The 56,104-nt window shown below is 63.3% G+C and carries 49 protein-coding genes, 2 tRNA genes and 1 pseudogene (2 of these 52 only partly in view); 27 read left to right on the top strand and 25 right to left on the bottom strand.

The features are described 5' to 3' along the window. On the bottom strand, positions 1 to 571 hold the 5' portion of the coding sequence (locus tag ACWGS9_RS12240) for a sugar kinase (RefSeq protein ID WP_454505486.1). Its footprint begins 347 nt before the window's first position; only the first 571 of its 918 coding nucleotides appear in the window; it begins with the start codon at positions 569 to 571; its stop codon lies off the left edge, out of view. Positions 572 to 728: 157 nt separating this feature from the next. On the opposite strand from ACWGS9_RS12240, the gene ACWGS9_RS12235 reads away from it, so the two are divergent. Both ACWGS9_RS12235 and ACWGS9_RS12230 read left to right on the top strand, forming a co-directional pair. Next, positions 729 to 1,172, top strand: coding sequence for a FixH family protein (locus ACWGS9_RS12235; RefSeq protein WP_454505485.1), 444 nt, complete (start codon positions 729 to 731; stop codon positions 1,170 to 1,172). A gap of 7 nt (positions 1,173 to 1,179) precedes the next feature. Then, positions 1,180 to 2,388: a cytochrome-c peroxidase gene (locus ACWGS9_RS12230; protein ID WP_454505484.1), complete on the top strand. Its 1,209-nt coding sequence runs from the start codon at positions 1,180 to 1,182 to the stop codon at positions 2,386 to 2,388. Positions 2,389 to 2,562: 174 nt separating this feature from the next. On the opposite strand, the gene ACWGS9_RS12225 is transcribed toward ACWGS9_RS12230, so the two are convergent. Continuing rightward, positions 2,563 to 3,015 (bottom strand): Lrp/AsnC family transcriptional regulator, encoded by a 453-nt coding sequence (locus ACWGS9_RS12225; protein ID WP_320213666.1) that lies wholly within the window; start codon positions 3,013 to 3,015, stop codon positions 2,563 to 2,565. A 164-nt stretch (positions 3,016 to 3,179) separates the two neighbouring features. On the opposite strand from ACWGS9_RS12225, the gene putA reads away from it, so the two are divergent. Then, entirely contained in the window at positions 3,180 to 6,788 is a 3,609-nt protein-coding gene (gene putA / locus ACWGS9_RS12220) for a bifunctional proline dehydrogenase/L-glutamate gamma-semialdehyde dehydrogenase PutA (RefSeq protein ID WP_454505483.1), read from the top strand. 177 nt (positions 6,789 to 6,965) lie between these two features. Here putA and ACWGS9_RS12215 read toward each other — a convergent pair whose 3' ends face one another. The 3 genes from ACWGS9_RS12215 to rirA all read right to left on the bottom strand — a co-directional run bounded on the left by ACWGS9_RS12215 (position 6,966) and on the right by rirA (position 9,135). Then, positions 6,966 to 7,280, bottom strand: coding sequence for an antibiotic biosynthesis monooxygenase family protein (locus tag ACWGS9_RS12215; protein WP_454505482.1), 315 nt, complete (start codon positions 7,278 to 7,280; stop codon positions 6,966 to 6,968). A gap of 64 nt (positions 7,281 to 7,344) precedes the next feature. Continuing rightward, positions 7,345 to 8,310: an energy transducer TonB family protein gene (locus ACWGS9_RS12210; RefSeq protein ID WP_454505481.1), complete on the bottom strand. Its 966-nt coding sequence runs from the start codon at positions 8,308 to 8,310 to the stop codon at positions 7,345 to 7,347. Positions 8,311 to 8,673: 363 nt separating this feature from the next. Continuing rightward, positions 8,674 to 9,135, bottom strand: a complete 462-nt coding sequence (rirA, locus tag ACWGS9_RS12205; RefSeq protein ID WP_454505480.1) for an iron-responsive transcriptional regulator RirA — start codon at positions 9,133 to 9,135, stop codon at positions 8,674 to 8,676. Positions 9,136 to 9,343: 208 nt separating this feature from the next. Here rirA and ACWGS9_RS12200 point away from each other — a divergent pair, with 208 nt between their 5' ends. The 3 genes from ACWGS9_RS12200 to ACWGS9_RS12190 all read left to right on the top strand — a co-directional run bounded on the left by ACWGS9_RS12200 (position 9,344) and on the right by ACWGS9_RS12190 (position 11,899). Next, positions 9,344 to 10,639, top strand: a complete 1,296-nt coding sequence (locus ACWGS9_RS12200; RefSeq protein ID WP_454505479.1) for a DUF445 domain-containing protein — start codon at positions 9,344 to 9,346, stop codon at positions 10,637 to 10,639. A 159-nt stretch (positions 10,640 to 10,798) separates the two neighbouring features. Further along, positions 10,799 to 11,227, top strand: coding sequence for a phasin family protein (locus tag ACWGS9_RS12195; protein ID WP_320307115.1), 429 nt, complete (start codon positions 10,799 to 10,801; stop codon positions 11,225 to 11,227). A gap of 180 nt (positions 11,228 to 11,407) precedes the next feature. Continuing rightward, complete coding sequence (locus ACWGS9_RS12190) at positions 11,408 to 11,899, top strand: MaoC family dehydratase (RefSeq protein WP_454505478.1); 492 nt, start codon at positions 11,408 to 11,410, stop codon at positions 11,897 to 11,899. Between the two features lie 122 nt (positions 11,900 to 12,021). Here the strand turns inward: ACWGS9_RS12190 and ACWGS9_RS12185 are convergent, their stop codons facing one another. Beyond that, on the bottom strand, positions 12,022 to 13,452 hold the full coding sequence (locus tag ACWGS9_RS12185) for an aminotransferase-like domain-containing protein (protein WP_454505477.1): 1,431 nt from the start codon (positions 13,450 to 13,452) through the stop codon (positions 12,022 to 12,024). Positions 13,453 to 13,554: 102 nt separating this feature from the next. On the opposite strand from ACWGS9_RS12185, the gene ACWGS9_RS12180 reads away from it, so the two are divergent. Continuing rightward, positions 13,555 to 14,418 (top strand): DMT family transporter, encoded by an 864-nt coding sequence (locus ACWGS9_RS12180; RefSeq protein ID WP_454505476.1) that lies wholly within the window; start codon positions 13,555 to 13,557, stop codon positions 14,416 to 14,418. 5 nt (positions 14,419 to 14,423) lie between these two features. On the opposite strand, the gene ACWGS9_RS12175 is transcribed toward ACWGS9_RS12180, so the two are convergent. From ACWGS9_RS12175 to ACWGS9_RS12165, 3 genes are read right to left on the bottom strand one after another with little or no spacing between them, the layout of a single operon-like run. After that, positions 14,424 to 15,467 carry a zinc-dependent alcohol dehydrogenase family protein gene (locus ACWGS9_RS12175; protein WP_454505475.1) on the bottom strand — a complete coding sequence of 348 codons (1,044 nt, stop codon included), beginning with the start codon at positions 15,465 to 15,467 and terminating at the stop codon, positions 14,424 to 14,426. A gap of 18 nt (positions 15,468 to 15,485) precedes the next feature. Then, positions 15,486 to 16,136 (bottom strand): maleylacetoacetate isomerase, encoded by a 651-nt coding sequence (gene maiA / locus ACWGS9_RS12170; RefSeq protein WP_454505474.1) that lies wholly within the window; start codon positions 16,134 to 16,136, stop codon positions 15,486 to 15,488. After that, a complete protein-coding gene (locus ACWGS9_RS12165; protein ID WP_454505473.1) occupies positions 16,133 to 16,831 on the bottom strand; it encodes a fumarylacetoacetate hydrolase family protein in 699 nt (232 codons plus the stop codon). Before ACWGS9_RS12165 ends, maiA begins: the two co-directional genes overlap by 4 nt. 209 nt (positions 16,832 to 17,040) lie before the next feature. On the opposite strand from ACWGS9_RS12165, the gene ACWGS9_RS12160 reads away from it, so the two are divergent. Then, positions 17,041 to 17,724: a response regulator gene (locus tag ACWGS9_RS12160; protein WP_454505472.1), complete on the top strand. Its 684-nt coding sequence runs from the start codon at positions 17,041 to 17,043 to the stop codon at positions 17,722 to 17,724. Positions 17,725 to 17,982: 258 nt separating this feature from the next. Here ACWGS9_RS12160 and ACWGS9_RS12155 read toward each other — a convergent pair whose 3' ends face one another. From ACWGS9_RS12155 to ACWGS9_RS12140, 4 genes are all read right to left on the bottom strand, one after another. Then, positions 17,983 to 18,705: a hypothetical protein gene (locus ACWGS9_RS12155; RefSeq protein WP_454505471.1), complete on the bottom strand. Its 723-nt coding sequence runs from the start codon at positions 18,703 to 18,705 to the stop codon at positions 17,983 to 17,985. A 103-nt stretch (positions 18,706 to 18,808) separates the two neighbouring features. Beyond that, positions 18,809 to 23,695: an RHS repeat domain-containing protein gene (locus tag ACWGS9_RS12150; RefSeq protein WP_454505470.1), complete on the bottom strand. Its 4,887-nt coding sequence runs from the start codon at positions 23,693 to 23,695 to the stop codon at positions 18,809 to 18,811. 238 nt (positions 23,696 to 23,933) lie between these two features. Next, entirely contained in the window at positions 23,934 to 25,274 is a 1,341-nt protein-coding gene (locus tag ACWGS9_RS12145; RefSeq protein ID WP_454505589.1) for an ATP-binding response regulator, read from the bottom strand. A gap of 5 nt (positions 25,275 to 25,279) precedes the next feature. Then, positions 25,280 to 26,464, bottom strand: a complete 1,185-nt coding sequence (locus ACWGS9_RS12140) for an FIST N-terminal domain-containing protein (protein ID WP_454505469.1) — start codon at positions 26,462 to 26,464, stop codon at positions 25,280 to 25,282. A gap of 287 nt (positions 26,465 to 26,751) precedes the next feature. On the opposite strand from ACWGS9_RS12140, the gene ACWGS9_RS12135 reads away from it, so the two are divergent. The 4 genes from ACWGS9_RS12135 (at position 26,752) to ACWGS9_RS12120 (ending at position 31,842) form a co-directional block, all read left to right on the top strand. Then, positions 26,752 to 27,252: a (2Fe-2S)-binding protein gene (locus tag ACWGS9_RS12135; protein WP_454505468.1), complete on the top strand. Its 501-nt coding sequence runs from the start codon at positions 26,752 to 26,754 to the stop codon at positions 27,250 to 27,252. Positions 27,253 to 27,360: 108 nt separating this feature from the next. Further along, positions 27,361 to 29,706, top strand: a complete 2,346-nt coding sequence (locus tag ACWGS9_RS12130) for a xanthine dehydrogenase family protein molybdopterin-binding subunit (RefSeq protein ID WP_454505467.1) — start codon at positions 27,361 to 27,363, stop codon at positions 29,704 to 29,706. A gap of 109 nt (positions 29,707 to 29,815) precedes the next feature. Next, positions 29,816 to 30,613 (top strand): FAD binding domain-containing protein, encoded by a 798-nt coding sequence (locus ACWGS9_RS12125; RefSeq protein WP_454505466.1) that lies wholly within the window; start codon positions 29,816 to 29,818, stop codon positions 30,611 to 30,613. A gap of 206 nt (positions 30,614 to 30,819) precedes the next feature. Further along, complete coding sequence (locus ACWGS9_RS12120) at positions 30,820 to 31,842, top strand: acyltransferase family protein (RefSeq protein WP_454505465.1); 1,023 nt, start codon at positions 30,820 to 30,822, stop codon at positions 31,840 to 31,842. Positions 31,843 to 31,849: 7 nt separating this feature from the next. Here ACWGS9_RS12120 and ACWGS9_RS12115 read toward each other — a convergent pair whose 3' ends face one another. The 3 genes from ACWGS9_RS12115 to ACWGS9_RS12105 all read right to left on the bottom strand — a co-directional run bounded on the left by ACWGS9_RS12115 (position 31,850) and on the right by ACWGS9_RS12105 (position 33,677). After that, the gene (locus ACWGS9_RS12115; RefSeq protein ID WP_454505464.1) at positions 31,850 to 32,335 is read right to left on the bottom strand and encodes an SRPBCC family protein; all 486 of its coding nucleotides are present in this window, start codon (positions 32,333 to 32,335) and stop codon (positions 31,850 to 31,852) included. Positions 32,336 to 32,412: 77 nt separating this feature from the next. Next, positions 32,413 to 32,922 (bottom strand): GNAT family N-acetyltransferase, encoded by a 510-nt coding sequence (locus ACWGS9_RS12110; RefSeq protein ID WP_454505463.1) that lies wholly within the window; start codon positions 32,920 to 32,922, stop codon positions 32,413 to 32,415. Next, positions 32,922 to 33,677 carry a copper homeostasis protein CutC gene (locus ACWGS9_RS12105; protein ID WP_454505462.1) on the bottom strand — a complete coding sequence of 252 codons (756 nt, stop codon included), beginning with the start codon at positions 33,675 to 33,677 and terminating at the stop codon, positions 32,922 to 32,924. The genes ACWGS9_RS12110 and ACWGS9_RS12105 overlap by 1 nt, the downstream gene beginning before the upstream one ends. A gap of 192 nt (positions 33,678 to 33,869) precedes the next feature. Between ACWGS9_RS12105 and ACWGS9_RS12100 the strand changes: the two genes are divergently transcribed. Further along, entirely contained in the window at positions 33,870 to 34,325 is a 456-nt protein-coding gene (locus tag ACWGS9_RS12100) for a carboxymuconolactone decarboxylase family protein (protein WP_454505461.1), read from the top strand. A 42-nt stretch (positions 34,326 to 34,367) separates the two neighbouring features. Here the strand turns inward: ACWGS9_RS12100 and ACWGS9_RS12095 are convergent, their stop codons facing one another. From ACWGS9_RS12095 to ACWGS9_RS12075, 5 genes and pseudogenes are all read right to left on the bottom strand, one after another. Further along, complete coding sequence (locus ACWGS9_RS12095) at positions 34,368 to 34,799, bottom strand: cupin domain-containing protein (RefSeq protein ID WP_454505460.1); 432 nt, start codon at positions 34,797 to 34,799, stop codon at positions 34,368 to 34,370. A 206-nt stretch (positions 34,800 to 35,005) separates the two neighbouring features. Further along, positions 35,006 to 35,473: pseudogene (locus ACWGS9_RS12090) on the bottom strand (MFS transporter); the annotation flags it as partial. Between the two features lie 118 nt (positions 35,474 to 35,591). Then, positions 35,592 to 36,560 (bottom strand): D-2-hydroxyacid dehydrogenase, encoded by a 969-nt coding sequence (locus ACWGS9_RS12085; RefSeq protein ID WP_454505459.1) that lies wholly within the window; start codon positions 36,558 to 36,560, stop codon positions 35,592 to 35,594. Between the two features lie 7 nt (positions 36,561 to 36,567). Next, complete coding sequence (locus tag ACWGS9_RS12080) at positions 36,568 to 37,476, bottom strand: dihydrodipicolinate synthase family protein (protein WP_454505458.1); 909 nt, start codon at positions 37,474 to 37,476, stop codon at positions 36,568 to 36,570. A 341-nt stretch (positions 37,477 to 37,817) separates the two neighbouring features. Next, entirely contained in the window at positions 37,818 to 38,009 is a 192-nt protein-coding gene (locus ACWGS9_RS12075) for a hypothetical protein (RefSeq protein ID WP_454505457.1), read from the bottom strand. Positions 38,010 to 38,293: 284 nt separating this feature from the next. On the opposite strand from ACWGS9_RS12075, the gene ACWGS9_RS12070 reads away from it, so the two are divergent. Next, the gene (locus tag ACWGS9_RS12070) at positions 38,294 to 38,560 is read left to right on the top strand and encodes a hypothetical protein (RefSeq protein WP_454505456.1); all 267 of its coding nucleotides are present in this window, start codon (positions 38,294 to 38,296) and stop codon (positions 38,558 to 38,560) included. A gap of 110 nt (positions 38,561 to 38,670) precedes the next feature. Here the strand turns inward: ACWGS9_RS12070 and ACWGS9_RS12065 are convergent. After that, positions 38,671 to 38,745: transfer RNA gene (locus tag ACWGS9_RS12065), tRNA-Asn, on the bottom strand. 18 nt (positions 38,746 to 38,763) lie between these two features. Here ACWGS9_RS12065 and ACWGS9_RS12060 point away from each other — a divergent pair. The 10 genes from ACWGS9_RS12060 (at position 38,764) to ACWGS9_RS12015 (ending at position 50,340) form a co-directional block, all read left to right on the top strand. Beyond that, on the top strand, positions 38,764 to 38,970 hold the full coding sequence (locus tag ACWGS9_RS12060) for a hypothetical protein (protein ID WP_454505455.1): 207 nt from the start codon (positions 38,764 to 38,766) through the stop codon (positions 38,968 to 38,970). After that, positions 38,957 to 39,220 carry a hypothetical protein gene (locus tag ACWGS9_RS12055; protein ID WP_320307162.1) on the top strand — a complete coding sequence of 88 codons (264 nt, stop codon included), beginning with the start codon at positions 38,957 to 38,959 and terminating at the stop codon, positions 39,218 to 39,220. The genes ACWGS9_RS12060 and ACWGS9_RS12055 overlap by 14 nt, the downstream gene beginning before the upstream one ends. Positions 39,221 to 39,391: 171 nt before the next feature. Then, positions 39,392 to 39,465, top strand: a tRNA-Cys gene (locus ACWGS9_RS12050). A gap of 92 nt (positions 39,466 to 39,557) precedes the next feature. Then, the gene (locus ACWGS9_RS12045) at positions 39,558 to 40,232 is read left to right on the top strand and encodes a protein-L-isoaspartate O-methyltransferase family protein (RefSeq protein ID WP_454505454.1); all 675 of its coding nucleotides are present in this window, start codon (positions 39,558 to 39,560) and stop codon (positions 40,230 to 40,232) included. A 183-nt stretch (positions 40,233 to 40,415) separates the two neighbouring features. Further along, a complete protein-coding gene (locus tag ACWGS9_RS12040; RefSeq protein ID WP_454505453.1) occupies positions 40,416 to 41,798 on the top strand; it encodes a TolC family outer membrane protein in 1,383 nt (460 codons plus the stop codon). A 264-nt stretch (positions 41,799 to 42,062) separates the two neighbouring features. Further along, on the top strand, positions 42,063 to 42,902 hold the full coding sequence (locus tag ACWGS9_RS12035; protein ID WP_454505452.1) for a PopZ family protein: 840 nt from the start codon (positions 42,063 to 42,065) through the stop codon (positions 42,900 to 42,902). A gap of 213 nt (positions 42,903 to 43,115) precedes the next feature. Further along, a complete protein-coding gene (locus ACWGS9_RS12030) occupies positions 43,116 to 45,899 on the top strand; it encodes a valine--tRNA ligase (protein ID WP_454505451.1) in 2,784 nt (927 codons plus the stop codon). 362 nt (positions 45,900 to 46,261) lie between these two features. Continuing rightward, positions 46,262 to 47,512 (top strand): OmpP1/FadL family transporter, encoded by a 1,251-nt coding sequence (locus ACWGS9_RS12025; RefSeq protein ID WP_454505450.1) that lies wholly within the window; start codon positions 46,262 to 46,264, stop codon positions 47,510 to 47,512. 289 nt (positions 47,513 to 47,801) lie between these two features. Further along, a complete protein-coding gene (ilvD, locus tag ACWGS9_RS12020) occupies positions 47,802 to 49,526 on the top strand; it encodes a dihydroxy-acid dehydratase (RefSeq protein WP_454505588.1) in 1,725 nt (574 codons plus the stop codon). After that, positions 49,513 to 50,340: a tetratricopeptide repeat protein gene (locus ACWGS9_RS12015; protein ID WP_454505449.1), complete on the top strand. Its 828-nt coding sequence runs from the start codon at positions 49,513 to 49,515 to the stop codon at positions 50,338 to 50,340. The genes ilvD and ACWGS9_RS12015 overlap by 14 nt, the downstream gene beginning before the upstream one ends. Positions 50,341 to 50,493: 153 nt before the next feature. Here the strand turns inward: ACWGS9_RS12015 and ACWGS9_RS12010 are convergent, their stop codons facing one another. The 3 genes from ACWGS9_RS12010 to erpA all read right to left on the bottom strand — a co-directional run bounded on the left by ACWGS9_RS12010 (position 50,494) and on the right by erpA (position 52,234). Beyond that, on the bottom strand, positions 50,494 to 50,781 hold the full coding sequence (locus tag ACWGS9_RS12010; protein ID WP_454505448.1) for a hypothetical protein: 288 nt from the start codon (positions 50,779 to 50,781) through the stop codon (positions 50,494 to 50,496). Positions 50,782 to 50,931: 150 nt separating this feature from the next. Further along, entirely contained in the window at positions 50,932 to 51,726 is a 795-nt protein-coding gene (xth, locus tag ACWGS9_RS12005) for an exodeoxyribonuclease III (RefSeq protein WP_454505447.1), read from the bottom strand. A gap of 160 nt (positions 51,727 to 51,886) precedes the next feature. Continuing rightward, positions 51,887 to 52,234 carry an iron-sulfur cluster insertion protein ErpA gene (gene erpA, locus ACWGS9_RS12000; protein WP_454505446.1) on the bottom strand — a complete coding sequence of 116 codons (348 nt, stop codon included), beginning with the start codon at positions 52,232 to 52,234 and terminating at the stop codon, positions 51,887 to 51,889. Positions 52,235 to 52,304: 70 nt separating this feature from the next. On the opposite strand from erpA, the gene ACWGS9_RS11995 reads away from it, so the two are divergent. The 3 genes from ACWGS9_RS11995 to ACWGS9_RS11985 form a co-directional block, all read left to right on the top strand. After that, positions 52,305 to 53,534, top strand: coding sequence for a deoxyguanosinetriphosphate triphosphohydrolase (locus ACWGS9_RS11995; protein WP_454505445.1), 1,230 nt, complete (start codon positions 52,305 to 52,307; stop codon positions 53,532 to 53,534). Between the two features lie 61 nt (positions 53,535 to 53,595). Then, positions 53,596 to 55,353, top strand: a complete 1,758-nt coding sequence (gene argS / locus ACWGS9_RS11990) for an arginine--tRNA ligase (protein WP_454505444.1) — start codon at positions 53,596 to 53,598, stop codon at positions 55,351 to 55,353. Between the two features lie 103 nt (positions 55,354 to 55,456). After that, positions 55,457 to 56,104, top strand: the start of a protein-coding gene (locus ACWGS9_RS11985) for an SPOR domain-containing protein (RefSeq protein ID WP_454505443.1). It continues 2,808 nt past the right edge of the window; the window shows 648 of its 3,456 coding nt (coding positions 1-648); it begins with the start codon at positions 55,457 to 55,459; its stop codon lies beyond the right edge, outside the window.

Here is a 56,104-nt window from a genome sequence, read left to right as displayed (position 1 = left end):
GCGTGATGTCGGCGACGGCGAGCGCCTCCAGGATCGCGGCCTGCGCCGCCTTGCGGCTCGGCCACAGACGCGGCCGGTAGTTGGGGTCAAAGGCGGTGAGCGAGCCGGCCTTACGGGCGGTCGCCACGGCCGACAGGAGGGTTTTGCGCGCCGCCTCATCCAGGATTGCGAGAGTGATTCCGGAAAAATAGACAAGTGCCTGGCTTCCAAGGCTTTTTGCCAGCGCCAATGGATCGGAGGCAAGCTGGCGCGCGGCCGCATCGCTTCGCCAATAGGTGAAGGCGCGCTCGGCTCCGGTGAGTGTGATGGCGTAAAGGCCGGGGCGTGCGCCGGCAATGACCGGACTGTTGCCAATCCCTATGCCGTTCTCGGCGAAGAAAGCGATCTGGTCGCGCGAGAAGGGGTCGTCGCCGAAGGCCGACACATAGGTCGCGGGCCGGTCCGGGCTCAACGCGTGCAATGCCCAGAGCGTGTTGAAGGTGTCGCCGGCAAAACCCATACGCCAGTTCGAACCGGTTTGGCCCGACAGTTCCAGCATGCATTCGCCGATCGACGCGATACCATTGGCCATGCGGGCTTATCCCTTCCTAAGACTTGTTGCTGTAGCTTTTCGCGGCAGGCAGCGCCATGCTTGGCGAAGGCCGAATTTTGCGCCAGAAGCGATTTCCCACAGGCAGAGCGGGACGCGATACGCGGCCCGTGACGTTAGCAGCCGAAGAGGAACGGGTTTGGCATCGATATGGCGTTACATTCTTGCGGGTCTCGGTCTGGCTGCCCTGCTGATCGGTATCGTGGCCGCCGTCTATCTGACGCTGCCGCAATCGGGGCCCGGTCCGGACATTTCGCTCTCGAAAAAGACGGCGGTCGGCCTGTTCGTCGCGAGCTTCGAGCCGGAGCGCGGCGTCGTCCGGCAGGGCGAGCTGCAATCCTGGCTGCTGACGCTGAAGACCGCCGCCGGCGCGCCGGTGGAAGGGGCGGCCATCACCGTTTCAGGCGGCATGCCGCAGCACGATCACGGCTTGCCGACCAGCCCGCAGGCGACCGATTATCTGGGCGACGGGCGCTACCGTATCGACGGGGTGAAGTTCACGATGAGCGGCTGGTGGCAACTGCGTTTCGCCATCTCGGCGGCGGCCGGTTCCGATTCCGTCGTTTTCAACGTCGTGCTGTGAGCGGGCGATGAGGCGTCTGGCGAGTGTCGCATGCCTGGTGGCCCTAGCCGCTCTCGCCCTGCTGGGCGGCTGCGGCGAGCCGCAGTTCAGCGACGCCGAGAAGAAGACCATTGCGTCGCTGGCGCTGAACACGCTGCCTTCGCTCAAAGCGGACACCACGAACCAGTATGCGGATGTGCCGGCGGCTGCCGCGCTCGGCTCCACACTGTTCTTCGATGTCGGCATGAGCCGCGACGGCACGGTGTCCTGCTCGACCTGCCACAAGATCGACCGCCAGTTCCAGGACGACCTGCCGCAGGCGGTCGGCGTCAGCCACACCAACCGTCGCACCATGCCGCTGGCGGGCGCGGCGCGCAATGCGTGGTTCTTCTGGGACGGAAGGCGCGACAGCCTGTGGGCGCAGGCGCTGACGCCGCTTGAAAATCCGCTGGAGCAGGCAGGCAACCGGGCCGCCTTCGCGCATTACATCAAGAAGCGGTTCGGCGAGCGCTATGAGCGCATCTTCGGACCGCTGCCCGATCTTTCCACCGTGCCGGCCAATGCCAGCCCGTTGGGCAGCGATGCCGAGAAGGCGGCCTGGAACGCCATGCCGGCTGCCCAGGCCGACGATGTCAACCGCGTCTTCGCCAATCTCGGCAAGGCGATCGCCGCCTTCGAGCGGTCGATCGAGCCTCCGCAGACGCGCTTCGACCGCTTTGCCATCGATCTGGCGACCGGCGCAGCGCCGCAAGGCGACGCCGCGTTCTCGCCCGAGGAGATCCTCGGGTTGAAACTGTTCATCGGCAAGGCCAATTGCGTGACCTGCCACAACGGCCCGCGCTTCACCGACAATTCCTTCCACAACACCGGCGTGCCGCCGGTCGACGGTCTGCCGCTGGACCGTGGCCGGGTCGATGCCGTGGCGCAAGTTCAGGCCGACCCGTTCAACTGTCTCGGCAAATTCCGCGACGGCGATGAAAGCGCCTGTCGCGAGCTGCGTTTCATGGTGAAGGACGGACCGCAGATCGAGCGCGCCTATAAGACGCCGTCGCTGCGCGGCGCCGCGAGCCGGCCGCCTTACATGCATGCCGGACAGTTCTCTTCGCTCGATGACGTAGTGAAGCATTACTCGAAAGCGCCGGCGAGCGTGGAAGGCGTTTCGGAAATCCATCCGCTCGACCTGTCCGACCGCGAGCGCGCCGCGCTGGTGGCCTTCCTGAAGACGCTGTCGGAATGATGCGATAAGAAGCTCCGATGAGTCGGAAAAAAGTTCTCGTTGAAGATGCCGCCAAGGATTGGTTCAAGGATACAGAGTTCGTTGCCGAATTCGCAGCCTTGCGAGAGGAATTCGCGATTGTCGAAGCATCAATAATGGCCAGAGACGAAGTCGATCCGGCAAAGAAACCTTCCGCTAGCGATCCTTCACCGTCTCCATCGCCACGAAGGTAGAGGTCTGGGCGACGTGGGGCAGGGCCGAGATGCGCTCGCCGAGCACCCGGCGATAGGCGGCGATGTCGGTGGTGCGGACCTTCAACAGGTAGTCGAAGCTCGACGCCATCATGTGGCATTGCTCGATCTCAGGCACGGCTTGCACCGCGCGGTTGAAGGCATCGAGCGCCGCCGAGCGCGTGTCCGACAGCTTCACCTGGACGAAGGCGACATGGCCTTCGCCCATCCGTTCGCGGTCGATGACGGCACGGTAGCCTCTTATGTAGCCGTCCTTTTCCAGCCGCCTCACGCGCGCCTGGACCGGCGTCTTCGATAGGCCGACCTTGGTCGCCAGCTCCGACATGGAAAGCCGGCCGTCGCGCCCAAGGGCGGCCAGGATGTTGCGGTCGATGCGGTCCAATTGGTCTTCGGTCATCGATACGGCAGTCGAAACGATGGAAAATTGACCTATATGATAGATCAAACGGACTATCTTGTCGATTTCTTTGGACCGACTGAAATTCGAAGCTGTGCTAGTTTGCGCCATTCGGTCCGGTGATCGCCAGACCGCTCCCTCACGCTCGCTTTCATGGATCCGACATGCCGCTCGATGCCATCCGCCAGCAGATCCGCGCCAACTATTTGCCCGACGAAGACGAGGCGGTGAAGCGACTGTCGGCGGCGGCCGGGCTTTCGGCCGGAGAGCGCAAGGCGATCTCGGCCCGCGCCGCCGATCTGGTGCGCGCGGTGCGCGGCTCGACCGATCCCAGGTTGATGGAGGTTTTTCTCTCGGCCTATGGCCTGTCGACCAAGGAAGGCGTGGCGCTGATGTGCCTGGCCGAAGCGCTGCTGCGCGTACCCGACACCGAGACGATGGACGATCTCATCGCCGACAAGATCGCGCCGCATGACTGGTCGGCGCATTCGGGTGGATCGAGCTCGATTTTCGTCAACGCTTCGACCTGGGCGCTGATGCTGACGGGCCGCGTGCTCGACGAAGGCGAGGGCGGCATCGAAGGCACGCTGCGCGCCATGGTGCGCAGGCTTGGCGAGCCGGTGATCCGCAAGGCCGTGGCGGCGGCGATGCGCGAGATGGGCGAGCAGTTCGTGCTCGGCCGCACCATCGCCGAGGCGGTCAAGCGCGGCCGGCCGATGACACAGAAGGGTTATCTTTATTCCTTCGATATGCTGGGCGAAGCGGCCCGCACCGAAGCCGACGCGCTGCGCTACCACCGGGCCTATGCGGATGCGATCTCCTCGCTCGATTCCGGCTCGAACGGCCCCGACATCCGTTACAATCATGGCATTTCGGTCAAGCTCTCGGCGCTGCATCCGCGCTACGAGGTGGCGCAGCGGGATAAGATGCTGCCGGTGATGGCCGAGCGGCTTCTGTCGCTGGCGCTTGCCGCGCGGCATTCGCGCATGGGCCTCAACATCGACGCCGAGGAGGCCGATCGTCTCGACCTGTCGCTCGATGTCATCGAGAAGGTGTTGGCCGAACCGGAGCTCGCCGGCTGGGACGGTTTCGGCGTCGTCGTCCAAGCTTACGGCCCGCGCGCGGCATTCGCCATCGACTGGCTCTATGCGCTGGCGAGAAAATACGACCGCCGGATCATGGTACGGCTGGTGAAGGGCGCCTATTGGGATACCGAGATCAAGCGGGCGCAGACGCTCGGGCTGACCGGCTATCCGGTGTTCACCCGCAAGGCCAACACCGACGTCTCGTATCTCGCCTGCGCAAAAAAGCTGCTGTCGATGACCGACCGCATCTATCCGCAGTTCGCCACGCATAACGCGCATACGGTCGCCGCCATCCTGTCGATGACGAAGGATCGCGACACCTTCGAGTTCCAGCGCCTGCATGGCATGGGCGAAGCGCTGCATGAGACGGTGCGCAAGGCCGAAGGCATGCGCTGCCGCATCTACGCGCCGGTCGGGGCGCATTCGGACCTGCTTGCCTATCTGGTGCGGCGGCTCCTGGAGAACGGCGCCAACTCTTCCTTCGTGCACCAGTTGACCGACGAGGAGGTCGAGCCCGAGGAGATCGCGCGCGATCCGCTCGAGGCCGTCGAGACACAGGGTTCCGCCGCCAATCCCGCGATCGCGCGTCCCGCCGCGATTTTTGGTGCCGGCAGGCGCAATTCCAAGGGCTTCGACATCACCGATCCGTTGACGCTCGCGGCCGTCGAGAAGGCAAGAGCGGAGTTCGCCGGAGCGGATCGCTGGCACGCCAAGCCGGTCACGCGCGCCGCCGGCTACGGCAAGCTGCGCCAGATCGTCAATCCGGCCAAGCCCGACGAGGTCGTCGGCACGGTGCATGAGGCGGCGGCCAAGCAGGTGGCGACCGCCGTGCGCTTTGCAGTCGATGCCCAGCCCGCCTGGGCAAAGCGCCCGGTTGCCGAGCGCGCCGCGATTCTCAACCGCGCCGCCGACCTCTACGAGGCCAACGCGGTCGAGTTCTTCGCCCTTGCTACACGCGAAGCCGGCAAGTCGCTGGCCGACGGGGTGGCAGAGGTGCGCGAGGCGGTCGACTTCCTGCGCTACTACGCGGCCGAGGCGGCCAATGCCGAAGCGGGTACGGAAGCGCGTGGCGCGATCGTCTGCATCTCGCCGTGGAATTTCCCTTTGGCCATCTTCACCGGCCAGATCGCCGCGGCTTTGGTCACCGGCAACTCGGTGATCGCCAAGCCGGCCGAGCAGACGCCGCTGATCGCCTTCCGCGCCGTCGAGATGCTGCGCGAGGCAGGCGTGCCGGAGGACGTTGTCCAGCTTCTGCCCGGCGACGGCCCCTCGGTCGGCGCACCGCTCACCGCCGACCCGCGTATTGCGGGCGTCTGCTTCACCGGCTCGACCGAGGTCGCCAAGCTGATCGAAAAGCAGCTGGCGGAAACCGCGGCGCCCGATGCCATGCTGATCGCCGAGACGGGCGGCTTGAACGCAATGATCGTCGACTCTACCGCGCTGCCGGAACAGGCGGTGCGCGATATCCTCGCCTCGGCCTTCCAGAGCGCAGGCCAGCGCTGCTCGGCGCTGCGCGTGCTCTATGTGCAGAAGGACGTCGAGAAGAAGATGCTGGAGATGCTGAAGGGCGCGATGGAAGCGCTCAATGTCGGTAACCCGTGGCTGATCTCGACCGATGTCGGCCCGGTGATCGACGACGAGGCTCAAGGTGCGATCAGCGATTACTGCAAGAAGAAGGGGCTGGAGGGGCGGCTGATCGCCAGGCTCGAAGCGCCGGCAAGCGGCCGTTTTGTCGCGCCGCATGTCTTCCGCGTCAAAGGCATCGAGGAGATGGAGCGCGAGGTGTTCGGCCCGGTGCTTCATGTCGCGACCTTCGATGCCGATGAGATCGACGCGGTGATCGCCGCCATCAACCGCAAGGGCTACGGCCTGACCTTCGGTCTGCACACCCGCATCGAAGGCCGTGTCCAGCATTTCGTCGACGGCATCCATGCCGGCAACATCTACGTCAACCGCAACCAGATCGGCGCCGTCGTCGGCTCGCAGCCTTTCGGCGGCGAGGGGCTTTCGGGCACCGGGCCAAAGGCCGGCGGGCCGCATTACCTGCGCCGTTTCCGCAAGGGGCCGGTGGCCGGCACCGAGGTTGGCGAGGGCCACAAGGTGACCGCGACCGAGCTTGCCGACAATCTGCCGGATCCGACGTTCGGCGGCTGGTCGACGCGGCCGGATCGCGTCGCGATCCTGAGGAAGCATTTGCGCGGCAAGGGCGCGGCGGCGATCGCCGCGGCCGCCAGCCTCGATTTCGGCCAGGTCGACCTGCCTGGACCGACCGGCGAGGCCAATACGCTGTCGCTGTCGCCACGCGGCCGCGTGCTCTGCCTCGGCCCCGACGCCGAGACGCTGCTTTCCCAGACGATCCAGGCACTCGCGGCCGGCAATGCCGTGCTGGCGGTGGCGCCGGGCGCGCCGGCCGCGCTGTCGGCGCTGACCGGCAAGGGGCTGCCGCTCGCGGCCATCGACGGCCGGCCCGACCCGGTCGAGGCGCGTTCGCTGCGCGTCGATGTCGTCGCCTTCTCCGGCACGCCGGAAGCGGCGCGAATCGTACGCAAGGTGATTGCCGAACGCGCCGGGCCGATCGTGCCGCTGGTCAGCGAGGTGCTCAACCCGGCGGCCTATGCGCATGAGCGCGCGGTCTGCGTCGACATTACGGCGGCCGGAGGCAACGCCAGCCTGCTGGCCGCCGCTTAGAGTGTGTTGATATTCAGGTGATGCCGGCCTGCGAACGGCGGCTTCCTGCGCTTCCGGTGCTCACGTACTTCAAGTACGCTCCGCTCCGGTTCTCGGAAACCACCATTCTCGGCGCGGCCTGACCTGAATCTCAAAACACCCTGACCGTCGGCGGAGATTGGCTTTGCGCGTCAGAAGTCAGGCGCCTTCTACGACCGAAAAGCCCTCGAATTGCGGGTGGCCGAGATAGTGGACCTTCGAGCCGCCGGCGTTGCGATGGGCGGCGCGGAAATTCTCTGACTTCGTCCAGGCGACAAAATCCTCATGGCTTGCCCAGACCGTGTGCGAGGCGAAGAGCGTATAGCCTTCCGTCTCGTTGACTGGACCGCGCAGCAGATGGAACTCCTTGAAGCCCTGCATGTCGGAAAGGCTGGAGTCGCGGTTCCTCCAGACGTCCTCGAAGGCTTCTTCCGAGCCGTTCTGGACCTTGAAGCGGTTCATGGCGATGTACATAGGCTTCCTTTCGAAATGGATGAATTCTGACGTTCGGGATGGCTTCAAACGCGGGACGAACGCTTCAAAAAGGGCCGATCCGCGCCTTGAACACCCAACTTGATTTTCCGGTCTCGGGTGGAATGGGGGGGAACGGTGCTTGCTTGCGCACCAGCGTCAAAGCGAACTGATCGAGCTCGGCGGACCCTGAACTTTCAGCGAGCTGCAGGTCGCTGACGCTGCCGTCGGCCGCGACGACGAAAACCACCCTGGCGTTGTTGCGAGCCTTGGCCTGGATCGATTTCGAAACGCGACGGTTGGCGCGGGCAAGCTTCTTCTGGATTTCACCGCTGTAGCGGGATTCCAGGGCATTGCCGGTGGCGGCCTGTTTCTTGCCCTTGCTGGCGACGACCGGCGCGTCGCGCGTATCGCCATCCGCCGTGCCACGCGGTTCAATGGTTTCGTTTGGCCCCGCCGATCCGGCTGGTGCGCTCGATGTCGCGCTCGGGGCCGGTGATTGCTCGGGCTCGGCAGGGGGCGCCTCGTCGCTTTGCGACTTGATCGCAGGGGCCGGTTCGCTACCCGTGGGGACACTCTGATCGTCCTGGCGCGGCGTGGCGGCCGCCAGGATATCCGGCGTAGGGGTGGGCTCCTTGACGGCTTCCGGCACAGGCTGAGGCGTCACCTGTTCACTTGCCGGTTGTGGCGCCTCGGCTGGCGGAGCGGGCTGCGCGGCCTGGCGTTTTGCCGGTTGCGGATCCGGCACCAATGTAACATCCACCGCGCCGGACGCCTGGTCATCCAAGGCGCTGCCGATGACGTTGGCGCCGGACTGGTCGGCGCCCTCGGCCCTTATCGCGTCTGCGGAGACGAATGTCCCCGCGGGCGCGATGAAAAACGCCGCCGCGGCGGCGGCATGGAGCAAGCCGGAGACGGCAATCGCCACCGGCCATTTGCGGACTTGCGCCGTTTGCCGTGGCTGCACGAGCTGCTCGGCCGGCGTGACCGCCAGTTCGCTGCCTGCGTCAGAGGGGTGATTGATGTCCTGCATGTCTCGCGCCGAGACCTGCCGCGCACGAGAGGGACTTGTCAAATCAAGATCGGTTGCCGCCCCTGGCGGCGGACCGGAGGCGGGCCACGCCAAGGCGTCTTGCCGGAATGCCGGATGCAATCCCACCTCTACACGCCGAAACCGATGGCGGTCTTGGTCGAAGTCTTCAACGCGCGCAGCACGCCGCCGGCTCCAGAAGGGTCGTTGGCGCTGATGTCGCCAGTTCTGCATCGTTGCGGCGCACGAACGTCACAGGATCCTACGGTCTGCGCGCGTCGCTTCGCTCCTTGCTCCGTCCTGGAACGACGAAGTCGCAGGCAACGCAACCCGAGACAGCAACAGAATCAAGCCGCTAGGGCGAGATCACGCAGCGGGCGCGCGCCGCTCCAGGAGGTCGATGCCGAGCAGATGGCGCACGTTCGGGCGCGCGGCGACGAGATCGGCGATCGTGTAGCGGGAAAGCACGGCGAAGAAGGCGTTGAGCGCCTCGCGCAGCGCCGAATTCAGGGCGCAGCTGTCGACCAGCGGGCATTCCGCGGCGTCATTTTCGAAGCACTCGGCCATGGCGAAGCTCTCTTCGGTGACGCGCACGACATCGAACAGGCTGATCTGCTCCGCCGCGCGGCCGAGGCGCACGCCACCATTGCGGCCGCGAACGGTCTCGACCAGGCCGGCCTCGACCAGCGGCTGCAGGATCTTGAACAGGAACAGCTCCGAAACCGAATAGGCGGCGGCGATCTCGGGGATGCGGCTCAGCCTTTCGGTGTTAGCGGCGCAATACATCAGGATGCGCATCGCATAATTGGTCTGGCGCGTGAGCCGCATGGTAACCTCGCGAAAATATCAGCTTGAGCCGAATATGGCCCATAGTTTGGAGCAATTCCAGATTGGACCGCCACATAGCTGAATAATCGTGTCAACTTTTTGTGCATGCCGGCGCGTATGGCAGCCCGATATGGCTCCTGCGCTTCGGGCGAGCGTTTCGCCGGCGCAGGTACTAGATAAGTCGGGGTGCAATAGGAACAGCCTTTCCATGTCACAATCAGCCCCGGCTCTCGCGCCGGTTCGATTCGACGCCGATGCGCAAGCGAAGCTTTCGGCATTGCGGCGGACCAAATTCGTCGCCGGCGCGGCGCTCGCGCTCTGCATCCTCGTCTTCGCGCTCGCCAAGTCCTTCCAGGGCAGCCATTCTTGGCTCGGCTTTGTCGCGGCTTTCGCGGAGGCGGCGACCATTGGCGGCATCGCCGACTGGTATGCCGTGGTGGCGCTGTTCAGGCGGCCGCTCGGGCTGCCGATCCCGCACACCGCGATCATTCCGGAGAACCAGCACCGCATCGCCGACAATCTCGGCCGCTTCATCGAGGCCAATTTCCTGGCGCCGGAGCCGGTGCGCGAAAAGCTTGCCGAGGTGGATTTCGCCGCTCTGGTCGCCGACTGGCTGGCTGATGCCGAACGCGCCGCCGGCCTGTCGCGATTCGTCGCGCGGCTGGTGCCGCAGACGTTGACGGCGGTGGAGCAATCGGGCCTGCGCGACTTCGTCACCAGCCGTATGCTGGAGCAGATCGAAAAGGTGCCGCTGGCGCCGCTCGCGGCGGACCTTTTGTCGGCGTTGACCGACGATCGCCGTCACCAGAAGCTGTTCGATGAGTTCACCCGGGTCGTCGGACGTTTCCTTAACGACGAGCAGGCGCTCGCGACCATGCGCGAAAAGATCCATGAGGAATTGCCGTCGCTGTTCAACCTGTTTCGCGCCGATGCTTATCTCTTGAAGAAGATCGTCGCTTCGGCGGGTTCGTTGCTCGATGAGGTCAGGGCCGATCCCGATCACCCGATGCGCGCCGAATTCGACCGTTTTGCGCTGGGCTTTATCGAGCGGCTCAGGACCTCGAAGCAATATGCAAGGCGCGCCGAGAAGCTGAAGCGCGATTTTCTCGGTCGTCCGGAGGTGAGGGCACTGGCCGGCGATGCGTGGACAAGCCTGCGCCTGTTCATCGAGCAGGACGTCAATGCGCCGAATTCGACGATCCGCGACCACCTCGCCAACATGTTCGTCGAGGTTGGCCGGCATCTGGCCGACGACGCTCAGATCAGGGCCGACATGAACCAGGGTTTTGTCGTGGCGCTGGCCTCGTTCGTCGAGAGCCAGAAGAGCGGGGTGTCGAAATTCATCGCCGATCAGGTCAAGCGCTGGGACCTGGGGCAACTGACGCGGCTGATCGAGACGAACATCGGCAAGGACCTGCAGTATATCCGTTTCAACGGCATGGTCATCGGCGGGTTTGCCGGCCTGGCGCTCTATACGGCGGAGCGGATGTTTCTCGTCAATTGACGCCAGCCCAACGCGCACTATTCTCCCCTGGAGCGGGTCACGTCCCATGGAAACGACGAACCGCTCTATCTCTTTGTTTTACGCAATTCCGGACGGAAAACCGTTTTCCTGGAATTGCTCTTGAGGGCGCCGCAAAAGCGGCAAAGTGGGAGGCAGAGCATGGCAAAACAACCGGATTCCGACTCGTTCCTCGACATGTTCAGCAGGTTCGGCCGCGACCTCAAGCTGCCGAATGTCGATATTCAGCCGATCCTCGATCACCACCGCAAGAACCTCGAAGCCCTGGAAAGATCGGCGAGGGCAAGTGCTGCAGGGGCATCCTCGGTGCTGGCGAGGCAGCATGAGATGGTGCAGAATGCCATGCACGAGATCACCCGTATGGCGCAGAACTACCAGACGCCCGGCAATCCGCAGGACCTGATGACCAAGCAGGCCGAATTTGCCCGCAGGTCGTTCGAGACAACGCTGAAGAATGCCAGCGAAGTGGCTGACCTTGTGCGGAAATCCAGCACCGAATCGGTCGAAATCCTGCGCGACCGGATCAGGGACGCAATGGCGGAAATCCGCGCCGGTTATGAAAAGAAATAGGTCATTGGGCGATTTCGGATCCACCATCGACTGACATGCGATGCAACCGGTCCAAGCGCGGGCGCGTTCTCGGCTTGCCGTATAAGCATCAACTCTACCGGCGAAAATCGCGGAGCTGCGAATTGACAGAGGCTGCCGCTTCATGGTCGGGAGACGGGCATGAGTGATGGGAAAGCCGTAATGACGGAAACACGGCGGAGGACGCCGCCGACCTTCGAACAGTTGCGCACGATGTCCGGGCAGGAGCTCGGCGTGTCCGACTGGACGACGGTCGACCAGCTGCGCATCGACCAGTTCGCCGAGTGCACGGGCGACCACCAGTGGATCCATGTCGATCCCGAGCGGGCAAAACGGCAGAGCCCGTTCCGCACCACGATCGCGCACGGCTATCTGACTTTGTCGATCATCGGCGCGTTGGCGCTCGAGATGGGCATCGTGCCGGAAAACACGCAGGCGGCCTTCAACTACGGCTTCGACAAGGTGCGCTTCCTGGCGCCGGTGAAAGCCGGCGCGCGCATCAGGCTGCGCACCACGCTGGTTTCCATGGAGGATCGCGGCCCCGGCCAGTATCTGATGAAAGCCGCCAACACCGTCGAGATCGAAGGCGAGCAGAAACCGGCGCTGACGGCCGAGACGCTGGTCATGATGTATGAGCGCCGTAAGCGGACCTAAAGCGCGTCGCGCTGAACCGGATTCAGGCGACGCGCTTTAAGTCTTTGTTTTGATGCATGTCGTTGCCCCAGAACCGCTGCACACTTCTGGGCGACATGCATCAGGGTCTGCCGGGATTCGGGTCAGGCCGAGCCGGTGGCTTTGCGGCGCGATACCGTCATCGCCTTTTCGAGCACCCTGAAGATGCGCTGATCCCCGCACTGGGCGACGTTGAAGCGCATGAAGCGGCCGGCGGTGTGCGACAGGCTGAAGGCATTGCCGGGCGCCAGCACGACATTGTCCGAAAGCGCATGGCGGGCGACATCGGCGGCGTCGACGCCGTCAGGCAGCTGGCACCACAGGAACATGCCGGCAGGCTGGTCGATCCACGGCACGACGCCCATCGTTTTCAGTCTGCCGGCCGTCTCGGCCATGGCGCGCGACAGGCGGGTGCGCAGCTGTTCGACATGCTTGCGGTAGCTGCCGTCTTTCAACAGCGTCAGCACCAGTTCCGAGGACAGTCGCCCGCCGCCAAAGGTCGTGGCGATCTTGAGATCGGTCAGGCCTTCCATCCAGTCGCGGGGCGCGGCGATGAAGCCGCAGCGTACCGAGGCCGACAGTGTCTTGGAGAAGGAGCCGATCTGGACGACGCGCTGCAGCCCGTCGAAGGCCGCGAGCCTTGGGGCAGGGCTATGCTCGAAGTCGGCGAAGATATCGTCCTCGACGATGGTGAGTTCCGCCTGGTCGGCGAGTTTCAGCAGCCGATGCGCGGTGACTGGCGACGGAATCGCTCCGGTCGGGTTGTGGATGCCGGAATTGGTGATGTAGAGACGCGGCCGATGCTCGGCGAGCGCCTGCGCGAAGAGCTCGATATCCGGCCCAGAAGGCGTGTAGGGCACCCCGACCACCTTGGCCTGATGGGCGCGCAGCAGTGCGTGGAAATTGAAATAGCAGGGATCGTCGACCAGAACCGCATCGCCGGGCTCGAGCAGGAAGCGGCACAGAAGGTCGATGGCCTGGGTGCCGCAGTCGGTCAGCATGATCTGGTCGGGCGAGGCTTCGACGCCATGCTCGGCCATGCGCCGCGCCAGCAATTGGCGAAGCGGCGGCAGGCCAAGCGGCGTGCCGTAGTCGGCGAGCGCAGCATCGTCGGCGCGAGCAGCGGTTCTGAGAGCCCGGCGCAAGGCGGCCTGCGGCATCCAGGAAGCCGGCAGCCAGCCACAGCCGGGCTTCAGCATCTCTTCGCCGGCCTCGAGCGACTGCCGCGACACCCAGAGCGGGTCGACGGCGCGGTCGAGCTTGGGACCGATCTCGGCCAGCGACAGCGGCGCAAGCTGGCCGGCGGCGTAGAAGCCGGAGCCCGGCCGCGAGCGGATCGTGCCTTCCGCGGCAAGGCGCTCATAGGCTTCGACCACGGTGGATTTCGAGACCTGCAGGGACTTGGCGAGCGCCCGGATCGACGGCAGGCGCGCTCCCGGCGTCAGCGTGCGCGCCGCGATGCGGTGGCGGATCGTCGCCATCACGCTCTCGACCAGCGTGCGTGCACCGTCGATCTCGAGAGGGATATCCGCCATCCGTACTGCTCGCAATGCCATTACAGTTTTGTAGAATTGTACTCCATTGTATCTAGCAACGCCATGGCCTGCGCCGGTACCGAAGCGCGAACGGAGCAGATCATGGAAAAGAGTTTCGACGGCTGGCTGAGCGGCTTTATCGGCGTGCTGATCTTCAGCGGATCGCTGCCGGCGACGCGGGTGGCGGTGATGGATTTCGACCCGACCTTCCTGACGGCGGCCAGGGCGGTGATCGCTGGTCTGCTCGGGATTGCGATGTTGCTGCTGTTTCGCGAGAAGCGTCCGGAGCGAGGAGACCTGATCTCGCTCGTCGTCGTGGCGCTCGGTGTCGTGGTCGGCTTCCCGTTGCTGACGGCGCTGGCGCTGAAACATGTCACCTCGGCGCATTCCATCATCTTTGTCGGCCTGCTGCCGCTGGCGACCGCGGTCTTCGGTGTGCTGCGCGGCGGCGATCGTCCCCGTCCGGCCTTCTGGCTGTTCTCCTGCGTCGGCAGCGCGCTCGTCGCGGGCTTTGCCCTGTCGCAAGGCGTGACCGCTTCGCCAGTCGGCGACAGCTTGATGCTGGCTGCCATCATCGCCTGCGGACTGGGCTACGCCGAAGGAGCCAAGCTGTCGCGCCGCCTCGGCGGCTGGCAGGTGATCTGCTGGGCTCTGGCGCTGTCACTGCCGGTCATGCTGGCGCTGACCCTTGCGACGCTGCCGCCATCCTTCGCCGGTGTTGGCTCCGGCGCGTGGATCGGCCTAGCCTATGTCTCGCTGTTCAGCATGCTGATCGGCTTCGTGTTCTGGTATCGTGGCCTCGCGCAAGGCGGCATCGCGGCCGTCGGGCAGTTGCAATTGCTGCAGCCCTTCTTCGGCCTGGCGCTGGCGGCGAGCCTGCTGCACGAGCAGGTCAGCCCGACGATGGTTGTCGTCACGCTCGGCGTGGTGGCCTGCGTGTTCGGGGCGAAGAAGTTCGCGCGATAGGCCTCCTACTGGAATTTCGTGACGACGCCGATCCCGATGCCTTCGAAACCGCCCATCGCCATCAAGGCCGCCGGCGCTTCCTCGAGGCTGATCTTCTTGCCGACCAATAGCTCGGGTTTCAGCTTGCCGGTGCGGATCATCTCCATCATCGCGGAGTAGCGGTAAGCCTGCATGCCGTGGCTGCCGAGGATTTCGAGTTCGAAGGCGATCACCTTGTCCATCGGCACCTGCGGGCGGGCATGCTCGCCGAGCATCAGTCCGACCTGAACGTGGCGGCCGCGCCGGCGCAGGTTCGAGATCGAGTTGAACGAGGTGGTCGGGTGCCCCAGCGCGTCCATCGACATATGCGCGCCGCCATTGGTGATCTGCTTGACCGCCTTGACCACGTTGGGTGTCGTCGAGGCGTTGATCGTCGCCACCGCGCCGATCTTCCTGGCGAATTCCAGCTTCTCGTCGGTCAGGTCGATGGCGATGACGTTGGCGCCCATGGCGCTGGCGATCATCACCGCCGAGAGGCCGACGCCGCCGCAGCCATGTACCGCCACCCACTCGCCGGGCGTCACCCGGCCCTGGTCGACGATGGCGCGGAAGGAGGTGACGAAGCGACAGCCGAGGCTGGCGGCGGTGGCGAATTCCATTTCCTCGGGCAGGCGCACGAGGTTGGTGTCGGCATGCTCGATGCCGACATATTCGGCGAACGAACCCCAGGCGTTGAAGCCAGGCTGGGACTGGTGCTCGCAGACCTGGTGGTTGCCGGAGGTGCATTCGAAGCAGCGGCCGCAGCCGACGGCGAAGGGGACCGTGACGCGATCGCCGGCCTTCCAGCGGCTGACCTGCTTGCCGGCGGCAACGACGACGCCGGCCAACTCATGTCCGGGGACATGCGGCAGCGTGATGCCGTCGTCATGGCCCATCCAGCCGTGCCAGTCGCTGCGGCAAAGACCGGTCGCCTCGACCTTGATGACGACGCCGTCGGCGGCCGGTTTCGGATCGGGCACGGTCTGGATCGTTGGTGCCTCACCAAATTTTTCGAAGACGACAGCTTTCATGGGGTGTCCTTCAGGATGTTATTCGGCATCGATCTGGTTCTGCGGCGCAGCCTTCTGGAACGCCGGAAGCGCCATGCAGGCGGCGTTGATGCGCGAAATTACCGGATAGGGCGCCATGTCGACGCCGAAACGGGCGTTGTTGGCGACCTGGGCGGCAAGGCAGATGTCAGCGAGCCCCGGTGCATTACCATGGCAAAACGCGCCGGTCTCGGGCGACGAGGCCAGAATCTTTTCAAGTGGCTGGAAACCTTCGTTCACCCAATGCCGGAACCAGTTGACGACATCCTCGTCGCCGGCCCCGAACAAAGTGCGCAGCGAGGTCAGCACGCGCAGGTTGTTCACCGGGTGGATGTCGCAGGCGATCATCTGCGCCAGCATCCGGACCCGAGCGCGGCCCAGCGCGTCCCTGGGCAGCAGCGGCGGCTCTGGCGCGATCTCGTCGAGATATTCGATGATCGCGAGTGATTGGGTCAGCAGCCTGCCGTCGTCCAGCACCAGCGTCGGCACCAGACCCTGCGGATTGACCGCGAGATAGGCGGGCTCGAGATGCTCTCCGTGGCGCAAATGATGCGGCACATAGGTGTAGTCCAGGCCCTTCATCGCCAGCGCAATCCGCACCCGGTAGGAGGTGGAGGAGCGGTAGTAGTTGTGGAGGACGAGATCGCTCATGCCCTTGGCTGTCCGATCGTCACTTCGATGGCGCCGATGCCGTCGACGCCGCCGGTGATCCTGTCGCCTGCCTGGACCGGGCCGACGCCGGCCGGCGTGCCAGTGAAGATCAGGTCGCCGGGCTGTAGCTCGACCGCCTCGCTGCAGATCGAGACGATGTCGGCGATCGGCCAGATCAGCTCGGCAAGGTCGCCGTCCTGCTTAACTTCGCCGTCGACGGCGAGCCAGATGCGGCCTTTTTCCGGATGACCTGCTTTCGCGGCCGGAATCAGCGGACCGCAAGGCGCGGATTGGTCGAACGCCTTCGACCAATCCCAGGGACGCGCCGCCTTCTTTGCCTGGTCCTGCAGGTCGCGACGCGTCAGGTCGACGCCGACGCCATAGCCCCAGACATAGGCGAGCGCATCGGCGCGCGGAATACGGAAGCCGGCCTTGCCGATGGCGGCGACCAGCTCGATCTCGTGATGCAGGTTCGAGGTCAAGGGCGGGTAGGGGATCTCGGCGCCGCTGTCGACCACCGCGTCGGCGGGCTTGGTGAAGAAGAAGGGCGGGTCGCGCTCGTCATTGCCGAGCTCGCGCGCGTGCGCCGCGTAATTACGGCCGACGCAGAAGATGCGGCGCACGGCAAACCGTTCCGCCGAACCGGCAATGGCAACCGAGGCAATCGCTGGCGGCGGAAGGACGAATTCTGGCATGGACTTTTCTCTATGTCGGCATGAATCGCCCGCACCTTCGGCCGATTTTGGCGGGTGGGCAAGACCGGGCGGCTCCGCGCTCATTTGCCCTGTCGTTTCAATGCCAATGCCTTGTACCATTGGGCGATATACTATTTGCCAATAAGCTGAACATGGTCACGGGGCTATCCTGTACCGACCGAAACCGAACCGATGCCTGAACCTGTGCAATGACCGCCGTCAACGATCGCGCCCGCTTCCTGATCATCGACGACCATCCGCTGTTTCGCGAGGCGCTGCACAGCGCCGTGCAGATGGCCTATCCGGATGTCGACACCGTCGAGGCGCGCTCGATCGCCGAGGCGATCGAGCTTCTCGCTGAGGCAAAGCCGTTCGACCTCGCGCTGCTCGATCTGAGCATGCCCGACGTGCACGGCTTCGAGGGGCTGCTGCAGCTCAGGACCCGCTATCCGCGGCTGCCAGTGGTGATCGTGTCCGGCTACGAGGAACCGAAGATCATTTCCGAGGCGCTGTCCTATGGCGCCGCCGGCTTCATCCCGAAATCGGCGAGGAAGAGCGACCTTGCCGCCGCCATCCGCTCGGTGATGGACGGCGCCGTCTATGTGCCGGAGAATTACGAAGGCCAGCCGCCGGATCCCGACAGCACCGACCGCGCCGACATGGTGCAACGCCTGGCGAAGCTGACGCCACAGCAGCTCAGGGTGCTGCAGATGCTGCGCCAGGGCATGCTCAACAAGCAGATCGCCTATGAGCTGCAGGTGGGCGAGACGACCGTCAAGGCGCATGTCTCGGAGATCCTGCGCAAGCTCAACGTCTATAGCCGAACGCAGGCGGTGATCGAAGTTTCGAAGCTGGATAACGCCGAGCTGTTTCGCGACCAGGCGGGGTTTTGAAACTCATTTCGCCACCAAATAACCCGCGCGCTAAATGCCGCCACAATCATCTCCCCGCCTGCCCCTGAGCCGAGGTTTTGAGTTCGTGGGCGACGGCGGCTAGTCCTAATGCATGTCGCCCAGAAGTGTACGCGGTTCTGGGACAACGACATGCATAAAAACAAGGACTTAAAGCGCGTCGCCTGAATCCGTTTCAGCGCGACGCGCTTTAGTACTGAGGGTTAGCGCTGTCCGATTGTCTCGCGTTTAGAATGCCTCCTAGTGCAATGTGGGAATAAGGTAGTTTAAAATAGCCCGTATAATATCAATAACGGAGTCAATTTTATCGAATTTGGTACTTCTAGGCGGAGTATACCAATCAAGATCAGAGTTTTCTGGAAAATTTACTAGATTTCGAAAAGTATGTGCGGTGAAATCATTGTGAGTCAGTAAGGCTGGTTCGTCTTTTCCAAAATACGGAAAGCGAAAATTCAACCAAACTTTACCGCCATACCTAGTCTTCACCGACATTCGCATAGACACTCGATGACCGAATCTGTCATTCAAGAATCCTGAAAAAACTAGGTCGTTACCATCAAAATCTACCTCTGGATGATCCAGATTCAATGATGTAATGACCTTGGAAAGGTAAGGTTTTAGATACCTGTAACTTGATGGACGCATATCTACAGCAGTAAGATGTAGTGGAGGATTCTTATACCCTACTTCGAACCTCCAGTCCGCGATAGCGTTCTTAAATCTTTCAAATACATCCTTATTTTTATCGTCTATCTTTGTTCCGCAAAGGTCTGCACTTCGTATTTTTGTTATCATCTCTTGCAACACATCGACAGCGCATCCAGAACGTTTTGCCCAAAAATCTGTCGCCATAAGCCACGGCGAATTATAGTAAATTCCGCCAAAGGCACCTCCGTGGCTGTCAAAATCCCGCAAGATTATGGCGAACAGATCTTTCAAGCCCTGTTTTCTTGCATCCGTCACGTAACCTCTCCTCTAGCCACTCACGGTGACCGTGGTCGCGGAGGACCAATCGGGCCTGGGATTGCAATCGGCGGTCCTCTCTCAAGTCCCTGAATAAGTCCGTTTAGCGCATCATTTGCCCAATTGTTCGCATTCTGTCGGGCATTGTCCAATACGTGTTGTCGCCGAGATGGTCGGATGACGTCAGCCGGTCGGCATTGTCATAGCCATAGGTCCAGCTGTCGGATGCGGTGAGCCCCGTCGTGCCGGTGATGCGGCCGTGAGTGTCGCGGGCGTATTGATCGTCGAGAAGGACGGTTGCACCCCTCGAAGTGGTGACGCGCGTCACCCAGCGCCGGGTCGGCGAATAGGTGAAGGCGGTCTTCACGCCGTTGGCGTAGTTGATCTCTTTGGTTTGCCCATCGGCCTCGTAGAGGGTCGAGGTGATGAAGCCTGGGGCCGAGGCGAGCTTGTTGCCGGCGGTGTATTGCAGCGGTGCCGCCACTGTTCCGAAGTCGAGCTGCACCGGCAGATACTGCGTGGCGATCGCCTGGCCCGAGGCATCTCGGGTCGTGATGGTGGTGTGGGTGAGCGTGCCGATGGTGGCATCCTGGCGCGCGACCTTGCCGAAGCCGTCATATTTGAGGCTCTGCGTCGCCGCCGGGTTGGTCGATGTGGTCAGCTGGCCGATGTTGTAATAGCCGGCCGCCGCCTGGTCGTAGGTGTTCTGCGTCAGCGTGACGGCACTGCCACCCGAGGGTGTTGCCGTCTTCAGCGTCGGCCGGTCCATCTGGTCGTAGCTGAGATTGGTGGTGGTGCCCCTGGCATCGGTCTGGCTGGTGAGGCGATTGGCGGCATCGTAGACATAGGTCCAGGTGCCGAGATCGGGATCCGAGGCCGACAGCCGGTTGCCCAGCATGTCGTAGCTGTAGGCCCAGGTCGAGCCGCCGGGATCGGTCACCCCGATCAGCCGGCCGAGCGCGTCGTAGCTGCTGCTCTCGAGCAAGGTGAGGCCGCTGAAGTCGCGGGCAATGGCCGCGATGTCGCCACGCGTCGTCGATGTGGTCTTGGTCTGGTGACCGAGCTCGTCGGTCAGCGTCACCGCATTGAGCCGCGGATTGGGCGAGCCTGTCGCTATAGCCAGCTCGTTCAGATAAGCGCGCTGGCTGGCATCCGGGTTGACCGTCGCCACCAGCCGGTCGGCCCAATCATATGCGTTGGTGGTCCACTGCGCGGTATCTCCGACAAACCTTGGAAAGGCAGTGCGCAGCACATTGGAGCGCTGGTCATAGTCGGTGTCGGCAATGCGCCTGGCGCTGGCCGCCGTCTCTCCGGGGGTTTCGACCCGATAGACCCGGCCAAGCCCGTCATAATAGGAGCGGGTAAAGTCCTCGCCGGCGCCCCCACTCGCTCCGTTGGGCAGCGGCGTGTATTTGACCAGCGCCTGTGCGGCCGGATTGCCCTCGTTCTCGAAGCGGGTCTTGGCATAGGCGCCGGTCACGCTCTGCGAGACCTGGTAGGGTCGGCAGAAGGGGTCGTAGGTGAAGGTCTTCACCAGGCCGTTGGGATCGGTCCTGGTTGCCGGCAGCCCGCACACCGGATTGAAGGTCGCGCTCGAGACGAAGCGCGTATCGGCAGTCTGCCCGCCGGTGGCAAAAAAGCGCGGTGCCCGCTCCGTCACCGGATAGAGGTGATAGGTCGCGTCATAGTTCCACTCGGTTCTGTGGCCGAGGCCGTTGCTGGCCGAGATCCTGTTGCCGTAGGCGTCATAGGCGAAGAACTGGTGCGTCGCCTTCTGCGGTGTCCCGTAGAGATCGTTGTAATCCGCTGTCCAGGTCAGGTTGCCCTTGGTTGGCGGCGTGTTGTTGTCGGTGTGCAGGTTGTCGTAGAAGCTTGCCTTGTAGCGGATGAACGGGAAAGAGTTGTCGAGCCCTGCCTGCATCGTCTCGATGCGTGGCAGCGACACGATGTAAGCGCTCGTGTTCGGGGCAAACCACTTCTGGCCCCAGGTCTCGTCGCCGCTGACGTCGGTGCGGCCATAGTCCTTGAGACTGGTGATGTTGTTGTAGGCGTCGAAGCCGCGCTCGACCCGCAATGTGCGTGAAAGATTCTCGGTCAGCGTCGTGTCCGTCGCCGTGTTCTGCACCGTGTACGGCTTGCTCGCGGCGTTGACCGCATAGGTCTCGGCGACCTGCTTGTGGACGGTGCCGGCGCCATCCTTCCACACCGTCAGCGACGGCAGACCGTAGCTCGCAAGATCCTGGCGGTAGGTGGTCTCGATCTTCGAGGCCGCCGTCTCGCCATTGGCCAGCGGCCTGGTCTCGACGATCGAGGCGAAGCCCAAAAACTTGCGCGCCGCCGGATCGTACTTGCCGCCGGAATACCGATAGCTCGACACCGCCGTCTGGCCGAGGCCGTCGCTCACCGAAAGCTTCGTCACCGCATGCACCAGCTGCGGCAGGTAATTGTTCGTCCAGGTCGACGATGGCGTGTACTCGACAGCGACCGTGCCGCCGAGTTCCGTCACGATCTGCTTCACCAGGTTCGGGTTGCCGGTGCCGGCATTCGAAATGAACATGTGGCTGTAGTCAGTAAACTCTGGCAGGCCGTCGCCGTTGAAATCGCCAACCATTGTTCCCGCCGCAATCGATGAAGGCAGCGTGAATTGTACAGGTGTCATTGATGTCGACGAGGGTCGAAGCGAGAAAACCCTTACCGTGCCGGCTCTCCACGGCCCACTGGCTGCGGTGCCGCCAATTGTGATGACGTCAGTCTTGCCATCATTGTCGAAATCGCGAAGGACGGCGGATGTGCCGCGGATCGGAACAACCGAATAGCTTTTGAAGCCAACTCCAGTCGACAGCCATATCGCCACACTGTCGTCAGCGTTATTGTAGCGGAGGATGTCGGTTGCCCCGTCGCCATTCAAATCGGCCAAGACGCATGTGCCCAAGTACAGATAGCCTGAGCCCGGTTCTTGGCAATTGATTGCGAACGACGTCGCGCCAGCTTTCCATGTACCGTTGGAAAGCACGCCTTTATTGACGGAGGTTCTTATCACAAGCAGCGGCCGCTGCCTGCCATTGCCCAAAAAGTCACCAATCCCGGCGATATCCCAATTGTTGACATTGAGGTTGTCGATGCCATCTCCATCGGGGTCGGCAACGAAAGTCGGGACATTGTTGAACGGTGTCGAACTGCGGCCGTAAGGGAAGACACTGCAGACGGATTGATAGCCGACCGGTGGCGTGGGCCTACAGGAAACTGACGTCAGAGCCAGTTGGGTGTCGGTCAGCACGAGCCCGGAGGACGCTGAATAGGTGCAGACATCGTCGCCGTTGTGGGTTGGGTGACAAGATTCGCTGGTGCCGTAGCGAGCGAAATCCATCGTATTTTTGTCGGGGTTGAATCGACCAAGAAGGCTTCCCACAAGGCCGCCTGGAATATTGTTCTTTGATAATATTACTCCATTTTGATTAAACTTTAATACACTAGCATAATACTCCGTACTTTTGCTTCTTTCTCCGTGGTCAAGGAATATTTTTGTGGTTACAGAATACGTTCCATAGACCTCATCCCGACCGTTAAAATCCAAATCTCCGACTTTATTTGGATATCCGTAAGTTATATTGGGGTTTGGTGGCAATGCTTGCTCTTGGAGCTGGGTGTTAATAGTCGAATAAACTCCGTCGGTATTCTGATAGGTCATCTGGGCGATGACCTTCGACGTCCCGCCTGTGATGGTGCCGTCACCGGCGATGGCGGCGTCGGTGCCGTAGCGGGTCACCTGGGTGAGCCGCGAGGTGTTGGAGAACGGCGCCTGGTCGTAGGTGAGCTTGTAGGCGCTGCGCATGGAGGCGCCGACCAGCACGCCGATCGTCTTGATGCGCTGGCTGGTCTGCGAGATGTCGCGGCCATTGCCCATCAGGATCAGGTCCGGACGGGTCTCGTAGTAGAACTGGATGCTGGCGCCGTTGTAGGTGACGCTGGACGCATAGCACGTCGGGCTTGCCGGGCAGCTGTAGTTGTAGGTGACGGTGTTGCCGTTGGTGTCGGTCACCGAGGTCAGCAGCCAGCGATAGTTTTGGGCCAGGTCATAGGCCGGCGTTCCCGCTGCCGGATTGAGGTTGGCGACCGCACCCACCGAGCGGAAGGTCGAGACCGTGCCGTCCCTGTCGGTGACCTTCCATTCATTGGTGGCGCCGTTGAGCGCAATGCGGCGATAGCTCTCATTCTCCGTCGCATGCGTGCCGCCGGTCGAGCAGGACGGCGAGACCATGCCGGCAACGCAGGCGACCATTGCCTGGCCGTCGAGCAGATAGATGTCGTTGGCATCATAGGCCGGCATGCCGTAGCCGGGCGTGGCCCGTTCGATGACGTCAAAACCGTCGAGGCCCCAGGCATAGCCGAGCCAGCCCTGGTAGAGACCGCCGAGCTTGGTCTTGCGCGAAGAGTTGTAGTTGAGCGCGACCTGCGGCTCGATGCCGTGGAAGGCGGGAGCGTCGATAGCGATCGAATAGCCGAGATTGCCATTGCCGGCCGCCTTGGGCAGGTCGACCTTCGGCGTGCCGATCGCCTCGGGGTCGCCGCTGGTCGTGGTTGCTGCCGCTGTCGCCGCAGCTGCGGCCGGCTCCTCCGGCGCAGACTCGGTATCTGTCGTCTTTGCCGCCTTGCCGGTCGCCTTGGTGTCGGCGGCCTTGGCGTCGCCCGTCTTGGGATTATCCGGCTTGGAGCCGACCTTGGATGCCGCATCCGGGCTCGTCTGCGCAGTGCCGGAACCGCCAGCCTGGGGCTGATCTGTTGTTCCCGAAGCAGCGTGCGCGCCCGATCCGAAGCCTGCGCCGCCATTGCCAAGACCATTTGCCGGCGCAGCTGTATTACCGGAAGAACCTTGCGTCTCCTGCGCAGACGCTACTGCGCTTGCGCTTCCTCTAATATAATCGACTACAGAAATGTCCGCGCCAACAATGCCAGCAGCAAGCACTGCCGCGCCAATAAGCAGCCTCTTCATGAGTCCCCCCGAACAAAGTTGCTTACAATTAGCGCGGGAAGACCTGGCTAATACAACGGAAGCGTGTTATAGGTGTCTTATCCACAGCTTTATTTTAGACCTGAAATCCCATGGATGAGCGCGATACAATGACCAGCTAAGGTCCAGCACGTCTGAAAGCTAAATGTCGGGCGGCTCGCGCACTATCTTCAGGCGCAAACAGCTCATTTGACTTATGGTAACGGGAAAGCCCGCTGTCCTAAGCCAGCAGATGCGCCAGCAGCGCGCGCAGTTGCGCCGGCTTCAGCGGCTTGCGCATCAGCTCTATGCCGGCGGCGCGGGCGGCCTTGGCGACGGGTTCGGAGCCGTCGGCGGTGACGATCAGCGCCGGCACCGGCCGGCCGAGATAGTCGCGCACCTCGGCGATCGTCGCCGTGCCGAGGTCGCCGCCGTCGAGATGCTGGTCGGCGATGATGATGTCTGGCACCCAGGCGGTGTCGCCCAAGAGATCGAGCGCATCGCCGGTCGAGGTCGCGGCGCGGACCAGGCACTGCCAGCGTTCCAGCAGCGAGGTCATGGCGGAAAGCACGTCGGCGTCGTTCTCGACCAGCAAGACCTTGGTGCCGAACAGGCCGTAGCCGCGCGGACGGTCCATGTCGGCGATGGCCGTCGCCGGTTCCGCTGCCGCCATGCCGACCGGCACGTCGATGTGGAAGATGGTGCCGCGCCCGACCTTGGAGGAGAAGGTCACCGGGTGGCCGAGGGCGGCCGCCATGCGGCGCACGATGGCGAGGCCGAGGCCCAGCCCGGCGCCTGCAAGCCCGGCATCGGCAAGCGTCGAGGTGCCGCGGTGGAATTCCTCGAACACCGCCTCGCGCTGGTCCTCGGGAATGCCGCAGCCGGTGTCGGCGACGTCGATGCGGATGGTGTCGCCGCGATGCCTGGTGCCGACCAGCACGCCGCCGGAGCGGGTGTAGCGCAGCGCGTTGGAGAGGATGTTCTGCAGGATGCGGCGCAGCAGCGTGCGGTCCGAGCGCACGACGACATTCACCGGCCGGAATTTCAGCGACAGGCCCTTCTTTTCCGCTTCCGGAAGGAAGTCCGAACGCAGCGAGGAAAACAGCGCCTCCAGGCTGACGTCGCCGGTTTCGGGCTGCACCACGCCGGCGTCTAGCTTGGAGATGTCGAGCAGCGTGCGCAAAAGGTCTTCCATCGTCTCCAGCGAGCGCTCGACCTGGCGCACCAGCTTCCTGCCTTCCTCGCTGGTCTGGACCTCGGCCAGCGCCGAGACCGATAGATGCGCGGCGTTGAGCGGCTGCAGCACGTCGTGGCTGGCGGCGGCGAGGAACCTGGTTTTGGAGAGGTTAGCCAGCTCGGCGTTTTCCTTCGCCGCGCTGAGGTCGATGTTCGACTGTTCGAGGCGGCGCAGCGTGGCGTGCAGTTCCTCGGTGCGGTTGCGCACCCGGTTCTCCAGCGAAATAGCGGTCTGAAACAGCGAAAAGGCGTTGCCCTGCTGGTCCATCGAGCGCTCGACGCGGCTGACAAGGGCCGCGTTGATCTTCTTCAGCCTTTCGAGGTCGTTGATGTCGCGAAGCGGCATCTCGTTCACTCGGCCGCCTGGCGTTCGCCGAAGGCGATGCCGGTAAAGGTCTGGTTGAGGTGCATCGAGCGGTACTGCTCGCCATAGGTGCCGAAGCCGATGACCTTGTTGGTCCGGTAGAGCTCGGAAATGTCGCGGAAGACCTGGCGGTTGCGCGCATCGAGCCGGCGCAGCACGCAGTCGAAGCCGAGGATCATGTCGATGCCGCCGAGCCTGTGCTCGACATCCTGGAGAGCGGTCCGCGTCGCTTCCACCATGTTCTTCGGCTGGGCGATGGAGAGCACCACGCCGTCGTCGATGGCGCAGAAGAAGGACAGCGAGCCGTCAGGGTGCATGCGCTGGATCGAGCGGCAGTAATATTCGCCGCCAACCTTCACGACGACCGGGTGCGAGGCAAAGCTCAGCGGCGTCAGCGTCTGCGGCAGGATGCCGACGGAGGCTGCATATTCTTCCGCCGCGTTGGTGGCGTTGAATTCGCGCACGACACGGTGGTCGGGGTCGGAAGCCGTCACCACCAGCTTCTCGTCGGTAGGGATGAAATTGTCGGTCTTGAAGACGTGGAAGGGGATCTCGGTCGCGACCAGCATGATGATGGCGCTGTCGGACGCTACCCTGCCGCTCGCGATCAGACTGGTCGTCTCGAATTTCAGGTCGTCGCCGGCTGAGCCGCCGATCAGCGGGATGTCGTCCAGCCCCCAGTGGATGGCCGAGGTCACCGCTTCCTCGGCATAGGACAAGCCGTCGATGAAGCAGAGCGCGAATATGCCCTTGGAGCGATCGTGGCCGACGCGTCCGCGCAGCAGGCGCCGCAGCGCCGCGACCTCGCCGGTGATCCTGTCCATGCCTGACGAGGAGAGGTTTTCGACCATGGTGGAGACGGTCGAAAACGATGCCGACGGCAGAAGCAGGGCAAGGATATGCCCTTCCTCCAGCCCCTGCGGCGTGATTTCGCCGGCGGTCGAGCAGCCGGCATAGGCGAGCGACGGCGCGTGCACTTCAAGCGCTTGCGCGAGGGCCGCCGCGTCGACCAGGCTTTGGGAGAAGAACAGAAGCGCGAAGCCGGCGTCGACGATTGCCGCCTCGGCTGCGATGGCCCGGGCAAAGGCGTTTGGGTCGGGCTCATCCGTGGTGAGCGCCGAAAGGCCCGATGCATAGCGTGTGCTCGAACTGGCCAGCTGCCTTCTCCGCAATTCCTCCGACGCTTTTTTTGCGTGTCTTTTCTTGTTTTATGCGTGTCTTTTCTTATGGTGTCAGGCACGCCTCGCGTCGAGGGCATCTTTGCCCTCAATCCCTGATTTGGCAATGGGCCGGGCGCCATGCTCAACAGCTTGCCGGCCATGACCGAAAGTACAAGGAGCGGAGCGCTGGCAGCACTGTTTTGCCCGTTGTACGGTACGCGAACAACGCACTGCCGAAGCATCAGAACAAGCAGGCATCGGCAACGCGATAACCAAGGTTGATACCCTAGGGAGGTTGCATGTCGGACGTGTCGTTGACTGTGAATGGGAAACGGGTCAGCGGGAGCGCCGAAGACCGAACGCTGCTGGTGCATTTCCTGCGAGAAAACCTCGGTCTCACCGGAACGCATGTCGGTTGCGATACCTCGCAATGCGGCGCCTGCGTCGTGCATGTCGACGGCCGGGCGGTGAAATCCTGCTCGATGCTGGCCGTCCAGGCTTCGGGCTCGACCATCGTCACCATCGAAGGGCTGGCCAACGGCGCCGAACTGCATCCGGTGCAGGCCGCGTTCAAGGAGCATCACGGGCTGCAATGCGGCTTCTGCACGCCCGGCATGATCATGACGGCGACCGACATGATCGCGCGTCATCCCGAGGGCCTCGACGAGGCGACGGTGCGCACCGAACTCGAAGGCAACATCTGCCGCTGTACGGGCTACCACAACATCGTGAAGGCGATCCTCGCCGCATCGCAAACGATGGCGAAGGGCGCCAAGGGCAAGGCCAGGCAAGCGGCCTGAGGGCGAGTGAGTAGTCAGTAGTGAGTAGTTCGGCCTGAAAAAGGCGGCTCCATCTCACTACTCACTACTCACTACTTTCCTACTCACTATTTTCGGGAGGAATTTCTGATGGGTATCGAAGGCGTCGGCGCCCGCGTGGCGCGCAAGGAAGACAAAAGATTCATCACCGGCGGCGGTCGTTATGTCGACGACATGGTGGTTCCCGGCATGAAGCATGCCGTGTTCGTGCGCAGCCCGCACGCGCATGCGCAGATCAAGAAGATCGATGTGAAAAAGGCGCAGGCGATGCCCGGCGTCGTCGGCGTCCTGACCGGCAAGGAACTCAAGGCCGACGGCATCGGCAATTTGATCTGCGGCTGGATGATCCATTCGAAGGACGGCACGCCGATGAAGATGGGCGCCTGGTCGCCGCTCGCGGTCGACAAGGTGCGCTATGTCGGCGACGCCGTCGTCATCGTCGTCGCCGATACCAAGGGCCAGGCGCGCGACGCGGCCGAAGCGGTCGAGATCACCTATAAAGAACTGAAGGCCGTGGTCGACGCCACGAAGGCCATTCAACCCGGCGCGCCGCAGATCCATGCCGAGTCCGACAACAATTTGATCTTCGACTGGGAGATCGGCGACGCCAAGGCGACCGACGCGGCGATCAAGTCGGCGGTCCATGTCACGCGCATGAAGATCGTCAACAACCGCCTGGTGCCCAACGCCATGGAGCCGCGCGCCGCGCTTGGCCACTACGACAAGGGCGAGGACCACTATACCTGCTGGACGACGTCGCAGAACCCGCATGTCGCACGGCTGGTGATGAGCGCCTTTTACAATGTCGCGCCGGAAAACAAGCTGCGCGTGATCGCGCCCGATGTCGGCGGCGGGTTCGGCTCCAAGATTTACATCTATCCCGAAGAGATCGTCTGCCTTTGGGCGTCGAAGAAGACCGGCGTTCCAGTCAAATGGGTCGCCGACCGCACCGAAAGCTTCCTTTCGGACGCGCATGGCCGCGACCATGTCTCATCGGTGGAGATGGCCTTCGACAAGGACAACCGCATCACCGGCCTCAAGGTCGACACGATCGCCAATCTCGGCGCTTACATGTCGCTGTTCTCGTCCTGCGTGCCGACCTATCTCTACGCCACGCTGCTGTCGGGCCAGTACAACATCCCGGCGATCCACGCCAATGTGCGCACCGTCTACACCAACACCGCGCCTGTCGATGCGTATCGCGGGGCAGGGCGGCCGGAGGCGACCTATCTTCTGGAGCGCACGATGGAGACCGCCGCGCGCGAACTCGGCGTGTCGCCGGCGGAGCTGAGGCGCCGGAACTTCATCACATCCTTCCCGCACCAGACGCCGGTGATCATGAACTACGACGCCGGCGACTATAACGCCTCGCTCGACGCGGCGATGAAGGCCGCCGACTATGCCGGCTTCACCAGGCGCAAGGCGGACGCCGCCAAGCAAGGCAAGCTGCGCGGCATCGGCATGAGCTGCTACATCGAGGCCTGCGGGATCGCGCCGTCGGCGGCGGTCGGTTCGCTCGGCGCCGGCGTCGGCTTGTGGGAATCGGCGGAGGTGCGCGTCAACGCAGTCGGCACCATCGAGGTTCTGACCGGCTCGCACAGCCACGGCCAGGGCCATGAGACCACCTTTGCGCAATTGGTCACCCAGCGCTTCGGCGTGCCGATCGATTCGGTCTCGATCGTCCACGGCGACACCGACAAGGTGCAGATGGGCATGGGCACCTACGGCTCACGTTCCGGCGCCGTCGGCATGTCGGCTGTCGTCAAGGCGCTCGACAAGGTCGAGGTCAAGGCCAAGAAGATCGCCGCGCATCTGCTCGAAGCGGACGAGGGCGACATCGTCATCGAGAATGGCGAGGTCAAGGTTGCCGGCACCGACAAGAGCCTGCCCTGGTTCCAGGTGGCGCTTGCCTCCTATACCGCCCACAACCTGCCGGCCGGCATGGAGCCCGGCCTGAAGGAAACCGCCTTCTACGATCCGTCCAACTTCACCTTCCCGGCCGGCTGCTACATCTGCGAGGTCGAGATCGATCCGGAGACCGGAACGACCGAGATCGTCCAGTTCGTCGCGGCTGACGACTTCGGCAACATCATCAACCCGATGATCGTCGAGGGGCAGGTGCATGGCGGCATCGCCCAAGGCGTCGGCCAGGCGTTGCTCGAAGGCGCATATTATGACGGCAACGGCCAGCTGCTCACCGCAAGTTACATGGACTATACGATGCCTCGCGCCGGCGACCTGCCGTCGTTCAAGGTCTCGACCTCGAACACGCCATGTCCCGGCAATCCGCTCGGCATCAAGGGCTGCGGCGAGGCCGGCGCGATCGGCTCGCCGCCGGCGGTCATCAACGCCATTACCGATGCGCTGGGCGTCGTCGACATCGCCATGCCGGCGTCGCCCTCGACCGTGTGGTCGGCGATCCGTGCAAAAAAATGAGTGAGTAGGGAGTAGTGAGTAGCGAATAGGGAGTCGGCCGCAACCATTCCCTTCTAACTACTCACTACTCACTACTCACTACTGCCTAACCACTTCAGGGGAGGATCCCATGTACTCAGTCAATTACCACCGCGCCGCCTCGGTCACTGAGGCCGCCAAGCTCTTGAAGAATGGCGATGCCAAGCTGCTCTCCGGCGGCATGACGCTGATCCCGGCGATGAAGACGCGGCTCGCGGCACCGTCAGACCTGGTCGATGTGTCGCGGCTGAAGGAGCTGCAGGGCGTCAACGTGTCCGGCAAGACGGTCACGATCGGCGCGGCGACGACACATTACGACGTCTCGACCGACGAGAAGCTGAGGAAGGCCTGCCCGGCGCTTGCGCATATGGCATCAATGATCGGCGATCCGGCAGTGCGCTACAAGGGCACGATCGGCGGCTCGATCGCCAACAACGATCCGGCGGCCGACTATCCGGCGGCGTTGCTGGCGCTGGGCGCGACGATCGTCACCAACAAGCGCGAGATCGCGGCGGACAAATTCTTCAAGGGCCTGTTCGAGACGGCGCTGAAGGAGGGCGAGATCGTCACAGCGGTGAGCTTCACCGCTCCGGCCAAGGCGGCCTACCAGAAATTCCGCAACCCGGCTTCGCGTTACGCCATCGTCGGCGTGTTCGTGACCAAGGGCAAGGATGGGGCGAGGGCGGCGGTGACCGGGGCTGGCGAGGACGGCGTCTTCCGCTCCAAGGAAGTCGAGGCGGTGTTGGCGAAGAATTTCGACGCCGCGGCGCTCGACGGCCTCAAAGTGCCGGCAAAGGGCCTGATGAGCGATATCCATGCCTCCGCCGACTACCGCGCCAATCTCATCGCGGTGATGGCGAGGCGCGCGGTGGCCGCGGCCAACGCCTGAACGGCGGCGCCACGGATGAAAGAAGGGGCCGCCTCGGCCCCTTTTTCTTTGCCATAACAAAGGTTTGAGCGGAAACGCCGGTCAAATTGCGGCTTCGCACTTGCACAAAGTTATCCCGCACTGCAAAATAAATCCGGCGGGAATACCAGATGGTCCGGGGCGCGAGCAACGCTTCGCATGCGGACCTCGAGTTGCGAAGGCACGGTATGACCGACATCTCCGCAGCGTCCGTTGTCCTACCGCGGGCCGCAGCCGACAAGGAAGCCAGGGCAAGACTTGCCTATCTCGACGGCTGGCGCGGCCTGTCGATCGCCTTGGTGCTGATCGGCCATTTTTTCCCCGTTCCCGGCATCAATTTCGGCGTTCTCGGCGTCGAGTTTTTCTTTGTGCTCAGCGGCCGGCTGATGGGCGAAATCCTGTTCATCGAGCGCTTTCCGCTGAAGAAATTCTTCAAGCGCCGCTTCTCGCGCATCTATCCCGCGCTGCTTGTGTTCGTGATCGCCGCCATGATCGGCCTTACCGGCACCTACATCGCCTTCAAATGGAAGGCGGCGCTGACGGCGCTGACCTTCACCTACAATTACGCCGGCATCCTGATCAACCGCGCGGGCGCGCTCGACCACATCTGGTCGCTCTGCGTCGAGGAGCATTCCTATATCCTCCTGGCGCTGATCAGCGTGGTGGTCACCGCAAGGGCGAATGTCGTGCGGCTGCTTCTGGTGCTGGCGCTGCTGGCAATGGCCAACGGCGGCATTTCGTACGGGGTTCTCGGCATGAGCTACGAGACCAGCTATTGGCGCACCGATGTGCATATCGCCTCGATCCTGCTGTCCGCCGCGATCTGCCTGCTCAAGGTAGACGGCCACCTGCCGGCTTTCCTGAAGAGTCAGCATGTGGCGCTGGCGGCAGCGGTTGGCGGCGTGTTGCTGTTCCTCGATCCTGTGCCGACCCCGATCCACTATCTTCTCGGCGTGCCGCTGCTGGCGTTGGCGGTCAACACGCTCGACTTCGCGGGCGGCGCCCTGACGGGACTGTTGTCATCGCGACCGATGGTGATGCTCGGGCTATGGTCCTATTCGCTGTATCTCTGGCAGCAGCCTTTCTACAAATTCGTCGATGAGCGCGGCAGCGCGCCGATCCCGATGCTGGCGGTCGTGTTCGCCTGCGCGCTTGGGAGCTACTACATCGTCGAAAAACCCGCTCGCGGCTGGCTCAACCGCAACTGGTGACTATCGGTCAGGCCTTGCTGTTTTTCCGCGCGGCCAGGTAACGGCGAAGGCCGGCTTCGCCGCGCGGTGTCGTCCAGCGATGGTTCCAGGCGAAGGCCGGCCTCAGCAGCGGCGCCAGGAGTTTGAGGATCGGCCTCTCGACCGTCACCTGCCAGATCAGGTCGACATGCGTGCCGGTTCCCGACGGCGACAATTCGGCCCGCCACACCCCGTCGAAATCGCCGAAGGTCTTCACCACCACCAGCCGGCCGGGCTCGAGCTCGGCGGCCTCGATGATGAAGTTCAGCTCATAGGGCAGGGCGCCGCGTGCCCTGGCCGTGGCGCGCGCGCCGACGACGCCCTTGCCCTTTTTGTCGAGCGGCTCGACCTCCTTATAGGCATCGCCCCACCAGAGCGGCAGCAACTGGGCGTCCGAGAGCACGTCCCATACTTCCTGGGGGGTGCCTTCAGGGATGTTCCAGCTTTCGTCGAAGCGGAAGACATTGCTCGCCATGATGCCGCGCCCCCAGCCAGTGGAGCGGCTATATTAGCTGCGGCTTGTTTTTCTGGCCAGCAGCGTTCGGAGCGCGTTCAGGCGGCGATCGGTTTTGCGTAATAGCGCACCGACTTCTTGCCGCCGTGGATCACCGCATCGCCGACTTCGGCGAAATCGAGTGCCGCGTGGAAGGCATCGGAAGCCGGGTTGGGCGGATCGGCATTGACCTCGCAGGTGACGATCGTGTGGCCGGCGCGCCGGGCATGCTCAAACAGATCCTCATAGAGGCGGCGGGCATGGCCGCGGCCACGCGCCTCGGCTGCGACCACCACGCGGTCGACATAGACGAAGCGCGGATAGCGCTCACGAAACCAGAGGAAGTTCGGGCTGTCGTAGCGGGCACCTTGGTCGAAGCACATGATGAAGGCTTCAAGCGCGCCGATGCGGCGGGCGTAGAAAGCTTCGCCGAGCAGGAATGAAAGGCGTTCCGGCTCGAACCAGGACAGCTCTGCCGCGTGCTCGTTGTTGAGCGCGAGGATGACGGCCTCGTCGTCGGGCGAGACGCGTTCGATCGGCAGCAATTCCTTGGTCATCGTCGTTGCCATCAGGCCCGCGCGGCCGCGATCGTTGCCGCGACCCGGGCTTCGTCGGTCACCGTGTTGCGGTATTCGCGGTCGAGGTCGGTGCCGCCCATGCCGACATTCCGGTTGCGGTAGCGCATGGCGCTCGGCACGTCCGCGAGCGCGGCGAAATGCATCTCGGTCAGTCCGGTCCGCTTGCCCACCTCACCGATATTGTCGGGCGCCAGCCCGCCGCAGCCGAGGATGATGATGCGCTCGCCCGCCTGGCGAACAAGCTGTGCCAGCAGCTCGAGACCTTCGACCGCCGTATCGCGCTGGCCGCTGGTCAGCACACGGCCCACCTTGCAGCGGATCAGGGCTTCGAGCGCCTCGGTCGGATCGCGCGTCATGTCGAAGGCGCGGTGGCAGGTGACGTTGAGGGGGCCGGCAGCCTCAACCAGTGCGCCCATGCGCGCCTCGTCGATGGCTCCGTCGGCGGTCAGGCAGCCGACGACGACGCCGCCCACGCCGAGCTCGCGAAGCGCTTCGACATCGGCCAGCATCGAGCGGTATTCGGCCTCGCTGTAGAGGAAATCGCCGCCGCGCGGCCGAACGATGACATGGAAGGGGATGGTCGCGCGTTGAAGCGCGGCGCGCACCGTGCCGAGGCTCGGCGTGATGCCGCCTTCGATCAGGCTGGCGCAGAGCTCGACCCGGTCGGCGCCGGCAGCCTGCGCGGCAAGCAGCCCCTCAATGCCTTCGACGCAGATTTCGATCAGGGGTCTTTGCGTGTCCGCCACCGGTTTCCATCCATGCTTTCGAGGAGATGGCCAGCCCTAGCATCGGACGGGTCGTCGCGAAAGCGGCAACGATCGGTCCAGCCGTGGAAGTCGCTTGACAATTCATAACTCCAAAGTTATGGATAACTCATAACTGAAAAGTTATTGAATGGTGCGGACACTATCGGCCGCAAGGTTCCGAGGAGACGGACGATGGAAGCAAGATTGAAGAACCCGGTGATGCTCATTCCCGGCGCAATGCAGGCATTGCTGGCGCTCGACAAGTCGACCGAAGCCGGCGATGTGCCCTATGTCACGCGCAAGCTCATTCATCTTCGCGCCAGCCAGATCAATGCCTGCGCAGTCTGCGTCGACATGCACGCGCGCGAGCTGAAGAAAGCCGGCGAAAAGGACGAGCGGATCTTTGCCGTGTCCGCATGGCGCGAAACGCCTTACTTCACCGGTGCTGAACGCGCGGCCCTTGCACTCGCCGAGGCCGCGACGCGGCTGGCCGACCGCTCCGACGCTGTACCTGACGACGTCTGGGATGAGGCCGCCCGCCACTATGACGACAAGGCGCTCGCCGCCCTGGTGATCCAGATCGCCCTGATCAACGCCTTCAACCGCCTGAACGCCACCACGCGGCAACCCGTTGGGGCCTGGGGGTGAGGCAACAAACGGGCGCCAGCTTCGTAGCGGACGCCTGTCGGCTTACTGCTTGAGGATCGTGTTCTTGGTGCCCTGTTCGACCTGGTCGATCACCAACAGCTTCACCGGATCGGCGCCGATGTTGGTGGCCTGGTGCCATTGGTCGATCATCTCGACGATGAAGTCGCCGGTCTTGTAGGTGTTGGCGGCGCCAGTCTCGACATTGGTGACCTTGAGCGTTCCCTGCTCGACGTAGGCGTAGCGCGGGAAGGGGTGTTTGTGCACGGGGAGCGTCGCGCCCGGGGCGATCTGATAGGCAGAGACCTGAACCTCGACATTCTTTTGCGGCAGGGTGATCGGTTGGCCGGACGCGGTCGTCGTCTTCGACGCCAGCGGCGTCACCACGACCGGCGTGTTCGAGCTGTCCAGAGCATTCGCGCTGGTCGTGAGAAATGCCGCCGCCAAAAACAGCCCCGATGCCGTAATGTTGCGCATGACGTCCCTCCAGAAGCCGCCAGCTTGGCGCGGAGGACGCTAAGGCGCAAGCTCCGGATGGCGGAATAGCTAATGCTTCGCCGGCGCGGGTTTGGGCGGCCGGAGCAGCAAAGCGAGCGGCACAAGCACTGCCGTTGGCACCGCGCAATAGAAGAAAACATCGACATAGGCGAGCAGCGACGCCTGGCGGCCGATCTCCTGTCCGTGACCGCGATGCCGTAGAGCGCAAAGGCTTGGGAGCGCTTCTCCGGCGGGAAAGTGTCGGCGAGGATCGATTGCTCGCTCGGCGCCATGCCACCGCCGCCGATCCCCTGCAGGATGCGGAAGGCAATCAGCGTCGGGAGGTTGGGTGCCAGTCCGCACAGCAGCGATGCGAGCGTGAAGGTCGCCACGCAGATCATGTAGTAGCGCTTGCGGCCAATGACGCTGGTGAGCCAGCCGCTGACCGGGATGATCACGGAGTTGGCGACGAGATAGGTGGTGATTACCCACGTGCTCTCGTCCATGCCGGCGGCCAGGCTGCCGGCGATGTTGCGCAGCGCGACGTTGGCGATCGAGGTATCCAGCACCAGCATGAAGGTCGCGATCGAGACGACGATCGCGATCAGCCAGGCGTTGCGGCCGCCGGCGGCCGATCGGCTCTCGCCGCCCTGGGCTATCGCCGCATCGCTCATCGCTTCGATCTGCGACCACCGCCGCGCCTGTCCTGTGACATAGGATTGTTCCCTTCCGATTTCTTTTTCTTCGCAATTCCGGACGGAAAACCGCGGCGCACTTTCCTGGAATTGCTTTTCAGTAACCGCGTTCCGGATTGACCACGTTTTCCAGCGGCTCGCCGCGGCGGTAGCGCGCCAGATTGTCGGCGAACATGCGCACCGACTTGATGTCCCAGCCGTCATAGACGGCCGCGCAATGCGGCGTGACCGCGACATTGTCGTAGCTCCAGAGCGGATGCTCCGCAGGCAGCGGCTCGGTTGCGAAGACGTCGAGCGCCGCGCCCTTGATCCGCTTGTTGTCGAGCGCGCTCAGCAGCGCGGCTTCCTCGACGACGCCGCCGCGCGAAATGTCGATGAGGACGGCGGACGGCTTCATCGCGGCAAAGGCGGCCTCGCCAAGCAGGCCGCGGGTGGTAGGCAGCAAAGGCACACAGCAGACGATGAAGTCGGCACGGCCAATCAATGCCAGCAGTGCGTCGGGACCTCGCACTTCGTCGAGCGACGGCATCGGCTTCGGTCGGGCGCGGATGCCGAGCGTGCGCATGCCCATTGCCTGTGCGCGGCGCGCAACGGCCTCGCCGGTCTTGCCGAGGCCGACGATGAGGACGGTCTTGCCCTCGATCGGCTCGACGCGGCCGCCGCCCCATTGGCGAGCCTCTTGCCGACGCTCGAAGCCGCGCAGGTCGAGCGAGAAGGAGAGCATGGCGCCGAGCGCATATTCGGCCAGCATGCCGGCCGCGACGCCTGCGGAATTGGTCACCGTCACCCGCGTCGGATCCCAACGCCCGAGATGGTCGGTGCCGGAGCCGCCGATCGACACCCATCTCACTGTCCGGCTCTCGGTGAGCGCCTGGCGCGGATAGCGCGGCGTGCCGTCGAAGCGGATGGAATAGACCACTTCGGCGGCGGTCCGTTCGATCAACGCCGCAAGGCCGGCGTAGGTTTCGCAGGCATGCACATCGAGGTCCGGATGCGTCTCGCCAAGCACAGCCATGGCGCCGGCCGGCTTGTCTGTGTGCAGGATGACGGTTGGGCGCGCCGACATCGCGACCTCAATTGCGGCCGATATGATCAGCGGCGCTGCCGAGCGCGGCAAGCAGAGTCTGCCCGTTCTCCAGCGTCGCATTCTCATGCGGCGCGCGCAGGTTCAGCCAGCGCCTGTCACTGGTGCGGACCGCAAGCACCGCCTTCATCGCCGGGATCAGGCCGGCGTCCTGGATCACCTTCCTGAACGCCTTGACGGCGGCATCGGCCTCGGTGACGTCCTCGCCTTTCCGGGCCGCATCATAGAGCCGGCGGATGGCGGCGGCGTTCAGGTTGACCGTCGCCGAAATGCAGCCGGCCGCGCCACTGGCGAGACCTTTGGTGAGCTGCGCCTCGGAGCTCGGAAAGACCGAAATATCGGGCGCGGCGGCGATGACGGCGGCGGTGTTGTTCCAGTCGCCGGCGCTGTCCTTGTAGGCGACCACCGTCTCCGGAAAGGCCTTGCTGAGCCGGGCCGCCAGGGCGGGACTGACCGGCACGCCCGAGTTCTGCGGGATGTGGTAGAGGATCACGCGCATCGAAGGTTTTGCAACCTTCTCGATCAGTTCGCTGTAATAGCGTGCCTGCCCGTTGTCGCCGGCGCCGGTGTAGAAGAAGGACGGCAGCACCATCACCGCGGCGCAGCCGAGGCCGACGGCATGCGCCGACAGCTCGACCGTTTCGGGCAGCGCGGTGACGCCGGTTCCAGGCATCAGCCGGTTCGGCGCGATGCCGGCCTCGACCAGCCATTCCAGCGCTTGCATGCGCTCGCTGAGCGACACCGACGGCGCTTCACCTGTCGTGCCGAAGGGCGAGAGGAAATGCGCGCCCTGGCCGAGCACCCATTTGGCGTGGGATATCCAGAGATCGCGCGCGATGCGGCCGTCGTCTTCGAACGGCGTCAGGATCGGGGCGATGGTTCCTTGCGGGCGGGTCATGAATGTCCTCTATGATGCTGGTCTATGTGCTTGGCCACCGCCGCCACGGTGCGGGCGAAATGAGCCGAGGCGGTGATGTCGAAGAGTATGTCGATACCTGTCGGCGAGGGCGATAATCTAGGATCGCGGGGGAGCAGCGCAAGCGGTGGACGCCTTGCCCTTAGCGGCCCGACAGTTCCGCGTTGGGGTGCGTTGGGATGAACCGCCGGGCCTTGCCGACTCGGCGGGGAGCCGGCTGAAGCAGAGGTTATATTAGCACGGATGCATGAAATTCACGGTTGATGACGTTCCACCGCTTTTCGCGCGGAGGCGGAAAGGGCTGGACGCCTTGTCCTTAAACCCTACTCACGCGCAGCTTTCTCAAGTCCGGTTGCTAACCCTGCCAAGAGCCTGGAAGACAGTTCACGGGACCGCTCGATGTGCCGGCGGTTCTTCTCGATGAGTTCCTGCGTTTCCTTGACACGGATCAGGCTTTGCCGCTCCCTTTCATCGAGGTGCTTCGCCAGCTTTTTGGTGTCGTCGATCTGTTGCATGACAATGACCGCCTTCAAATCGGGACGCGTCCGCCTGCGTTAGAAACTCGCGAGGATCGGAAACTGTTCCGTTGCCGGAAGGCGACGAGCGCGAATGCGAGAGCTACAGCGGCTTGTAATATTATTACGCTTGCGAAACGACAGGCCCGGCGGCTTAGGCTTCCGGGCCTTTTTGTTCGCGGGCCTCAATGGTTATGCGACTGCCTCGTCATTCTAATCGATGATGAAACCCATCATTACCCGATGTAAACTAGGCGCAACCATTTCGGGTGAGGGCGTTTTCCATGAAGAAACTCATTGTCTTTGGCATAGCAATCGTATTGGCCGCCACCGGAGCAGCCGTAGCGAAGGAGAAGAAAAAGGTTGCCACCGCTCAGGCTGCGACCTCGTGTTCTGCAGCGCATCTTAAGGCTAGGAACAAGACGACCCCGAAACTGGATTGCAAATCGACGGGCACCGTTGTTGCGCGACCGTCAAATGGGGCCGCAAATTTCCTGGACCATCCGCACTTAGGGTACGACACCAATCCGTGGATCCGAACCGGCTATTGACGGCGGCTTCGGCTCCGGACCTTTTCGTTTGTAGCCGCAGATGTAGCCCAGAAAGAAATTTGCCAGGAATTTGGCAGCAGGTCGTTACAAGCTAAGCGCTTGAAAGACGGTGGCTCCCCGGGCCGGATTCGAACCAGCGACCAACCGGTTAACAGCCGGTTGCTCTACCACTGAGCTACCGGGGAACGGAGGCTCTGACGTGAGTGGCGCAGCCTATAGCAAACACCTTTCGTCTTTGCAAAGCAGCAATTCGTAATTTTTCTCCAGTTTTTAATGCGGCTATTTGTGGCATCGTTTCGGCATGCCCACATATGAAGGGCTTCACACCGGCACGGAACAAAGCTGTCGGTTATCGCCTTTTGGTATGGCTTCGCCAGCAGATGGGATTTGTTTTGAATGACGGCAGCTGACGATGACAGCGCCCCGGCGCGCAAGATTTCGATCTTCGGCCGCGAATTCGCGATGCCACGGTCGCGCGGCTTGCGAATCGTGATTGGCATGCTGCTCACCCTTGGCGGAATTCTGGGTTTTCTGCCGATACTCGGTTTCTGGATGATTCCGCTCGGGCTGCTGGTGCTGTCCTATGAATTCGCGATGATCCGGCGCCACCGGCGGCGATTCGTCGTCTGGTGGGAACGCCGGCGGCGTCCCGACCGATGAGCCTGCGGCGGTGGCCCGGCGCCTCAGCCAGAACGTTCCCGGGCCGGTCACAACCGATTGGTAATCACCACTTTGGCGCCGCATGCGAAAGCGTCGGGAATGACGCGCCAGCGCTTGACGACCTTTGAGCGCCAACATAATGAGTTCGCTCGGAACGCCGGGAGCATGCGAGGCCTCGTGGCGGAGTGGTTACGCAGAGGACTGCAAATCCTTGCACCCCGGTTCGATTCCGGGCGAGGCCTCCAGATGCTTGCGGGCTCCAGCGCTGTCGTGCTGGAGCGGGGGTTCCAGTTGAAGTTGAGCCGCGCGTCTGGCGCGGGGAGCGGATTGTTGGGACATGAGCGCTGATTTCTCCGAACGCCGCGTGAAGATGGTCGACGGCCAGGTCCGCACCACCGATGTGACCAGCGCGCCGCTCATCGAAGCGATGCTGAGCGTCCCGCGCGAGGCCTTTGTCGGCGCCGGGCAGCAGGATCTTGCCTATATCGACGAGGACATTCGCATCGCCGACGGCGCCAATGGCGGCGGCGCGCGTTATCTGATGGAGCCGTCGCCGCTCGCAAAGCTTTTACAACTGGCTGAAATCGAGGCCGGTGATTCGGTGCTCGATGTCGGTTGCGGCTCCGGATACTCCGCCGCATTGCTGTCCCGGCTCGCGCGTTCCGTCGTCGCGCTGGAGAGCGATCCCGCGCTGGCGGAGGCCGCGAAATCCACGCTTTCCAGCCTTGGCTGCCAGAACGTCACCGTGGTGACCGGGCCGCTGCCGCAAGGCCAGGCCGCCAAAGGGCCTTATAACGTCATCTTCATCGGCGGCAGCGCCGAGGAAGTGCCGCCGGTCTTGCTCGATCAGCTTGCGGAAGAAGGACGTCTGGTTGTGGTCGAAGGGCAAGGCAACTCTGGCGTGGCCCGGCTGTTTTTCAAGGCAGGAGGGGTTGTAACCGGAAGACGGGCCTTTAATGCGGCAATTAAGCCACTACCGGGCTTCGAACGCGCACACGCGTTTGAATTCTGAGCGTTTTTGCCTTGCAGCGAAGGCGCTGTCATGATCGCTTGCGCCTGACAATCGTTGCTGATCGGTTAACCGGAAGTTCGGGAGGCAGTCAGCGGGGGAACGATAAACAACGCGGCGCTGGCCGATCCGTAAGGGTAGGCCGACGTGGCGTAGTTCCCATGCAAAACGAATGAGGGAAATAACGTGCCGTTTGTACGTAAGACCATTTTAGCAGCTACGCTCGTCTCCGCCACCGCGCTGTCGCCGCTAGCCGCATCGGCCGAAACCATCACGGGCGCTCTCGCCAAGGCCTATCAGTACAACTCGCAGCTCAACGCCGCTCGCGCCGGCGTGCGCGTCACAGATGAGGGCGTGGCCATCGCCAAGTCGGGCTGGCGCCCGACCGTCACTGGTTCGAGCAGCATCGACTACACAAGCACACGTGTTCAGGGCGCCACCCAAAACCTGACCACCGGCAGCTTCGGTATTCAGATCAACCAGACGCTGTTCGACGGCTTTCAGACCAAGAACAACGTCGCCGCCGCCGAATCACAGGTGAAGGCTTCGGTGGAAAGCCTGCGCAACACCGAAGAGAACATCCTGTTCAACGCGGCAAGCGCCTATATGGATGTGATTCGCGACCGCCAGGTCGCCGCGCTGACCGCGCAGAACCTGCAGTTCCTGACCGAGCAGGCGCGCGCTGCCCGTTCACGCTTCGAGGTTGGTGAGGGCACCCGCACCGACGTCGCCCAGGCCGATGCCTCACGCGCAACCGCCGTGGCGCAGTTGAGCGCCGCCCGCGCGACGGCGCTGGCGAGCGCCGCCACCTATCATCAGATCGTCGGCGACGAACCCGGCAAGCTCAAGGCGGCCTCGCCGTTGGCCAAGCTGTTGCCGGGGAATCTCGATTCCGCGCTGGCTGTGGCTTCGGCTGACCATCCGGCGATCCTTTCGACCCAGCATCTCGTCGATGCGGCGGCGTTTTCGGTGAAATCCTCGGAAGGCGCGCTGCTGCCGCAGGTGACCGCCTCCGCAGGCATTTCGGACAACTACAGCCATTCCTCTCCTGCTTCCGTCAGCCGCCCCAACGGCAGCTCGACTTCGGCCAATATCGGCGCCACGCTGACCATTCCGATCTATTCGGGCGGTCGGACCTCGGCAATTGTGCGGCGAGATAAGGAATCGCTCAGCGAGGCTCGCATCCAGGTCGACGTCAGCCGTGATCAGGTGCGCCAGGCCGTGGTCTCGGCCTGGACGCAATATGTCGCCGCACGCGAAAGCTTGGATGCCAACAGGCAGGTTATCGACGCCGCGCAACTGGCGCTCAACGGCGTCATCGAGGAGCGCAATGTCGGCCAGCGCACCACGCTGGACGTGTTGAACGCACAGAACACCGTCATCACCGCCAAGATCAACCAGGCGAGTTCCGAACGCGACGTGGTCGTGGCGAGCTACGCCATCCTGTCGGCGATGGGACACCTGTCGGTTGATCGGCTGGGCCTTGCGGTGACGAAATACAAGCCGGAAGAGCATTACAACGCCGTCAAGGACAAGTGGTACGGCCTGCGCACGCCTGACGGGCGCTGATTTCCGACACCACGCTTCCGTCAAACGCCGCGTATCCGATGGATGCGCGGCGTTTGCCTTTCTGCCTGGCTCCAGGGCTCCAAGCCGCCTAATCTGTTGAAATCCAAGGAGTCCCCAGATTGGGGATTCTCGGATCGCGATCGGTCGGTTACGCTGTCGGCATTGATTCGAATTCCGGCCCGGGCAGGAACGGAATTCTTGAACAGGTCAAGTTCTTGATCAGGTCAAGTTCTTGATCAGGTCACTAGGGCGGCGGATGTGACGATGGCGACGGCAAGCAGCGCGCAGCGCGAACCTTCCATGGAAGAGATACTGGCTTCCATCCGAAGGATCATCGAAGACAGCGACACCGGGCGCAAGCAGCCGGCCGAAGCCAGTGAGCTGCGCCAGGATCTGGAACCAGCCGCGGTTACCGTGCCCCCAGCTACTGTGCCAAATGTCGAGGTCGACGCCTTTCGTTCCGAATTGCATGCCGACGCCGGCCCCCGCAAGCCGGTGACGCTGGCGGAAGTCCAGGCCCAGCTTGCAGCGACCGATCCGGTGCTTGCGCGCGCCGAGGCTCGCCCCGAGCCGGTGAAGGCGGCGCCGGCGACCCCGGCGGAGGTCGGTGCCAGGAGCGCCGTCGAGCCGAGCGCGCCGGCGGCCGCGAGCAAGCCGCCCGCGGCAAACACGCCGCAGACCGCCGAAACCATTGTCGCCGATTGGCGGCGGGAAATCGCTGCGGCCGGAGGCGGCACGGTCACCGCGAAACCGGCCGTCCGGGCTCCGCAAGCCGCGCCGCGGGTCGAGATCGAGGAGCCCGAGATCGAGAAGGAAGAGCCGACTGCGGAAGCTTCCCCGCATGCCGGCGCTTACCAGGTATCCGCACCGGAGGCTCAGCCGGCTCGACCAGCGATCCTTTCCGAGCATACGGGCAGACAGGTTGCCGCTGCCTTCGGCGAGCTTTCCGACGCTTTTGCCAGCCGTGGCAAGAAGAGCTTCGATGACATGGCCGAGGAGATGCTGCGGCCGATGCTGCAGGATTGGCTCGACAACAACCTGCCGACGCTGGTCGAAAGGCTGGTGCGCGAGGAGATCGAGCGCGTGGCGCGCGGGGCGCAGTAAGCTGCCGCAACACGCAGGCCCACAAGCACCGCCTTGGGGCGGTGCTTTTTTGTTTGAGGCTGCTTAGGGGGAGCGCTGCCGTCCGGCCGGCCGGCATTGCCGCTGGTCGAGGCCAGGCCTATCTGTGGGAGTGATCGCTGCTCTCGCGGTTGACTCGGCCAAGACCTTCCGATTTACACCGGACGCTTGTTCCCGACAGTTCGGACTTCCTCCATGCTTGAAAAGACCTACGACGCCAAAACCGTCGAGCCGAAGATCGCCAAAATCTGGGAAGAGGCCGATGCCTTCCGGGCTGGCGCCGGCGCGGAGGAGGGGGCAGAAGCCTTCACCATCGTCATCCCGCCGCCGAACGTCACCGGTTCGCTGCATATGGGGCATGCGCTCAACAACACGCTGCAGGACATTCTCGTGCGCTTCGAGCGCATGCGCGGCAAGAACGTGCTTTGGCAGCCCGGCATGGATCACGCCGGCATCGCCACGCAGATGGTGGTCGAGCGCCAGCTCATGGAAAAGCAGATCCACCGCCGCGACCTCACGCGTGAACAGTTCATCGAGAAAGTCTGGGAGTGGAAGGCCGAATCCGGCGGCGCGATCTTCAACCAGCTGAAGCGGCTCGGCGCCTCGGCCGACTGGTCGCGCGAACGTTTCACCATGGACGAAGGCCTGTCCAAGGCTGTGCTGGAAGTCTTCGTCACGCTCTACAAGGAAGGCCTCATCTACAAGGACAAGCGCCTTGTGAACTGGGACCCGAAGCTGCTCACCGCCATTTCCGACCTCGAGGTCGAGCAGCACGAGGTCAATGGCAATCTCTGGCACTTCCGCTATCCGATCGAAGGCGAGGCGTTCGACCCGCAGAACCCGAAGACCTTCATCACGGTCGCCACGACGCGCCCCGAGACGATGCTCGGCGACACGGCCGTGGCCGTGCATCCGGATGACGAGCGCTTCGCCGATCTGGTCGGCCGCAACGTCGTGCTGCCGATCGTCGGCCGCAAAATACCGATCGTCGCCGACGAGTATTCCGATCCGGAAAAAGGGTCCGGCGCGGTCAAGATCACGCCGGCGCACGACTTCAACGATTTCGAGGTCGGCAAGCGCCACAAGCTGCCGGCGATCAATATCCTGACGGTCGAAGCGGCCATCAAGCTGAAGGACAACGAGGACTTCCTCGACGGTCTCGAGGCCACGCCGGAGCGCCAGACCGTCTGGGACGAGCTCGACGGGCTCGACCGTTTCGCCGCGCGCAAGAAGATCGTCGAGCTGATGGAAGCGGGCGGGTTCGTCGACCAGATCGAGCCGCACCGGCACGCCGTGCCGCATGGCGACCGCGGCGGCGTGCCGATCGAGCCGTTCCTGACCGAGCAGTGGTATGCCAATGCGGCGGAGCTGGCCAAGCCGGCGATTGCCTCGGTGCGCGATGGCCGTACCAATTTCGTGCCGAAGAACTGGGAGAAGACCTATTTCGACTGGATGGAGAACATCCAGCCCTGGTGCATTTCGCGCCAGCTCTGGTGGGGCCACCAGATCCCGGCCTGGTACGGGCCGGATGGGCGTGTCTTCGTCGAGAAGACCGAGGAAGAGGCACTCGCTGCGGCAATCGAATATTATCTGGCGCTGGAAGGGCCGTGGAAGGCCTGGGTCGAGGACAAGCTCGAGAATTTTCAGCCTGGCGAGATCCTGACCCGCGACGAGGACGTGCTCGACACCTGGTTCTCCTCGGCGCTGTGGCCGTTCTCGACGCTCGGCTGGCCCGACCATACACCGGAGCTCAAGACCTATTACCAGACCGACGTGCTGGTGACCGGCTTCGACATCATCTTCTTCTGGGTCGCCCGCATGATGATGATGGGCCTGCACTTCATGCGCGAGGAGCCGTTCCACACCGTCTATGTGCACGCGCTGGTGCGCGACAAGAACGGGCAGAAGATGTCGAAGTCGAAAGGCAACGTCATCGATCCGCTCGACCTGATCGACGAATACGGCGCCGACGCGCTGCGCTTCACGCTGACCGTGATGGCGGCGCAGGGACGCGACGTGAAGCTCGATCCGGCGCGCATCGCCGGCTACCGCAATTTCGGCACCAAGCTGTGGAACGCGACGCGCTTTGCCGAGATGAACGAGGTCGCGCGCAACGACGATTTCTGGCTGAACGACGCCAAGCTGCCGGTCAACCGCTGGATCCTGACGGAACTGACGCGGGCGGCGGGCGCGGTCACCGAAGGCATCACCAGTTACCGCTTCAACGAGGCGGCGACTGCTGCCTACCGCTTCGTCTGGAATCTGTTCTGCGACTGGTATCTGGAACTGTTGAAGCCGGTGTTCATGGGCATGGACGAGGCCGCCAAGGCCGAGAGCCGGGCCTGCGTCGCCTTCGTGCTCGACGAGATCTACAAGCTCCTGCATCCGATGATGCCGTTCATGACCGAGGAGTTGTGGGCGCAGACCGCGGGCGAGGGCAAGGAGCGCTCCTCGTTGCTTTGCCATGCCGCCTGGCCGTCGCCCGACTTCGAGGACGAAGAGGCCGCCGCCGACATCAACTGGCTGGTCGACCTTGTCTCGGGCATCCGCTCGGTGCGTTCGGAAATGAACGTGCCGCCGGCGGCGATAGCGCCGCTGATGGTGATCGGCGCCAACACCCTCACGCAAGAGCGGCTCGAGCGTCACGCCCAGGCGATCAAGCGGCTGGCGCGCGTCGGCGATATCGCGCTCGCCGATGCGCCGCCCAAGGGCTCGGCCCAGATCGTGCTCAACGAGGCGACGGTGAGCCTGCCGCTCGGCAGCCTGATCGACCTCCAGGCCGAGGCCGCGCGGCTGCAGAAGGAACTGGCGAAGGTCACCGAAGAGATCGCCCGCCTGCACAAGAAGCTTTCCAACGAGAAGTTCGTCGCCAACGCGCCGGAAGAAGTGGTCGAGGCCGAGCGCGAGAAACTCGCCGAATATCGCGAGGCGCAGGAGAAGCTTTCGGTGGCTTTGACCCGGGTCCGCGACGCCGGCTGAGCGGCGAGATTCGCCCTCGCCGTCGAGGCGCTTTCCGGTACGTTAGCTGCCTCGAAAACAGGCGTGCCGCTACGTTAATTTTGACGTAAAGGGAAAGTTAGCGCCCCATTGTTGCCATAATGTAACAATTGGGCCCCGCCAGCCCCAAAATGGGCTGTTTTGCCCTGTTTTGGGCAGTTTCTTCGGATTTTTTCGATCGTTTGACGCCGGTAGTCGCGATTTAGGCGCCAATTGCGTCGCCCCTCACCATGGCAAAAATAGGTGCAATCAAGATGTACATGTACAGCTCTTGAAATCGTTGTTGCGTCGTTAACCCGAATTGGTTCTAGCTTGAGCCACTTGTATTTCGGGGAGGGATTTCCATGAATATTCTGCGTCTCAAAGCACTGTTCGGGGCAGGGTGTTTTTCGCTGGCCATGCTTGGCGCCGCGATGCATCCGGCACATGCCGGCGGTCTCGAGCGCGGTGGCTACGACATCGATCTGCTTTTCGACCCGTCGCCGGTCGCGACCGAGGCGGAAGCTACGTATGTGATGCCGGATCGCAAGTACAAGAATGCGAAGGGGCCTGGAGGGGCCGACTTTAGCCCCTTCGGCTTCAGCGCCACGGCCGATGGTGCGGAGCCTTATTGGGTGCCGCGCATCGGCGTGAAGGCTCAGGTCGTCCAAGGCGTGGATTGTATGGTCGACTATTCACAGCCGTGGGGCGCCCACACCGCCCCTGGCGCCTCGTGGAATGGCGCGTTTTCGAACGTCGAAACGGATATCAAGAGCAATAACTACGCCGGTACCTGCTCCTACAAGTTCGATGCCGGCAAGGGCCAGCTCCGCTTCATCGGCGGCGTTTTCTACCAAGACATTTCAGGCTTCAAGGAAAGCTTGGTGGGTTTCAATCCATTTGGGCCGTCACCGATGGGCCGCGTCGACCTCGAGGCCAACGGCTGGGGCTGGCGCGCCGGCGTTGCCTACGAAATCCCTGAGATCGCGCTTCGGGCCAGCTTGGTCTACAATTCGAAAGTCAAGCTTGACAACATCTCGGGTACGCTGGATCTGACGAGTATTGGTCAGGGCGTGATCCCAATCTACGGCTCCACGCAGTACATGCCTGACTCGGTCGAATTGAAACTGCAGTCGGGTATCGCTCCCGGCTGGCTCGCATTTGGTTCGATCAAATGGGTTAACTGGAGCACTCTCCAAAGTGTTCCGATCTGTTCCGAGCAAACCAGAGGTTTGGCTGCGTGTACATCGGTTTCCCCCAGGCCGGTCCGGCTTACCTCTCTTGACCTGATGTATCGTGACGGCTGGACTGTTTCCGGCGGCGTAGGTCACAAGTTCAATGATCAATGGAGCGCCGCAGGTCAGCTTAGTTGGGATCGCGGAACGTCGCATGGCTATGGCGTCCAAACCGATACCTGGACGCTCGGCGGCGGTGTTGCCTACACGCCCCGGCCAAATATTGAGCTTCGCTTGGCGGGTGCCATCGGCGTCATGACCAGCGGCCATTCCGGAACGCTTACTGACGCGAATGGATATACCGCGGGCACAGACGCCACCTATGACGTCGGCAACGATCTGATCACGGCGATTTCTGGCGGAATCAAGATCAAGTTCTAAGTTTCTGAAAATTCAACGAAAAGGCCGGGAAACGCCCGGCCTTTCTTGTTGTGCGGCGCCGGTTCAACCTGGTCTCTCCGCCCATTGTTGCAATTTCGCCGCGCAACCGGCGTCCCATGCGATTGTGACGTTTCGGCAACAGTTTATGAACAACCCCCGCGCTAAATGGCTTGCCGAGGGAACTGCCCATTTCCCGCCATAAACCCGGAGCACCCGAGATAGGTCTCGGGATGCGTGCCAGGTTGGCCCGTCGATGGGACCGGCCGCGGGGTGTGCGGCAAGGACGATGATGGACGCCAAGGTAATCTCCAAGGCCAAGCTGCCCAGCCGCTACGTGACCGTTGGTCCGGCGCGCGCGCCGCATCGCTCGTATCTCTATGCGATGGGCCTGTCGGCGGCCGAGATCGCGCAGCCTTTGGTCGGCGTCGCCAGCTGCTGGAATGAGGCGGCACCCTGCAACATCTCGCTGATGCGCCAGGCGCAAGTGGTGAAGAAGGGCGTCGCGGCCGCCAAGGGCACGCCGCGCGAGTTCTGCACCATCACCGTTACCGACGGCATCGCCATGGGCCACCAAGGCATGAAATCGTCGCTGGTGTCGCGCGAGGTGATCGCCGATTCGGTCGAGCTCACCATGCGCGGCCATTGCTATGATGCGCTTGTCGGGCTCGCCGGCTGCGACAAGTCGCTGCCCGGCATGATGATGGCGATGGTGCGCCTCAACGTGCCGTCGATCTTCATCTATGGCGGCTCGATCCTGCCCGGCAACTATCGCGGCCGGCAGATCACCGTGCAGGACGTGTTCGAAGCGGTCGGCCAGCATTCGGTCGGCACGATCAGCGATGGCGAACTGCTCGAGATCGAGCAGGCGGCTTGTCCTTCGGCTGGGTCCTGCGGCGCCCAGTTCACCGCCAACACCATGGCGACCGTCGCCGAGGCGATCGGCCTTGCGCTGCCCTATTCCTGCGGCGCGCCGGCGCCTTACGAAATGCGCGACCGCTTCAATTTCGCCTCCGGCGAAAAGGTCATGGAGCTGATCGCCAAGAACATCCGGCCGCGCGACATCGTAACCCGCAAGGCGCTGGAGAACGCGGCGACCGTCGTGTCGGCCACCGGCGGTTCGACCAATGCGGCATTGCACCTGCCGGCGATCGCGCATGAAGCCGGCATCAAGTTCGACCTGTTCGACGTGGCCGCGATCTTCGAGAAGACGCCCTATATCGCCGACCTCAAGCCGGGCGGCAAATATGTCGCCAAGGACATGTTCGAGGCCGGCGGCATTCCGCTCTTGATGAAGACGCTGCTCGACCACGGCTATCTGCATGGCGACTGCATGACGGTCACTGGCCGCACTTTGGCCGAAAATATGGAGCACGTTTCCTGGAATGAGAGCCAGGATGTTGTGCGTCCCGCCAATCGGCCAATCACCAAGACAGGCGGCGTTGTGGGCTTGAAGGGCAACCTTGCCCCCGAAGGCGCGATCGTGAAGGTCGCGGGCATGTCGGAACTGAAATTCTCAGGCCCGGCGCGTTGCTTCGATTCGGAAGAGGAGTGCTTCGAAGCGGTCACGCAGCGCAATTACCAGGAAGGCGAGGTTCTCGTCATCCGCTACGAGGGGCCGCGCGGCGGCCCGGGCATGCGCGAGATGCTGTCGACGACGGCGGCGCTCTACGGTCAGGGCATGGGCGGCAAGGTGGCGTTGATCACCGACGGACGCTTCTCCGGCGCCACGCGCGGCTTCTGCATCGGCCATGTCGGGCCGGAGGCTGCGGTCGGCGGGCCGATCGGGCTGATCAAGGATGGCGACGTGATCTCGATCGATGCCGTGAAAGGCACGATCGAAGTGGCCCTGTCGGACGCCGAGCTGGCGGCCCGGGCAAAGAGTTGGAAGGCGCGCAAGACCGACTATCAGTCCGGCGCGATCTGGAAATATGCGCAGACCGTAGGGTCGGCCCGCGACGGCGCGGTAACCCATCCGGGTGCCGCCAAAGAAACGCACTGCTATGCGGACATCTGAGGTGTTGAGGTCGTCTGTCTTTTCGGCACTGGTCGCTCTTGCGACCTTGGGCGCCGTCGGGCAGGCCATGGCCTTCGACGACAAGGTGTTCGACGACAAGACGGGGGTGAAGCCGCAGTCGAGCCCGTGGGCCGTGTTCCAGTTCGGCTTCTCCGCCTACAAGAACGGCCACAAGGACCAGGCGGTCGAGGCCTATAAATACGCCGCCGAGAACGGCCAGATCGGCGCCACCTGGAAGCTTGCACGCATGTATGCCGAGGGCGACGGCGTGACGCGCGACGATTATGCCGCCTTCAAGTTCTTCTCGGAAATCGTCGATCAGGATGTCGAGCCCGGCTCGCCGGAAGAAAGCTATGTGTCGGACGCGCTGGTGGCGCTCGGCGACTATCTGCGCAAGGGCATTCCCGGCACCCCGGTCGAGGAAAACGACGTTGCGGCGCAGGAATATTACATGCGCGCCGCCGCCAACTACCGCAATCCGAACGCCCAGTTCGAGATCGGCCAGATGTTCCTCAAGGGCGAGGGCGGCGTGAAGGCCAGTGTCAAGCAGGCAGGCCGCTGGTTGCAACTGGCGGCCGAGAAGGGCCATGCCGGCGCTCAGGCAACGCTCGGCAATCTCCTGTTCCAGAGCGGCAAGGTCGTGCGCGGCCTGGCGATGATGACGGCGGCGCTGCAGCGGGCTCCGGCGGTCGATCAGCCCTGGATCCGCAACATGCAGGAAGAGGCTTTCGCCGCGGCCGGCGAGGCCGATCGCCGGACCGCGATCTCGCTCGCCGACGACATCCTGACCAAGGGCAATAACGGCGACCAGTAAGCGCCGGATAATCTCCCCCCTTGAGGCCCTCGAGGGGAGATGGCCCCCGAAGCGGCCAGAGGGGGTCGTTTCGCGTGAGCGCCAGCCCCGATTCGAGGAAAGTTGCAGCAGCTGGGGTGACCCCTCGTCGCCTTCGGCGACATCAGCAGCGTATCAGTTCTCGGTCGGCTCCGCGGGCGCCGGGCCGGGCGTCGAGATCGATGTCGGGTGCGGTTTTGGCGCTTCTCCCGCACATTCGTCCTTGATCCTGGTCCAGGACGTGTTGTTGAGAACCATTTCGCAGCGGGCGAGGTGGCTTTCGCCGGCCACCGTCAGGCACGCCGTCTCGCCGACATTGAAGGATTTGCCGTTGGCAAGACAGGTTGGCGCCGCCAGCAACGGCGCCGGCGCGGCAAGCGCCAAAGCAAGGCCGACCGGCCAGAAAAGAAATCGGATCGCCATTCAACCCCCACAGCAACCCGCATCAAAGACCGGATTTGTGGCGATATCAGGGTCCAGGGACGCTTGAAACGCCGTCAGAGCAGTTCAGCGTTTGGTAGAATCGCTGGGCTCTAAAGCGCGTCGCCTGAATCCGTTTCAGCGCGACGCGCTTTAGGCCGGCTGCAGGCTGAGATCGATCGCGACCGGCACGTGGTCGGAAGGCTTTTCCCAGGCGCGGACGTGCTTTTCCACCGAGGCCGACGAGAAACGGTTGGCGGCTTCCGGTGACAGCAGCAGGTGGTCGATGCGGATGCCGTTGTTCTTCTGCCAGGCGCCGGCCTGATAGTCCCAGAAGGTGTAGACGCCGGCCTGGTCGGTCGCGGCGCGCACCGCTTCGGTGAAGCCGAGATTCTTCAGCCGGCGAAAGGCTTGCCTTGTCTGCGGCTGAAACAGCGCGTCGCCCAGCCAGTTTTCGGGAAACCGGGCATCGGCCGGCTCCGGGATGACATTGTAGTCGCCGGCCAGCACCAGCGCCTCCTCGAGCCGCAGCCGCTCCTGCGCCCAGCGCTCCAGCCGCGCCATCCAGGCCAGCTTGTAGGAAAACTTCCGTTCATCGTCGATCGGGTTGCCGTTCGGCAGATAGAGGGAAGCGACGCGCAAGGCGCCCTGGTCGGTCGAAAAGACGCCTTCGATGAAACGGGCATGGTCGTCCGCATCGTCGCCCGGCAGGCCGCGGTTGACCTCGTCGAAAGGCAGCTTCGACAGGATGGCGACGCCGTTGAAGCTCTTCTGGCCGTTGGTCTCGACATTATAGCCCAGCGCCTCGATCTCGGCGCGCGGAAACAGTTCGTCGACCGACTTGATTTCCTGCAGGCAGACGATATCCGGCGCGCTCTCGGTCAGCCAGTGGGTGAGGTTGCCGATGCGGGCGCGAACGCCGTTGATGTTCCAGGTGACGATCTTCATGCAGGCCTCGATGCTGTCCGGACGGAAGGCGTTCGACGAAGCCGATCGTATTGCCTGCGCGGACCTTTAGAAAGGCCATCCATTCGCATTCCTGCCATAGCCAAGCGACAGCCATGGCTATCCGGTTGCACCGGTTCAAGCTTTGCGAAGTTTCAGCCGATCATATGGAAAAACTGGTGCCGCAGCCGCAGGAAGCGACCGCGTTCGGATTCCTGATCTGGAAGGATTGGCCTATCAGGTCGTCGACGAAGTCGATCACCGAGCCGCCCATATAGACCAGCGACAGGTCGTCGATCAGGATGGTCGCGCCGTCCTTCTCGATGGCGACATCGTCGTCATTGCGGTCGCCGACGAGATCGAATTTGTAGGAAAAGCCGGAGCAGCCACCGCCTTCGACGGAGACGCGCAGAGCCGTCTTGCCCGGTTCGCCGGAGACAATCCTGGCAATCCGCTTTGCCGCGGCATCGGTCATTTCGACCTTCATGGCAGTCTTGGCATCCGCGCCCATCGGCGTCACCTTGCTTTCGGTTTCACATGATAGGTATGAAGCAGGCGGGCCTGAGTCAACTGGTGGGTCAATGGACGAGCGGCAAGGCAAGGGTGCTCTTGGCGACATCGGATTCGGCTATCGGCCGCGCGCTGTCTATGCGAGCGACCCGGCGCGCTCGCGCGGGCGCCTGTTCGACGAGCCCGAAAGCCCGACCCGCACGCCGTTCCAGCGCGACCGCGACCGCATCATCCATTCCACCGCCTTTCGCCGGCTGAAGCACAAGACCCAGGTCTTCGTCGCGCATGAGGGCGACCACTACCGCACGCGGCTGACGCATTCGATCGAGGTGGCGCAGATCGCCCGCGCGCTGGCGCGGGCCTTGCGCGGCGACGAGGATCTCGCCGAAGCAATCGCCTTGGTCCACGATTTCGGCCACACGCCGTTTGGCCACACGGGCGAAGATGCGCTCAACGAAAAAATGGTCGCCTGGGGCGGCTTCGATCACAACGCGCAGTCGCTGCGCGTGGTTACGCGGCTCGAACGGCGCTATGCCGAATTCGACGGGCTGAATCTGACCTGGGAAACGCTGGAGGGGCTGGTCAAGCACAACGGCCCGCTGACCGACGCGAGCGGGAAGGGGCTCAAGGGCCCGGTGCCGCAGGCGATCCGCGACTATTCGGAGCTGCATGACCTCGAACTCGACCGCTTCGCCGGCATCGAGGCGCAATGCGCCGCCATCGCCGACGACATCGCCTACAACACCCATGACATCGACGACGGCCTGCGCTCCGGCTTCCTGACGCTGGACATGCTGAGGGAGGTTGGCCTGCCGGGCTCGATCCTGAACGGCGTGCGCGCCAAATATCCTCAGCTTGACGACGTCCGCACCGGCCACGAGCTGATGCGGCGGCAGATCACGTTGATGGTCGAGGATGTCATCGTATCGACCACGGCCAATATCGAGCGCCTGAAACCCGACAGTGCCGATGCGGTGCGGACAGCGTGCGAAACCTTGGTGACCTTTTCGGCAGGCATGGCCACGGCCGAGAAGGAATTGAAGGCCTTCCTCTACAAGCATCTTTACCGGCATCCGGAAGTGATGCGGGTGCGGGCCGACGCCGAGCGGATCGTGCGCGAGCTGTTCGACGTCTATTTCGCCGATCCACGCGCCATGCCGGATGGCTGGCGCGAGGGGCTCGACAGGGCCGAGGATCGCATCAAGGCGCGCAGCGTCGCCGACTTCCTGGCCGGCATGACCGACACCTATGCGCTCAAGGAACATCGTCGTCTGTTTGACCATACGCCCGATTTGAGCTAGGGCGAGCCTCGATTTTGCCGGCCAAGCAGCCGGTCGCCTCTTAAAGCCCAGAGCACTTCCAATGAATATCTTCGCCGACTTCAACGCTCGGATCGTAAAAGCCGTCCAAGCCCTTGACCTGAAAGACAAGGAGGGGGCTGCGCCTGACCTGTCGCGTATCACGGTCGAGCCGCCGCGCGATGCAAGCCATGGCGATCTCGCCACCAACGCGGCGATGGTGCTGGCCAAGCCCACCGGCCAGAACCCGCGCGCGCTTGCCGAAAAACTGGCCGAAGCGATCCGCGCCGATGCCGACGTTGCCTCGACCGATGTCGCCGGGCCGGGCTTTGTCAATCTCAGGCTCAAGGACGCGTTCTGGCACAGGCATCTGGCAGCGCTGCTCGGCGAGGGGCGCGACTACGGCCGCTCGGACATCGGCGGCGGCCGCAAGGCCAATGTCGAATACGTCTCGGCCAATCCGACCGGCCCCATGCATGTCGGCCATTGCCGCGGCGCCGTGGTCGGCGACACTTTAGCCAATCTGATGGCTTTCGCCGGCTACGACGTCACCAAGGAATATGTCATCAACGACGCCGGCTCGCAGATCGACGTGCTCGGCCGTTCTGCGCTGCTGCGCTATCGCGAGGCGCTCGGCGAGGACATTGGCGAGATCCCGTCCGGCCTCTATCCGGGCGACTATCTGGTCCCGGTGGGCAAGGCGCTGGCCGAGGAGTTCGGCCTCGGCCTGCTGGAGATGCCGGAAGAGGAAGCGCTGGCGATCGTCAAGGACCGCACGGTCGATGCGATGATGGCGATGATCCGCGAGGATCTGGCGTTGCTCAACGTGCGTCACGATGTGTTCTTCTCCGAGCGCACGCTGCATGCCGACAATGCCAAGAAGATCCGGGCGGCAATCGCCGACCTGACGCTGAAGGGCCATATCTACAAGGGCAAGCTGCCGCCGCCGAAAGGCGAGAAGCCAGACGATTGGGAAGACCGCGAGCAGACCCTGTTCCGCTCGACCGCGGTCGGCGACGACATGGACCGGGCGCTGGTCAAGTCCGACGGTTCCTTCACCTATTTCGCCGCCGACGTCGCCTATCTCAAGGACAAGGTCGACCGCGGCTTCATCGATCTGATCTATGTGCTCGGCGCAGACCATGGCGGTTATGTGAAACGGCTCGAAGCGCTGGCGCGGGCGGTTGCCGGCGATACCGTCAAGCTCACCGTGTTGCTTTGCCAACTCGTAAAGCTGTTTCGTGACGGCGAGCCGGTCCGGATGTCGAAGCGGTCCGGCGATTTCGTCACATTGCGCGACGTGGTGGAGGAGGTTGGTCGCGACCCGATCCGTTTCATGATGCTTTACCGCAAGAACGACGCGCCGCTCGATTTCGACTTCGCCAAGGTGACCGAGCAGTCGAAGGACAATCCGGTGTTCTACGTTCAATACGCGTCGGCGCGCTGCCATTCGGTTTTCCGGCAGGCGAGCGAGCAACTGGGCGAGGCGAATTTCGATCGCAACCGGCTCACCGCCTCCGTGGCGGCGCTGACCGACGAAGGCGAAATCGCGCTGATCCGGAAGCTGGCCGAATACCCACGACTGATCGAATCCGCTGCGCTTTCGCTGGAGCCGCACCGGCTGGCATTCTACCTCTACGATCTGGCTTCCGGCTTCCACGCACAATGGAATCGCGGCCACGACAACCCGGACTTACGTTTTGTTAAGGTTAACGACCGAGAATCAACCTATGCCAGACTAGGGCTGGTGCAGGCTGTTTCGGATGTCTTGACCTCCGGCCTGACGCTGATCGGGGCAGACGCGCCCACCGAAATGCGTTAGGTTTAACTAAAAAACCTGTCACCTTTTGCCCACATTGCGCTGGTAAGGGCCAACCCTGCGCGACGTCCATGGCGTCCGACTGTGTGCGAGTTCGGGAACAATAATGGCAGACAGAACCCCGCTGAAAGTAGCCGACCACAACGATATCGCCGCCGACGATCCGTTCGCGGAACTGACCCGGATCATGGGTTTCGACCCGCGCCAGCCGGTGAGGCAGCCGGCTCCCGCGGCCGAGAAAGCCGTGCCGGCTGACCAGGCTCCCGACGCGGACGGTTTCGACATCGACCTCGAGAAGGAGTTGATGGGCGAGTTCGATTCCGTCGAGGAAAGCGAGCCGGTCGCGCAGCAGGCTGTCGTGCATCAGATCAGGCAGGAGCCGGCCTTCGAGGCTGCCAGCGTCGCCGCGAATGACGACGAGCTGACCGCGTCTTTCGAGCAGGATTTCGTCTTTGACGATGCGGCGGACCATGCCGACTTCGCCATGGCTCGCGCACCGGAGCCGCATTTCGCTGCTGCGCCGCAAGTTGCCCCGGAGCCGGACTTCTCGCCAGAGCCGCATTTCGCACCGGAACCGGAAATAGCCCCCGAGCCGGAAGTCGCTTTTGACGACGATTTCGACAAGGCGGTCGCCAGTTCGCTCGATGTCTCGGCGCTCGAGGATGATCTTCCGATCGATCAGGAGATGGCGGCTTCGCTGGACCAGGATTTCCAGCTCGACCATCACAAGCCGGCCAACCTCGAATATCATGAG

The sequence above is a fragment of the Mesorhizobium sp. Arg314 genome, from assembly GCF_053714275.1.
Note: the sequence above shows the minus strand (reverse complement) of the source record. Positions and strands in the feature narration are given on the sequence as shown.

What these genes read in the sequence shown, in the direction of transcription:
- ACWGS9_RS12160 (WP_454505472.1), top strand. Translation starts at nt 17,041, where the DNA reads ATGACCGCCGTCAACGATCGCGCCCGCTTCCTGATCATCGACGACCAT.
- ilvD (WP_454505588.1), top strand. Translation starts at nt 47,802, where the DNA reads ATGGACGCCAAGGTAATCTCCAAGGCCAAGCTGCCCAGCCGCTACGTG.
- ACWGS9_RS12070 (WP_454505456.1), top strand. Translation starts at nt 38,294, where the DNA reads ATGAAGAAACTCATTGTCTTTGGCATAGCAATCGTATTGGCCGCCACC.
- ACWGS9_RS12115 (WP_454505464.1), bottom strand. Translation starts at nt 32,335, where the DNA reads ATGGCGAGCAATGTCTTCCGCTTCGACGAAAGCTGGAACATCCCTGAA.
- ACWGS9_RS12185 (WP_454505477.1), bottom strand. Translation starts at nt 13,452, where the DNA reads ATGGCGGATATCCCTCTCGAGATCGACGGTGCACGCACGCTGGTCGAG.
- ACWGS9_RS12035 (WP_454505452.1), top strand. Translation starts at nt 42,063, where the DNA reads ATGGCGACGGCAAGCAGCGCGCAGCGCGAACCTTCCATGGAAGAGATA.
- ACWGS9_RS12085 (WP_454505459.1), bottom strand. Translation starts at nt 36,560, where the DNA reads ATGTCGGCGCGCCCAACCGTCATCCTGCACACAGACAAGCCGGCCGGC.
- erpA (WP_454505446.1), bottom strand. Translation starts at nt 52,234, where the DNA reads ATGGGCGCGGATGCCAAGACTGCCATGAAGGTCGAAATGACCGATGCC.
- ACWGS9_RS11995 (WP_454505445.1), top strand. Translation starts at nt 52,305, where the DNA reads ATGGACGAGCGGCAAGGCAAGGGTGCTCTTGGCGACATCGGATTCGGC.
- ACWGS9_RS12200 (WP_454505479.1), top strand. Translation starts at nt 9,344, where the DNA reads ATGTCACAATCAGCCCCGGCTCTCGCGCCGGTTCGATTCGACGCCGAT.
- ACWGS9_RS12190 (WP_454505478.1), top strand. Translation starts at nt 11,408, where the DNA reads ATGACGGAAACACGGCGGAGGACGCCGCCGACCTTCGAACAGTTGCGC.
- putA (WP_454505483.1), top strand. Translation starts at nt 3,180, where the DNA reads ATGCCGCTCGATGCCATCCGCCAGCAGATCCGCGCCAACTATTTGCCC.
- ACWGS9_RS12210 (WP_454505481.1), bottom strand. Translation starts at nt 8,310, where the DNA reads ATGCAGGACATCAATCACCCCTCTGACGCAGGCAGCGAACTGGCGGTC.
- ACWGS9_RS12215 (WP_454505482.1), bottom strand. Translation starts at nt 7,280, where the DNA reads ATGTACATCGCCATGAACCGCTTCAAGGTCCAGAACGGCTCGGAAGAA.
- maiA (WP_454505474.1), bottom strand. Translation starts at nt 16,136, where the DNA reads ATGAGCGATCTCGTCCTCCACAACTACTACCGCTCCTCCACCTCCTAC.
- ACWGS9_RS12110 (WP_454505463.1), bottom strand. Translation starts at nt 32,922, where the DNA reads ATGGCAACGACGATGACCAAGGAATTGCTGCCGATCGAACGCGTCTCG.
- ACWGS9_RS12025 (WP_454505450.1), top strand. Translation starts at nt 46,262, where the DNA reads ATGAATATTCTGCGTCTCAAAGCACTGTTCGGGGCAGGGTGTTTTTCG.
- ACWGS9_RS12180 (WP_454505476.1), top strand. Translation starts at nt 13,555, where the DNA reads ATGGAAAAGAGTTTCGACGGCTGGCTGAGCGGCTTTATCGGCGTGCTG.
- xth (WP_454505447.1), bottom strand. Translation starts at nt 51,726, where the DNA reads ATGAAGATCGTCACCTGGAACATCAACGGCGTTCGCGCCCGCATCGGC.
- argS (WP_454505444.1), top strand. Translation starts at nt 53,596, where the DNA reads ATGAATATCTTCGCCGACTTCAACGCTCGGATCGTAAAAGCCGTCCAA.
- ACWGS9_RS12010 (WP_454505448.1), bottom strand. Translation starts at nt 50,781, where the DNA reads ATGGCGATCCGATTTCTTTTCTGGCCGGTCGGCCTTGCTTTGGCGCTT.
- ACWGS9_RS12150 (WP_454505470.1), bottom strand. Translation starts at nt 23,695, where the DNA reads ATGAAGAGGCTGCTTATTGGCGCGGCAGTGCTTGCTGCTGGCATTGTT.
- ACWGS9_RS12080 (WP_454505458.1), bottom strand. Translation starts at nt 37,476, where the DNA reads ATGACCCGCCCGCAAGGAACCATCGCCCCGATCCTGACGCCGTTCGAA.
- ACWGS9_RS12165 (WP_454505473.1), bottom strand. Translation starts at nt 16,831, where the DNA reads ATGCCAGAATTCGTCCTTCCGCCGCCAGCGATTGCCTCGGTTGCCATT.
- rirA (WP_454505480.1), bottom strand. Translation starts at nt 9,135, where the DNA reads ATGCGGCTCACGCGCCAGACCAATTATGCGATGCGCATCCTGATGTAT.
- ACWGS9_RS12145 (WP_454505589.1), bottom strand. Translation starts at nt 25,274, where the DNA reads ATGCCGCTTCGCGACATCAACGACCTCGAAAGGCTGAAGAAGATCAAC.
- ACWGS9_RS12195 (WP_320307115.1), top strand. Translation starts at nt 10,799, where the DNA reads ATGGCAAAACAACCGGATTCCGACTCGTTCCTCGACATGTTCAGCAGG.
- ACWGS9_RS12125 (WP_454505466.1), top strand. Translation starts at nt 29,816, where the DNA reads ATGTACTCAGTCAATTACCACCGCGCCGCCTCGGTCACTGAGGCCGCC.
- ACWGS9_RS12225 (WP_320213666.1), bottom strand. Translation starts at nt 3,015, where the DNA reads ATGACCGAAGACCAATTGGACCGCATCGACCGCAACATCCTGGCCGCC.
- ACWGS9_RS12095 (WP_454505460.1), bottom strand. Translation starts at nt 34,799, where the DNA reads ATGCGCAACATTACGGCATCGGGGCTGTTTTTGGCGGCGGCATTTCTC.
- ACWGS9_RS12055 (WP_320307162.1), top strand. Translation starts at nt 38,957, where the DNA reads ATGACGGCAGCTGACGATGACAGCGCCCCGGCGCGCAAGATTTCGATC.
- ACWGS9_RS12100 (WP_454505461.1), top strand. Translation starts at nt 33,870, where the DNA reads ATGGAAGCAAGATTGAAGAACCCGGTGATGCTCATTCCCGGCGCAATG.
- ACWGS9_RS12075 (WP_454505457.1), bottom strand. Translation starts at nt 38,009, where the DNA reads ATGCAACAGATCGACGACACCAAAAAGCTGGCGAAGCACCTCGATGAA.
- ACWGS9_RS12015 (WP_454505449.1), top strand. Translation starts at nt 49,513, where the DNA reads ATGCGGACATCTGAGGTGTTGAGGTCGTCTGTCTTTTCGGCACTGGTC.
- ACWGS9_RS12030 (WP_454505451.1), top strand. Translation starts at nt 43,116, where the DNA reads ATGCTTGAAAAGACCTACGACGCCAAAACCGTCGAGCCGAAGATCGCC.
- ACWGS9_RS12135 (WP_454505468.1), top strand. Translation starts at nt 26,752, where the DNA reads ATGTCGGACGTGTCGTTGACTGTGAATGGGAAACGGGTCAGCGGGAGC.
- ACWGS9_RS12120 (WP_454505465.1), top strand. Translation starts at nt 30,820, where the DNA reads ATGACCGACATCTCCGCAGCGTCCGTTGTCCTACCGCGGGCCGCAGCC.
- ACWGS9_RS12230 (WP_454505484.1), top strand. Translation starts at nt 1,180, where the DNA reads ATGAGGCGTCTGGCGAGTGTCGCATGCCTGGTGGCCCTAGCCGCTCTC.
- ACWGS9_RS12130 (WP_454505467.1), top strand. Translation starts at nt 27,361, where the DNA reads ATGGGTATCGAAGGCGTCGGCGCCCGCGTGGCGCGCAAGGAAGACAAA.
- ACWGS9_RS12175 (WP_454505475.1), bottom strand. Translation starts at nt 15,467, where the DNA reads ATGAAAGCTGTCGTCTTCGAAAAATTTGGTGAGGCACCAACGATCCAG.
- ACWGS9_RS12045 (WP_454505454.1), top strand. Translation starts at nt 39,558, where the DNA reads ATGAGCGCTGATTTCTCCGAACGCCGCGTGAAGATGGTCGACGGCCAG.